At 72.9% G+C, this 57,671-nt stretch carries 40 protein-coding genes; 14 read left to right on the top strand and 26 right to left on the bottom strand.

Annotated elements, in window-relative coordinates:
- Positions 1 to 615 precede the first annotated feature (615 nt).
- A complete protein-coding gene (locus IEY93_RS26310; protein WP_229691492.1) occupies positions 616 to 1,242 on the bottom strand; it encodes a DedA family protein in 627 nt (208 codons plus the stop codon).
- A 339-nt stretch (positions 1,243 to 1,581) separates the two neighbouring features.
- Here IEY93_RS26310 and IEY93_RS26305 point away from each other — a divergent pair, with 339 nt between their 5' ends.
- Positions 1,582 to 3,288 carry an alpha/beta hydrolase gene (locus tag IEY93_RS26305; protein WP_203968859.1) on the top strand — a complete coding sequence of 569 codons (1,707 nt, stop codon included), beginning with the start codon at positions 1,582 to 1,584 and terminating at the stop codon, positions 3,286 to 3,288.
- 15 nt (positions 3,289 to 3,303) lie between these two features.
- Here the strand turns inward: IEY93_RS26305 and IEY93_RS26300 are convergent, their stop codons facing one another.
- On the bottom strand, positions 3,304 to 4,182 hold the full coding sequence (locus IEY93_RS26300) for a helix-turn-helix domain-containing protein (RefSeq protein WP_189165801.1): 879 nt from the start codon (positions 4,180 to 4,182) through the stop codon (positions 3,304 to 3,306).
- A 263-nt stretch (positions 4,183 to 4,445) separates the two neighbouring features.
- Between IEY93_RS26300 and IEY93_RS26295 the strand changes: the two genes are divergently transcribed.
- Entirely contained in the window at positions 4,446 to 8,198 is a 3,753-nt protein-coding gene (locus tag IEY93_RS26295; protein ID WP_189165800.1) for a S8 family serine peptidase, read from the top strand.
- 165 nt (positions 8,199 to 8,363) lie between these two features.
- On the opposite strand, the gene IEY93_RS26290 is transcribed toward IEY93_RS26295, so the two are convergent.
- The 7 genes from IEY93_RS26290 to IEY93_RS26260 form a co-directional block, all read right to left on the bottom strand.
- A complete protein-coding gene (locus IEY93_RS26290) occupies positions 8,364 to 8,825 on the bottom strand; it encodes an ester cyclase (RefSeq protein ID WP_189165799.1) in 462 nt (153 codons plus the stop codon).
- Positions 8,826 to 9,056: 231 nt separating this feature from the next.
- Positions 9,057 to 11,126 (bottom strand): phosphocholine-specific phospholipase C, encoded by a 2,070-nt coding sequence (locus tag IEY93_RS26285; protein ID WP_189165798.1) that lies wholly within the window; start codon positions 11,124 to 11,126, stop codon positions 9,057 to 9,059.
- Positions 11,127 to 11,329: 203 nt separating this feature from the next.
- On the bottom strand, positions 11,330 to 11,728 hold the full coding sequence (locus tag IEY93_RS26280; protein ID WP_189165797.1) for a peptidase inhibitor family I36 protein: 399 nt from the start codon (positions 11,726 to 11,728) through the stop codon (positions 11,330 to 11,332).
- 675 nt (positions 11,729 to 12,403) lie between these two features.
- Positions 12,404 to 13,219 (bottom strand): family 1 encapsulin nanocompartment shell protein, encoded by an 816-nt coding sequence (locus IEY93_RS26275; protein WP_189165796.1) that lies wholly within the window; start codon positions 13,217 to 13,219, stop codon positions 12,404 to 12,406.
- Positions 13,216 to 14,280, bottom strand: coding sequence for a Dyp-type peroxidase (locus IEY93_RS26270; RefSeq protein ID WP_189165795.1), 1,065 nt, complete (start codon positions 14,278 to 14,280; stop codon positions 13,216 to 13,218). The genes IEY93_RS26275 and IEY93_RS26270 overlap by 4 nt, the downstream gene beginning before the upstream one ends.
- A 325-nt stretch (positions 14,281 to 14,605) precedes the next feature.
- A complete protein-coding gene (locus tag IEY93_RS26265) occupies positions 14,606 to 15,709 on the bottom strand; it encodes a Gfo/Idh/MocA family protein (RefSeq protein WP_229691490.1) in 1,104 nt (367 codons plus the stop codon).
- Positions 15,710 to 15,898: 189 nt separating this feature from the next.
- Complete coding sequence (locus IEY93_RS26260) at positions 15,899 to 16,546, bottom strand: FMN-dependent NADH-azoreductase (protein ID WP_189165793.1); 648 nt, start codon at positions 16,544 to 16,546, stop codon at positions 15,899 to 15,901.
- 86 nt (positions 16,547 to 16,632) lie between these two features.
- Here IEY93_RS26260 and IEY93_RS26255 point away from each other — a divergent pair, with 86 nt between their 5' ends.
- Positions 16,633 to 17,097, top strand: a complete 465-nt coding sequence (locus tag IEY93_RS26255) for a MarR family winged helix-turn-helix transcriptional regulator (RefSeq protein ID WP_189165792.1) — start codon at positions 16,633 to 16,635, stop codon at positions 17,095 to 17,097.
- 121 nt (positions 17,098 to 17,218) lie between these two features.
- Here the strand turns inward: IEY93_RS26255 and IEY93_RS26250 are convergent, their stop codons facing one another.
- Complete coding sequence (locus IEY93_RS26250) at positions 17,219 to 17,707, bottom strand: YchJ family protein (protein ID WP_307837613.1); 489 nt, start codon at positions 17,705 to 17,707, stop codon at positions 17,219 to 17,221.
- A 427-nt stretch (positions 17,708 to 18,134) separates the two neighbouring features.
- Between IEY93_RS26250 and IEY93_RS26245 the strand changes: the two genes are divergently transcribed.
- A complete protein-coding gene (locus tag IEY93_RS26245) occupies positions 18,135 to 21,674 on the top strand; it encodes a S8 family serine peptidase (protein ID WP_189165790.1) in 3,540 nt (1,179 codons plus the stop codon).
- Between the two features lie 71 nt (positions 21,675 to 21,745).
- Here IEY93_RS26245 and IEY93_RS26240 read toward each other — a convergent pair whose 3' ends face one another.
- The 11 genes from IEY93_RS26240 to IEY93_RS26190 all read right to left on the bottom strand — a co-directional run bounded on the left by IEY93_RS26240 (position 21,746) and on the right by IEY93_RS26190 (position 34,893).
- Complete coding sequence (locus IEY93_RS26240; protein WP_229691489.1) at positions 21,746 to 22,393, bottom strand: ATP-binding protein; 648 nt, start codon at positions 22,391 to 22,393, stop codon at positions 21,746 to 21,748.
- A 225-nt stretch (positions 22,394 to 22,618) separates the two neighbouring features.
- The gene (locus IEY93_RS26235) at positions 22,619 to 23,992 is read right to left on the bottom strand and encodes a hypothetical protein (protein ID WP_189165789.1); all 1,374 of its coding nucleotides are present in this window, start codon (positions 23,990 to 23,992) and stop codon (positions 22,619 to 22,621) included.
- A 167-nt stretch (positions 23,993 to 24,159) separates the two neighbouring features.
- Positions 24,160 to 25,551: an alkaline phosphatase family protein gene (locus IEY93_RS26230; RefSeq protein ID WP_189165788.1), complete on the bottom strand. Its 1,392-nt coding sequence runs from the start codon at positions 25,549 to 25,551 to the stop codon at positions 24,160 to 24,162.
- Positions 25,548 to 26,675: a metabolite traffic protein EboE gene (gene eboE, locus IEY93_RS26225; RefSeq protein WP_189165787.1), complete on the bottom strand. Its 1,128-nt coding sequence runs from the start codon at positions 26,673 to 26,675 to the stop codon at positions 25,548 to 25,550. The genes IEY93_RS26230 and eboE overlap by 4 nt, the downstream gene beginning before the upstream one ends.
- On the bottom strand, positions 26,675 to 27,526 hold the full coding sequence (locus IEY93_RS26220; RefSeq protein WP_189165786.1) for a TatD family hydrolase: 852 nt from the start codon (positions 27,524 to 27,526) through the stop codon (positions 26,675 to 26,677). The genes eboE and IEY93_RS26220 overlap by 1 nt, the downstream gene beginning before the upstream one ends.
- On the bottom strand, positions 27,526 to 28,158 hold the full coding sequence (locus IEY93_RS26215; RefSeq protein WP_229691488.1) for an EboA domain-containing protein: 633 nt from the start codon (positions 28,156 to 28,158) through the stop codon (positions 27,526 to 27,528). Before IEY93_RS26215 ends, IEY93_RS26220 begins: the two co-directional genes overlap by 1 nt.
- Complete coding sequence (locus IEY93_RS26210; protein WP_189165785.1) at positions 28,155 to 29,012, bottom strand: sugar phosphate isomerase/epimerase family protein; 858 nt, start codon at positions 29,010 to 29,012, stop codon at positions 28,155 to 28,157. The genes IEY93_RS26215 and IEY93_RS26210 overlap by 4 nt, the downstream gene beginning before the upstream one ends.
- Entirely contained in the window at positions 29,009 to 29,890 is an 882-nt protein-coding gene (locus IEY93_RS26205; protein ID WP_203968900.1) for an SCO3242 family prenyltransferase, read from the bottom strand. The genes IEY93_RS26210 and IEY93_RS26205 overlap by 4 nt, the downstream gene beginning before the upstream one ends.
- Before the next feature lie 52 nt (positions 29,891 to 29,942).
- Positions 29,943 to 31,094, bottom strand: coding sequence for an inositol-3-phosphate synthase (locus IEY93_RS26200; protein WP_189165783.1), 1,152 nt, complete (start codon positions 31,092 to 31,094; stop codon positions 29,943 to 29,945).
- Between the two features lie 493 nt (positions 31,095 to 31,587).
- Positions 31,588 to 32,928, bottom strand: coding sequence for an ROK family transcriptional regulator (locus tag IEY93_RS26195; RefSeq protein ID WP_203968860.1), 1,341 nt, complete (start codon positions 32,926 to 32,928; stop codon positions 31,588 to 31,590).
- A gap of 318 nt (positions 32,929 to 33,246) precedes the next feature.
- Positions 33,247 to 34,893: a BTAD domain-containing putative transcriptional regulator gene (locus IEY93_RS26190; RefSeq protein WP_373291504.1), complete on the bottom strand. Its 1,647-nt coding sequence runs from the start codon at positions 34,891 to 34,893 to the stop codon at positions 33,247 to 33,249.
- Positions 34,894 to 35,517: 624 nt separating this feature from the next.
- On the opposite strand from IEY93_RS26190, the gene IEY93_RS26185 reads away from it, so the two are divergent.
- On the top strand, positions 35,518 to 36,276 hold the full coding sequence (locus IEY93_RS26185; RefSeq protein ID WP_203968864.1) for an AfsR/SARP family transcriptional regulator: 759 nt from the start codon (positions 35,518 to 35,520) through the stop codon (positions 36,274 to 36,276).
- A gap of 120 nt (positions 36,277 to 36,396) precedes the next feature.
- Positions 36,397 to 36,828, top strand: coding sequence for an organic hydroperoxide resistance protein (locus tag IEY93_RS26180; protein WP_189165781.1), 432 nt, complete (start codon positions 36,397 to 36,399; stop codon positions 36,826 to 36,828).
- 81 nt (positions 36,829 to 36,909) lie between these two features.
- Here the strand turns inward: IEY93_RS26180 and IEY93_RS26175 are convergent, their stop codons facing one another.
- A complete protein-coding gene (locus IEY93_RS26175; RefSeq protein WP_189165780.1) occupies positions 36,910 to 39,633 on the bottom strand; it encodes an AAA family ATPase in 2,724 nt (907 codons plus the stop codon).
- Positions 39,634 to 40,063: 430 nt separating this feature from the next.
- Here IEY93_RS26175 and IEY93_RS26170 point away from each other — a divergent pair, with 430 nt between their 5' ends.
- Both IEY93_RS26170 and IEY93_RS26165 read left to right on the top strand, forming a co-directional pair.
- Complete coding sequence (locus tag IEY93_RS26170; protein ID WP_189165779.1) at positions 40,064 to 41,701, top strand: tannase/feruloyl esterase family alpha/beta hydrolase; 1,638 nt, start codon at positions 40,064 to 40,066, stop codon at positions 41,699 to 41,701.
- Positions 41,702 to 42,040: 339 nt separating this feature from the next.
- Positions 42,041 to 43,045 (top strand): alpha/beta fold hydrolase, encoded by a 1,005-nt coding sequence (locus tag IEY93_RS26165; RefSeq protein WP_189165778.1) that lies wholly within the window; start codon positions 42,041 to 42,043, stop codon positions 43,043 to 43,045.
- 70 nt (positions 43,046 to 43,115) lie between these two features.
- Here the strand turns inward: IEY93_RS26165 and IEY93_RS26160 are convergent, their stop codons facing one another.
- Positions 43,116 to 43,334, bottom strand: a complete 219-nt coding sequence (locus IEY93_RS26160) for a hypothetical protein (protein WP_189165777.1) — start codon at positions 43,332 to 43,334, stop codon at positions 43,116 to 43,118.
- Positions 43,335 to 43,686: 352 nt separating this feature from the next.
- Between IEY93_RS26160 and IEY93_RS26155 the strand changes: the two genes are divergently transcribed.
- The 3 genes from IEY93_RS26155 (at position 43,687) to IEY93_RS26145 (ending at position 47,615) form a co-directional block, all read left to right on the top strand.
- A complete protein-coding gene (locus tag IEY93_RS26155) occupies positions 43,687 to 44,391 on the top strand; it encodes a ThuA domain-containing protein (protein WP_189165776.1) in 705 nt (234 codons plus the stop codon).
- Complete coding sequence (locus tag IEY93_RS26150; RefSeq protein ID WP_189165775.1) at positions 44,376 to 45,464, top strand: Gfo/Idh/MocA family protein; 1,089 nt, start codon at positions 44,376 to 44,378, stop codon at positions 45,462 to 45,464. The genes IEY93_RS26155 and IEY93_RS26150 overlap by 16 nt, the downstream gene beginning before the upstream one ends.
- Before the next feature lie 327 nt (positions 45,465 to 45,791).
- Positions 45,792 to 47,615: an ABC transporter ATP-binding protein gene (locus tag IEY93_RS26145; RefSeq protein ID WP_189165774.1), complete on the top strand. Its 1,824-nt coding sequence runs from the start codon at positions 45,792 to 45,794 to the stop codon at positions 47,613 to 47,615.
- Positions 47,616 to 47,745: 130 nt separating this feature from the next.
- On the opposite strand, the gene IEY93_RS26140 is transcribed toward IEY93_RS26145, so the two are convergent.
- Complete coding sequence (locus IEY93_RS26140; RefSeq protein ID WP_189165773.1) at positions 47,746 to 48,468, bottom strand: tetratricopeptide repeat protein; 723 nt, start codon at positions 48,466 to 48,468, stop codon at positions 47,746 to 47,748.
- A gap of 655 nt (positions 48,469 to 49,123) precedes the next feature.
- On the opposite strand from IEY93_RS26140, the gene IEY93_RS26135 reads away from it, so the two are divergent.
- From IEY93_RS26135 to pntB, 3 genes are all read left to right on the top strand, one after another.
- Complete coding sequence (locus tag IEY93_RS26135; RefSeq protein ID WP_189165772.1) at positions 49,124 to 51,766, top strand: type 1 periplasmic-binding domain-containing protein; 2,643 nt, start codon at positions 49,124 to 49,126, stop codon at positions 51,764 to 51,766.
- Between the two features lie 671 nt (positions 51,767 to 52,437).
- Positions 52,438 to 53,973: a Re/Si-specific NAD(P)(+) transhydrogenase subunit alpha gene (locus IEY93_RS26130; protein ID WP_189165771.1), complete on the top strand. Its 1,536-nt coding sequence runs from the start codon at positions 52,438 to 52,440 to the stop codon at positions 53,971 to 53,973.
- Positions 53,974 to 53,975: 2 nt separating this feature from the next.
- Positions 53,976 to 55,376: a Re/Si-specific NAD(P)(+) transhydrogenase subunit beta gene (pntB, locus tag IEY93_RS26125; protein WP_189165770.1), complete on the top strand. Its 1,401-nt coding sequence runs from the start codon at positions 53,976 to 53,978 to the stop codon at positions 55,374 to 55,376.
- Positions 55,377 to 55,448: 72 nt separating this feature from the next.
- Here the strand turns inward: pntB and IEY93_RS26120 are convergent, their stop codons facing one another.
- A complete protein-coding gene (locus tag IEY93_RS26120) occupies positions 55,449 to 56,468 on the bottom strand; it encodes a PaaX family transcriptional regulator (RefSeq protein WP_189165769.1) in 1,020 nt (339 codons plus the stop codon).
- A gap of 294 nt (positions 56,469 to 56,762) precedes the next feature.
- On the bottom strand, positions 56,763 to 57,671 hold a 909-nt coding region (locus IEY93_RS38645), incomplete at its 5' end, for an arabinofuranosidase catalytic domain-containing protein (RefSeq protein WP_229691487.1).

Raw genomic sequence — 57,671 nt, 5'->3', positions numbered from 1 at the left:
GGACCCTCCCGCGAGACGGTCCGCTCCTCCGGCATCTGGCCAGGGCGAGTGACCATGGCCACCACCGGGCATGGCTGTGAAACTTTCAGTGCCCGGCACCGAAACGTTCCGCCCGCGCGCCGCGCGGTGGGAGCGGCGCGGGGCGGGCGGCCATGGGGAGCGAGGGGGTGCGCGCGGGTCTCTCCGCAGCCGCGGCCGGGACGGAATCCGCTGTTGAGGGCGGGTGCCCGGGACGCCGCTCCCCTGGTCCGATCGTCCGGCGAACGCGGCATTCGGCACAGCCACCGTCGTTCGAATCGAGTAGCGTCCGAGCAGTCCCTTCGATTCCCAGAAAAGTACGACTCATAGCGCAGCGGCGCTCAGCGCACCCCCGCGATGAATACGAAACATTGGACGCCGGCGGCACGGGGACGGCGGGACATCAGCGGGATAGAGTGGCATTCTGCCTGGTCACTGGAACGAAATAACCAACAGTGGCCGGCGCCCTCATGTGCGTGTTCAGAAATAAGCCTTCTCAAGGTATGGATGAGCCTCGCCGCGCCGGTTGTAATCGCCGCCGGGCCCCGGGAGACCGCGACCGGAGCCCACCGGCGGAGGCGATGACGACGCGGCCGTCTACCGGGGGTCGCGGTGGCGGGCGCGTCGCCGCCGGGCGAGGTGGAAGGCCGCGTAACCGGCGACGAGGAGGACCAGACCGGCGATCGCGAACCACTGGTAGCGGCGCAGGGCGGCCTCGACGGCGACGAGATGGTTCCCGGCGAGGTAGCCGACGCTCGCCCAGACACCCACCCAGAGCGCCGCGCCGATCGCGTTGCAGAGCAGGAACCGGCGCCACGGCATGCCCGCCCCGCCCGCGACGATGCCGTTGAGCTGGCGCAGCCCTTCGATGAAACGGGCGACGATGACGACCTTGGCGCCGTGCCGGCCGACGAACTCCTCGGCGCGGGCGAGCCGCCGCGGGGTGATGAACACATAGCGGCCATACCGGGTGACCAGGCGGCGCCCGGCGGTGCGGCCGAGGAGGTATCCGAGGTTGTCGCCGGTGACCGCGGCGAGGAACGCCACGGCCACGACGGCCACGATGGACAGCCGCCCCTCTCCGGCGGAGACCGCGGCGGCGATGAGGACGGTCTCACCGGGCACCGGGACGCCGAAGTCCTCCAGCAGCACCAGCAGGGCGATCGCGAGATACCCGTACTCGCCGGCCGCCTGCCACAGCGCTGTCAGGATGGTCAGCGACACCGCGCGCACCCCGCTTCTCCGCCTTACGCTTCCCCCGGCCGTACCCCACGGTACGGGGCGCCACCTGCGGTCCTGCGGCGGCATCCCGCCCTCGCGGGGAGGGCGGAACGCGCCGCCGCCTGCGGGGGCGCCCCTGCCTCCGGGGCCCTCTCGTCACGCCGAGCGACCGATCTTCGCACCCCGTCATCACCGCAGGGCCCAAGCCGGGCCGCTGGGCGGGCGCTCAGGTGGCGTTGATAGCCTGCCGACTCCGGGCGGCGGGCATGCCACGGGCCCGGTGCCGCCGGGGGCCCGCGTCCGTGCGGTGCAGGCACATGGCGAGATCGGGGACCTTACCTGATGGGGCGGCTCGGGCGGATGCGGATCGCCCTGGGACTGGACGTCGCCGCGAGCGTACTCGTCTTCGGGCGGGTCCACGTCGTCCCGCGGCTGGACGCGACCGGGGGCGCGTTCGCCGCGATCTTCTTCTGCCTGTCGCTGACGCCGTCCCTGCTCCCGCGCTCCTGGCAGCTTCAGGGCCTCATCGCCGGCGTGCTCGCCGCGACCGGGTACCTGACCGGAGTGATCATCGGGGCGGTGGTCCGCCGCCTGATCCCCCGCCGCCCGGAGCCGGAGACCGCCCGCGCCGTCCGCCGGCTGGTCGGCCTGTCCGGCTGCGGCGCCGTCGCGGCCTCCCTGTATCTGGGTGTCCAGGCACAGCGCGAGATCTACCCGCTGATGGGGCTGCTCCCGCCCCAGCGGCTCGGCTACCTCGGGGTGCCGCTGGTAGCGGCCGGGGTGTTCCTGGTGTTCCTCGCCCTCGCCAGGACGCTCCGCCGGGCCGCCCTCGCGCTCGGCCGCTTCCTGGGCAGGTGGATCCCCCCGGCCGCCGCCCGGGCCGCGGCCATGATCGGGATCACCGTGCTGACCATCTCGCTGACCGAGGGCGTCCTCACCGAGGCACTGCTCCGCGGGGCCGACAGCAGCTTCGCCGCGCTGAACAGGGAGACCAGTCCGGGCACCTCGCCGCCGCGGGCGGCCACCCAGTCGGGCGGGCCCTCCTCTCTGGTCTCCTGGCCGTCCCTGGGCCTGGAGGGACGCGACTTCGTGGCCGGCGCGACCAGCGTGCAGGAGTTGCGGCGGTTCGGCGGGCGGGCCGTCGCCGCGCCGATCCGGGTCTACACCGGCCTGGACTCCGCCCCGACCCTGCGCGAGCGGGCCGCGCTGGCCGTACGCGAGCTGGACCGGACCGGCGCTTTCGCCCGCAAGGTGCTGTGCGTGATCACCACGACCGGGACGGGATGGGTGGACCCGCAGGCGGCCGCCGCGCTGGAGTACATGTACGACGGGGACAGCGCACTGGTCGCCATGCAGTACTCCTACCTGCCGAGCTGGCTGTCGTTCCTGGTGGACCGGGAGCGGGCGGTCGCCGCGGGGCGCGAGCTGTTCGAGCAGGTGCACGCCCGCTGGGCGCGGCTGCCCGCGGGGCACCGCCCGCGCCTGCTGGTCTTCGGCGAGAGCCTCGGGGCCTTCGGCGCGGAGGCGGCGTTCGGCGGCGAGCAGGACCTGCGCCGGCGTACGGACGGGGCGCTGTTCGCCGGCCCGCCCGACAGCAGTAGGCTGTGGCGCCGGTTCGTGGACGACCGGGACGCCGGCAGCCGGGAGGCCCTGCCCGTCTACCGGAGAGGCGAGACGATCCGGTTCGCCAACCGGCCGCCGGACCTGACCGCCCTGCCCGGGCCGTGGCCGCCGCCGCGGGTGGTCTACCTGCAGCATCCGTCGGACCCGATCGTGTGGTGGACGCCGCGGCTGATCTTCGAGAAGCCCGACTGGCTGTCCGAGGCGCGCGGGGATGATGTGCTGCCCAGTTTCCACTGGTACCCGTTCGTCACGTTCTGGCAGGTCACCGCCGATCTCGCGGTCTCACTGGAGGCCCCGCCCGGACACGGCCACGACTACGCGGGGGACGTGGCGGCGGCCTGGGCGAGCATCGCGCCGCCGCCCGGCTGGACCCCGCAGCGCACGGCGCTGCTCACCGGCCTGGTGCGGCGCATGTCGTCCTCCTGAACCTCGTTCGAGAGGTCATCCGGTGCCCGGGCGTGCGGTGGCGGGGGTGTTCCGGTGACTTTCCGGCGCGGCGGGACGGGTGGTCAGGTGGGCGAGCAGCTGCAGACGTTCGAAGGACGGCGAGTCCGGCTCGGCGTGGTAGGTGACCAGCATCTGCCCGGGCGCTCCGGGAAGCGCCAGCTTCTCGTAGCGCAGATCGAGCGGGCCCACCTGGGGGTGCACCATGCGGCTGACCCCGCTGGTCTTGTGCCGGACGTCCTGGCGGGCCCACAGGGTGCGGAACCGCTCGCTGTGCAGGCTGAGCTCGCCGAGCAGTTCCAGCAGCCGCGGGTCCTCGCCGGCGCCGCCGACGACGGACCGCAGGTAGGCGACGGCCTTGGCGGTCATCTCGTCCCAGTCGCGGTGGAACTCGCGCATCTCGGGGTCCAGGAACGCCGCGCGCAGGGTGTTGACGCCCGGCCTGAAGGCCGGGCTGAGGGCGATGGCGAGCGGGTTGGCGGCGAGCGTGGTCAGGTACCTGCCGTGGACGAGGGCCGGCGTGGTCGTCCACTGGTCGATCAGGTTCTGCACGGACGAGGCGACCCGCTCCGGCCGCGGCGCGCGGCGGGTGGCCGGGCGCGCGGGACGTGCCAGCTCGCGCAGGTACGCGTCGGCGTCGGCGTCCAGCCGCAGCGCGCGGGAGATGCCGTCGAGCACCTGGTCGGAGGGGTGACGGTCGCGTCCCTGCTCCAGTCGCAGGTAGTACTCCACGCTGATCCCGGAGAGCAGCGCGACCTCCTCGCGTCGCAGGCCGGGCACCCGGCGCCGGGACCCCGCAGGCAGGCCGACCTCCTCGGGGCGCAGACGCTCGCGCCGCACCTTGAGATATGCGCCGAGTTCACTCTTGGTCGCCATGCCCTCCAGGCTATGCGGCTTCGCGTTCCGCATCCTGTCCCCCCTGATACCAGGCTCCGCTCCCCGCGTGGACGCGGGCGAACGGAGGGCGTGCGGCGCCCCGGCAAGCGGGCCGCCATGCGCGGAGGCCCTCTCCCGGGGCGGGAACCTGCGGTTTCGGATATGCGACATGACACAAAGGCGACAAAGAGATAAGGACCGTAACCCCGGGGCGCCTGTCCAGAATCAGGCAAGCTTCCTGAACTTTTAGCTCTGGGGTCACCTTGTCATCACCTCCCTCCCGGGGACGCGCGCCGCTGGCACTGGGCGTCGCCCTCGCGGCGCTCACGGCGCTGGCCGCCGTCCCTCCCGCCGCCGCCTCCACCTCCCCAGGCGCGTCCGCCCGTGCTCTGGCCACCGCCGCACGCGCCACCGCGGCCTCCGCCGCCGGACGCACCGTCACCCTGATCACCGGGGACAAGGTGACCGTCGGCACCGCGCCGGACGGCACCGAGACCCGCAGCGTGCTCGGCCCGGACGGCCGTCCCGCCGACGCCGTCACCCACGCCGAGAAGGGCGAGACCTACGTCTACCCGCGGTCCGCGCTGCGCTACGTCGCGGCGGGCATGCTCGACCGGGACCTGTTCAACGTCACCCGGCTGATCGCCGACGGGTACGACGACGCGCACCGCTCGCGCCTGCCGCTGATCGTCACCTACACCGACGCCGCCGCGCGCGCCCGTACGGCCGCGCCGCCCCAGGGTGCCCGCGAAGTGCGCGCCCTGAGCAGCATCCAGGGCGCGGCGGTGGACGCCGACCGTTCGGCCGGCTTCTGGACCGCGCTCACCAAGGGCGCCACCCTCCCGGACGCCGCCGCGCGCGGCACGCAGGCCGGCGGCTCGCTGGCGGGCGGCATCGCCAAGGTCTGGCTGGACGGCAAGGTCAAGGCCGACCTGGCCGACAGCACCGCCCAGATCGGCGCGCCCAAGGTGTGGGAGAGCGGCGACACCGGCGCGGGCGTGGACGTGGCCGTGCTGGACACCGGCGTCGACACCGCCCACCCGGACCTCGCCGGGCAGGTGGCCGCCACCCGCAGCTTCGTCCCCGAGGCGTCCGTCGAGGACGGCGCGGGGCACGGCACGCACGTCGCCTCGACCATCGCCGGCACCGGCGCGGCCTCGGGGGGCAAGGAGAAGGGCGTCGCCCCCGGCGCCCGGCTGCACGTCGGCAAGGTGCTGGCCGACGACGGCGGCGGCCTGGACTCGTGGGTGCTGGCCGGCATGGAGTGGGCCGCCCGCGAAGAGCACGCCAAGATCATCAGCATGAGCCTCGGCGCGGGGCCCTCCGACGGCACCGATCCGATGAGCCTCGCGGTCGACCGGCTCAGCGCCGAGACCGGCGCGCTGTTCGTGATCGCCGCCGGCAACTCCGGCCCGGCGAACTTCACCGTCTCCACCCCCGCCGTGGCCGACGCCGCGCTGGCCGTCGCCGCGGTCGACTCCGCCGACGCGACGGCCGAGTTCTCCAGCCGCGGCCCGCGCCCCGGCGACTGGGCCCCCAAGCCGGACATCTCCGCCCCCGGCGTCGACATCCTGGCCGCCCGCTCGCAGTACTCGCTGGAAGGCGAGGGCTACTACACGACGATGAGCGGCACCTCGATGGCCACCCCGCACGTCGCGGGCGCCGCCGCGCTGCTCGCCGCCCAGCACCCCGACTGGACCGGCGCCCAGCTTAAGGACGCCCTGGTCAGCACGGCCAAGCCCGTGGAGGCCGCGGTCACCGACACCGGCGCCGGACGGCTGGACATCGCCGCGACCAGCGCCGCCAAGGTGTTCGGCACCGCCAGCGCGTTCGCCGGGTTCCACGGCTACCCGACCGAGCCGGGCGCCACGAGCGAGAAGGAGATCACCTACACCAACGCGGGCGACGCCCCGGTCACCCTCGACCTGGCCACCCGGCTGACCGGCGCCCCGACCGAGGCGTTCACCCTGTCGGCGCCGCGGGTCACCGTTCCCGCGCACGGCACCGCCACGGTGAAGCTCACCGCCGTGCTGGACCGCGTACCGGCCGACACCCCGGTGACCGGCACCGTGGAGGCCACCGACGGCGGCGCGGTGCACGTCCGCACCACGATCGGTGTCTCCAAGGAGGGCGAGCGCCGCAACCTCACCCTCACCGCCAAGGACCGGTCCGGCGAGCCGCTGAGCGGCACCGTCATCCTGACGGCCAAGGGCTTCTTCCTCCCCCTCTACCTGGACGCGACCGGCACCCTCGACCTGCGCATCCCGAGCGGCACCTACACCGCCTGGCTGGACGCCGATCTGACCGGCGCGCACGGGCCGCACTCGCTCGGCCTCGGGATGCTCGCCGTCACCGACCTCGTGCTCGACCGGGACCGGACGATGACGTTCGACGCGCGCAAGGCGCGGCCGATCACCGCCGTCGGACCCAAGGCGAGCACGCTGAGCGGCATGCGCTTCGACATCTACCGCGGCGTCTCCGACGGCGACTACACCGCCTCCAGCCGGTGGCCGGACCTTGGCTACGACAGCGTGTGGACGCTGCCGACCGGCCCGAAGGTGCGCGTCGGAGAGTTCGAGGCCGGCGGCCACTGGCGGCTGGAGCAGCCGGCGCTGACCGTCTCCGCCGGGGACCACGCCTACGACGACCTGATGGTCCACCGCGGCGCCGCACCGCTGCCCAAGGGCCGCCACACCCTGGAGGCGGTCTTCGCCGGTGACGGCGACGCGGCCGCGTACCGCTCCCGCCCGGTCGCCGGCAAGGCCGTGGTGGTCAGGGACGGCGCCGTCTCCCGCGAGGACCAGGTCGCCGCGGCCGCGGCCGCCGGGGCCAAGCTGCTGCTGGTCGTCGCCCAGGGCTACGGGCGGGTCCAGCCGTGGGACGACGGCGTCTACCTGCCGCCGAACCCCGCGCCGCTGACGGTGGCCTCGCTCGGCCAGGACGAGGGCGAGAAGCTGATCGCCCGCATCCAGGGCGGGCGGCGCACGCCGCTGGAGGTCACCTCCAACCCGGTCACCGAGTACGTCTACGACCTGGTGCACCACTTCACCGGCGCCGTGCCCGCCGAGCCGGTCTACCGGCCCAAGGAGAGCGAGCTGGCCCGCCTCGCGGTGTCCTTCCGCAACTACCGGCAGGGCAAGGCGATCGAGAACCGCTCCGACTTCTGGCGGTTCGGCTACACCACCGCCAGCAACATCGGCGGGTTCACCGCTCCGGCCATCGGCGAGCGCACCGACTACGTCACGGGCGGGGTCGCCTGGCACGAGCAGACCAGCCTCTACCGTGAGGTGCAGCAGTACAACCCCAAGGTCACCTACCGGGCGGGGACCACGACCGACGTGCACTGGTTCGGCCCGATCCACCGGCCGCGCACCGAGGCCGAGACCACCCCGCTGCGGCTGGACGACACCATCCACGTCGTGATGCCGGGCTGGGGCGACTCCGGCGCCGGCCACATCGGCCGCAGCCTGTACAACCAGATGGTGTCCAACTCGCTGAAGCTCTACCAGGGCGGCGCCCTGCTCGGTGAGGCATCCTACGACCAGCTGGCCGTCCCCGGCCTGCGGCCCGAGCGGCTGCCGTACCGGCTGGTGTCGGAGAACACGCGCGGCGAGTGGGCGAACCCGTACTCGACCTCCAGCCGCACCGAGTGGGGCTTCACCTCCGCCGCCACCGGCGGGCCGGAGGAGATCGCGCGGCTGCCGCTGATCCAGCTCGACTACGACGTGGACACCGACGTGTCCGGCCGGGCGCGCCGGCACGCCTCGCTCGCCGTCACCCCGCTCCACCTGGAGGACGTGCGGGGAGCGGGCGCCATCCGCGCCGCCACGCTGGAGGTCTCCTACGACGACGGCGCCACCTGGCGCACCACCCGGCTGCGCAAGGACGGCACGACGTGGCGGACCGACCTGGCCGCCCCGGCGTCGGCGTCGTACGCCACCCTGCGGACCACCGCCGCGGACTCCGAGGGCAACACGGTCTCGCAGACCATCACCCGCGCCTTCGGCCTGAAGTGACGCGCGGGGCCGGGAGCCGCCGTCCGGAGATCCACCCGATCTTCGGACAACGGCTCCCGGCCCTTCTTTCGACCCCGGCCACGCCGGACCGCCCGTGGCGGCGTACCCGCCCCGCACGGCCCGGTGTGGCCGTCGTCGTTCCCGGAGGAGGTGCCCTCCGGCGGCCTACGCCCCCGCCTCGGCGAACCGGAGGGCCGGATCGAGCTCGGTCAGCCCGAAGCCGAGCTGGCTGTACAGCTCGAGCTGGTCGAAGTACTCCCGGTGCGCGATGATCTCGCCGTGCTCCGCGAAGGTCGAGCAGGTGGCGCGGAAGACCACGCGGCGGCCGCTCCCCTGCACCTCGCGCCCGTCGGGCAGCAGGAAGGGCCCCTTGTGGGTGCCGGTGACCGTCCATTCGGTCACCGCGGGGTCGTCGGCTTCCGCCAACTCGAACACCGGCGTCAGGTGGAAGTCGGGGAAGGCCGTGAAGAGCTGCTCGTAGAGCCAGGCGATCTGCTCACGTCCCTCGGTGATCCCCGCGGGCGCGACGTAGACGGCATCCGGGCTGTAGCAATCGAGTATCTGCTTCATGTCATGTGCGTTGATCGCATCGCACAGGCGATGCTTCAGATCCCAGTTCTCAGACATAACGCTGGTCCCTCGCAGGCTGCTTGGGTCTGGACCACCGTACCCGGGTCACGGTCAACCCGATCTCCTGCTCAGGTCCCGACTCCGCCATGGAACGTCCTCGCGCTCGTATCCGGATCCACGCCGGCGCCAAAGGCACCTCCCACGGGAGCCTCCTCCCGGCGCCCGTGGCCGTGGCACGCGCCCGCCGCCGTCCCTGCGTGCGGGACGGCGGCGGGCGCGGGCACGGGCTCAGCCGGTGATGCTGGGACGGCCGTTCTCGATGTGGCCCATGAGGCGCCGGCCGAAACTCGCGTCCTGCTCACAGGTGATCCGCGCGTCGTACCAGCCCTGCGCCTCCTTGGCCGGCCAGGGAACCCGCCGGCTCTCGCCGGGCCGCAGGACGACGGCGAGGTCACGCTCGTCGTAGGCCAGCGCGCGGACGCGCAGCCTCACCCGCTCGGTGCCCTCGTTGACCAGCAGCAGGGTCAGCCGCAGCGCTTCCCCGTCGACCTGCGCCGAGACCTGCACCCCGGCCGCCGCTCCGGCCCGCGAGCCGGAGAACTCCCTGCGGAAGCCGTTCGGGCCGGTCAGCACCAGCTCGTAGCGGTCACCGGGCACCGGCACGACCCGTGTGGTCTCGCCCAGCACGTCGGCGTGCAGTGGCGCCGGCAGCTCACCGGCGTACGGGTAGACGGCCATGTGCGCGCTCTCGGTGCCCCGGTTGGCAAGGGTGAGGCGCAGTTCGGCACCGTGCAGCCGGGCCGAGGCCTCCGGCTGGTACGGCAGCGGGCGGGCCCGCCGCACGCCCTTCTCCTGCACGGGCATCCGCTGGTCCGCGGGCGGGGCGGGACGCCAGCGTCCGGTGAACGGCGGTACGGGGGCGGGGTGCGCAGGGGTGGGGCGCGACCCCGCCCTGGTGAAGTCGAAGGCCGAGGTGAGGTCGCCCGACACCGTGCGCCGCCACGCCGAGATGTCGGGGAAGCGCACCTTCAGCCAGCTCTCCAGGAAGCGGACCGTGGAGGAGTGGTCGAACACCTGGGAGCAGGCGTACCCGCCGATGGTCCACGGCGACACGACGACCATCGGCACCCGGACGCCGAGGCCGATCGGCTTGCCGTCGTAGAACTCGTCGGTCCGCTCGGCCGGCGGGCGCGGCGGCGGCACGTGGTCGAAGAAGCCGTCGTTCTCGTCGTAGGTGATGAACAGCGCAGTGGAACGCCAGACCTCCGGCGTCGAGGCGATCGCGTCCAGGATGTCCCAGGTGATCTGGGCGCTCTGGATCGGCGAGGAGGCGCTGGGGTGCTCGGAGTCGGCCGCCGGCGGCACGATGTAGCTGACCTTGGGCAGCCGGCCTGCCTCGACGTCCGCGCGGAAGCCCGCGGCCAGCGTGCCCGGCCGTCCCCGGCGCAGCGCCCGCTCGTAGAGCGAGCGCTCCTGCGGGGTGAGCGCGGCGACGCCCTCCTCCAGGCGGGCCAGCATCGCCTCGCGGTCGGCGTCGGTGGCCGCCCGGCCGAGGGCCGAGTAGAAGGAGTCCATACTCTGGAAGTCGCCGCGCAGCGCCTTGCGCGCGATGCGTCGGAAGGCGGCGAAGAACTCGAGGTTGTTGTCCTCGTAGTTGTCCCACTCCTGGTAGACCTTCCAGGAGTGGCCGGCGGCCTCCAGGACCTCCCCGGCGTTCGCCCAGGTGTAGCCGGCGTGGGTGTCCTCGTCGTAGGCCGAGTTGTCGATGGCCCGCTTCGTGGTGCCCGGCTCGTAGCCGGTGTGCCCGCTGACGTGGTAGTTGCGGTTGGGGCTGGTCGACGACAGCACCGAGCAGAAGTAGTGGTCGCAGATCGTGAAGCTGTCGGCCAGCTCGTACTGCAGCGGGAGGTCCCGGCGCTCGTAGTAGGCCATGGTCGCCGGGCTCTTGGCGGCGACCCAGCCGTTGTGCCAGCCATCGGCGGCGGCCTGCTGGCCGTCGCCCCAGCCGTGCGGCAGCGCCGAGATCCACTGCAGGTCCTTGCCGACGATCCCGGCCGCCTCGCGTACCGGGAAAGGCAGCACACGGCCGGCGCCGTCCGGCTGCTCGAAGACCGGCCGGCCATCCGGCAGCGTGACCGCGTTGCGGTCGCCGAAACCGCGCACGCCGCGCAGCCTGCCGAAGTAGTGGTCGAAGGACCGGTTCTCCTGCATGAGGAAGACGACGTGCTTGATCGCCGACAGCCCGCCCGAGGGCGCCGGCATGGCCATGGCGGCGTGCACGGACGGCGGCAGCACCGAAACCGCTGCGGCGCCGGCGCCGGCGGCGAGGAACCCTCGGCGGGACAGGCCCTGGGACATCGTGGTCCTTTCTGCTGGGGCCGCCGATCTTTCCGGCGACCTGGACATCCCAGTGCCTGCGCATAGCAATATGACGACGTACAACGGCATTTCTGATTAACCGTTGACGAACCTCGGCCGCGCGGCGAAGCGCCGGGGCGCGGCGTGCCCGCGGGGAGGGCCGCCGCTCGTGGCCCTCCCCGCGGTGCGATGCCCTCTGGGGATCAGTACACGAAGACGCTGCCCGCGTTGAAGGAGATGCTCGAGTAGCTGCCGGGGTACAGCGGAAGGGGGGTGCCGGTGCAGTCGGTGTTGGTCCACAGCGTGGCGATCGTGCTCGCGGTGTTGATCGCCGAGTGTGCCCGTCCGGAGCCCCAGCCGTGTGCGACGAGGTCGACGCAGACGCCCGCGGGAGGAGTCAGCGACTGCGCGGTGAACCTCGCGCCGGTGTACCCGGTGTCCTCGAATAAGCAGAGGGTGCGGGTGAACTCGCACGTCCCGGCGAGCTTCGAGGCCGACGAGGCGGCAGCGGGGGTGGCGAGGCCTCCGGCGAGTAGCGCGGCGGCCGCCAGCGACGCCGCGACCGCGAACCTGCCCTTGAGGTTGAATTTTGAAGCGTTCACTTTCGCTCTCCCTTTATGCTCGATGAAACCCTGACGGCGGCGACGGGAATGGATTTCCGCCGGCTAAGCGCATAACGCGGCAGCGCATGCGCGCCTCTGCTCGGCAAGCGTTTTCGGCCACGCGGGACCGGCGGAACGAGTGCCGGCGCGACCGGCGGCCGGAATGCGACGGGAAACCTCGCGTCCCGCACGGCGGGACACGCGTAAGTGCGCCGCACCGGCCAGGTGACCGGCGCGGACCCGACTACGGCTAAGGTTCGAAGGGGAATTCGGGAGGACGGGCGCGATGGGGCGTTGAGCGGCTGCGCCGTGCCCCGCGACGGTTCGATGGAAAGCGGTCCGGATGGCCCATGGCTCGCCAAGGGGCCGGTTTCGTGGCTCTCAACAGTGCCTTTCTCACACTCACGGCGTCCCCGTACGCAGTCGAATGGTGGAGAACAAGGAATCACTTACCGAGCAGTCGAACGCGCAAAAAAGTAACACATCATTGACTACATCCGCAACACCCCTGACAAGCGGCCATTCGCGGGAATTGCGGAATTGCGCGCCGGACATGAAGTCCGCCCCGGCGACCGGAAGGTCTCCTCGCGCACCCGGACGCGCCCCTCCGCCGCCGGAAGGTCGCACCGGGAGAGGCGGTGCGACCCCCGGCGGCCCGGCGGCGGGGAGCGGATCTCAGGCGATGCCCGGGGACGCCGGGGTGAGCGCCACCGCCGCCTCGGCGGTGTGGACCAGGAAGGTCAGCGTCTCCTGGAAGTACAGCTCGATGCTGTCGGCGTCGTGCGACAGGTAGCCGATGGACAGGTCCTGGCCGATGCACAGCTCGAAGTCGCCGCCCCGGCTGGAGAGCAGGAAGGCCCCGTCGATGGCCGGCGCCCAAATGATCTTTCCGTCCAGCAGGCGGGCGATGTGCTCCAGGACCGGGTACCCGTGCACGGCGGTCTCGCTCACGGCGGTGTACGCGTCGGCGCTCAGCACCAGGTCGTACGGCCCGCCGACACCTGCCAGGCGCAGCGCCGAGATGGCCCGGCTGACCACGTCGGGGTAGTCGCCCGCCTCGGCCGGCAGGGTGAGCGCGGGGTTGGAGGAGCTCTCCCGGATGCCGGCGATGCCCGCCGAGGCGTACCCCTCGAACACCGCGCGGTCCTCGGCGAACGCGATGCGCTTGGCCGCGTCCTTCACCGGCTGCCAGTCGGCGTCCTTGGCGCCGCGCTCGACGTCGTCCACCTGGCGGCGGTCCACGGTGAACGGCACCCGCAACTCCAGGATCGGCTGCGAGCGCCGGGTGCGCGCGACGACGCCCGGCGCCGGCGGCTCGACGGAGTCCAGGTGCCCCGTCGAGACCGCGGCCAGCGTGAGCCCGGCCGGCTCGGGAACGTCGACGACCCGCCGGCCGGCCACGTGGCGCTTGAACGTGCGCCGCGCCTCCTCCTCCAGGTCGGCCCACGCCGCGTCGGAGATGGGTGCCAGCTCGCGGTGCAAGTTGTTCATCGGGACGTGCTCCTCTTCAGATCGCCGATGCGCAGGGACCCGTCGTACGGGGCCTCGTTCTCGGTGGTGGTACCGGCTCCGGCCGCGGTGCCGGCGCCGGGGGGCTCGGGAAGGTCGTCGAGGAAGTCGAGGCTGGGGACGAAGAACAGCGTTCCGGTGATCGCCTTGGAGAACGCGAGGATCCGGTCGTGGTTGCCGGCCGGGTCGCCGAGGAACATGTTCTCCAGCATCCGCTCGGTGACCGCGGGGGTGCGGGCGTACCCGATGAAGTAGGTGCCGAAGACGCCTCTGCCGACGTTGCCGAACGGCATGTTGTCGCGCAGGATGCGCCGCTCGGTGCCGTCGGGGTCGGTGATCGTGGTGAGCGCGACGTGCGAGTCGGCCGGCTTGACCGCGTCGTCCAGCTCGATGTTGGACAGCTTCGTCCGCCCGATGACCTTCTCCTGCTCGTCCACCGTCAGCGCGTTCCAGGCCCGCAGGTCGTGGACGTACTTCTGCACGATGACGTAGCTGCCGCCGGCGAACTCCGGATCCTCCTCGCCGATCAGCACCGCCTCGCTCGCCACCGGGCCGACCGGGTTCTCGGTGCCGTCGACGAAGCCGAGCAGGTCACGCACGTCGAAGTACTTGAAGCCCTGCACCTCGTCGCGGACCACGACGACGTCGCGAAGACGGTCCATGATCTGGGAGGCCAGCTCGAAGCACAGGTCGAGGCGCATCGCCCTGATGTGGAACAGCAGGTCTCCGGGGGTGGAGACCGCGCGGTGCTCGGGGCCGTTCAGCTCGCGGAACTCGTGCAGCTCGGCCGGGCGCGGCCCGCCGAACAGCCGATCCCACGCCGCCGAGCCGATGCCCGCGACGCAGCTCAGCCGCCCCTCCGGCGCCCGGAAGCCCACCGAGCGCTGCAGCGCCGGCAGGTCGGTCAGCAGATCGCGGGCCGCGGGCTCGCCCCCCGGCGAGACCGTCACCACCAGGAAGATCGCCGCCGTGGTCAGCGGGCTCAGCACCGCCTGCGGCACCGCGGGCCGGCCCGGCGGCCCGGCGGGCACCTGCTGGGTCATCTCCACGCACTCCCCCCACTCGCACCTCGAAAGCACAAGGGTGTCAGCCTCTTCCCCTGGTGCCCACCCCGGGGTGGCCGGTTCCGGCCGCCCGTCCGGCGGCCTCCGCCACTTCTCCCGCCGCGTCCGCCCTCGCCCCACCGGCCGCGCCGGGACGGCCGGCGTCATGGACCGTTCATCCGCCCGCCCCGCCACGCACCCTTGCACCGGCCGGACGTTCGCTTCACGGGCAGCGTTGATCATCCAGGACGGCGGCCGGCGCACCCGGATCGCCGCGCCCGGCACGAAGGTCTCCGTCAAGCCGGATCCTGCCTTCGCGGGACGGCTAGGCGAGTTCCAGGTGGGGGTGGGCTTCGCCGCCGGGGGTGAGGCCGTCCCGCTGGAGGAGCCGGGTCACCGCCTGCTGGGCGGTGACCACGTCCTCAAGAGCGCCGCGCAGGCCGGTGAGCGGGGGGACGCCGTCGGTGACCATTTCGTGGAACGCCGCGAGCTCCCGCTCGAAGGAGCCGGTCACATCGCTGTAGGACAGCCGGCCGTCGGCGCCGACGTCGGTGAGCCGGGCGGCCGCGCCCGGCAGGTAGGGCGTGGGGAAGACCACCTCGGAGGTGCCGGTCGCGTGATGGACGGCGACGGTCTCCCGGTAGGCCGGGTAGTCGCTCAGGTAGTGCCAGTGCACGGCGTACCGGCCGCCGGCGCGCAGCGGTCCCGACAGTTCCACCGACCGGCCGCCCGCGCCGGGCCAGGTGGTCGCGTGGTCGACCTCGGAGGGGCCGCCGGCGAGCAGGCGCAGCAGCGACAGGTCGTGGCTGATGCTGTTCATCGTGGTGGTGTACAGCCACCGCGCCTCCTGGTGCGCGTCGCCGATCGCGGCGCGCACCAGCGCGTCGTCCTGGGCGCGCAGCCGGTCGGTCACCTCGGCGGGCACGTCGGCGGGCGGCGCGGGGAGGCGGGCGAAGGCGAGCTGCGACCGGTCGCTCGGCCGCAGCACCGTCACCTGGACGGCCCGCACATCGAGGCGGCGCCCGGCCATCCGCTGGACGGCGGGGTCGTACTGCTTCATGTAGCCGACCATGAGCCGGGGCCGGTCCGGATCCTCCAGCGCCGCGATCTCGGCCACCTCTGCCCGGGTGTAGGCGAGCGGCTTCTCGCACAGCACGGCGTGGCCCCGGCGCAGCGCGTCCGCGACCACCCGGCCGTGGGAGCCGGAGGTCAGCACGAGCACGGCGTCGAAGCCGCCCGCGTCCAGCATGGCGGTGACGTCGGTGTAGCGCCGGGCCACGCCGTAGCGCACGGCCGTCCGGGCGGTCAGCGTGGCCGACGGGTCGCACAGTGCCACCGTCTCGAACAGGTCGCCGCGCCGCTCCAGCATCGGCAGGTGGACGAGTTGCGCGATGGCGCCGAGCCCCGCGACGGCCACCCGGAGCCTCACCGGCCGGCGCCCCTCACGCCGCGGCGCGCGAGGGCGCCGCTCCCCCGTGTTCCGCCGACCGCCACGCGTCGTCCCCGCTCTCCGTCTCGCCCCGGGCGGACCGGCCGGGCGCGGACCTGCCCGGCGCCTTCTCCGCATCCCCGAGGATAACGGCCGCCGGCAGGGCGCCGGGCGGTCCGGCCACCGGGATCAGGCGCGGCTGGAAACCGGTGTCCAGAGGCGGTCGATCTCCTCTTCGGCCGCCGCGAGGCTCTTCTCGGCGAGCGGGATCAGCTCGGCCATCCGCGGGTCCACCGGAGCGAGCGTGAGCTCGGCCGAGATGAACCGGGGGTGCAGACCCGTCATCGACAGGCCGTGGGGAAGCCACAGCTCGGCGTGGTTCCACCCTTCCTTCGGCGTGCCCGGCCCGTACCCGCCGCCGCGGGTGGCGATGACGATGAACTCCCGCTCGCCGAGCAGCGGGGCCCCTGTCGCGTGGTCGAAGGACAGGCCGCCCGCGATCAGGTGGTCGACCCAGGCCTTGACCGTGCTCGGCACTCCGAAGTTGTACAGCGGCAGCCCCAGCAGGACCGTGTCCGCCTGCTTCACCTCCTCGACCAGCCGCTCGGTCAGGGCCCAGGACTCGGCCTGTTCCGGGGTGTGCTGGTCCGGCGGCACCATGCGCGCCAGGCCGCCCTTGGCGTCCAGGTGCGGCAGCGGGTCGTGGCCGAAGTCGCGGTAGATGACGGTCCCGCCGGGGTGGGCGGCCTGCCAGAGGGCGGCGGCGCGGGCGCTCAGCCTGCGGCTGACCGAGCGGTCGCCCTGGATGCTGGCATCGATATGAAGTAGGTGAGACATCACTCATTACCCTTCGATGGATAGCTTGTGCCGCATCAATGATTAGCGTCGAGTCGACCCTACGTCAAGTGGGCTAGAATCGGGTCATGACCATCCCGACGGCCGATGACCAGCCGACCGAGAGCTCGGGTCCCCTGCTGGAACACCTGGCGCGCCTGCTGCGGCTGCGCACCGAGAACCTCCTGACGCCGCTCGGCCTGCGCCCGCGCCACTTCGTCACCCTGACCCTGCTGCGGGACGGCGGCGGCACGACGCAGCAGGCACTCGCCGCCCGGCTGGCGATGGACGGCACGAACGTCGTGGGGTTGCTCAACGAGCTGGAGTCCGCCGGCCTGGTGGCCCGCCGGCGCTCACCCGAGGACCGCCGGCGCCACATCGTCGAGCTCACCGACACCGGGCACGCGACGCTGACCCAGGCCGAGTGCGCCGTCGTCGCGGCCGAGGAGGAGGTCCTCGGCTTCCTCAGCTCCGAGGAGCGGCACCTCCTCTACGCCCTGCTGCGCAAGGCCACGAGCGAGACCGAGGTCAGGTGCACCGAGGCCGTCCTCTGACCGGCGCCTTCCCGGCCTCGCCCTCCCGCTCAGCCATGGGACGAGAGTTCGCGCACGCCGGGCCCGTCAGGCCGTCACGACCCGCCCCGGAGCGGCGTACAGGATGCGCGCGGCCGGCGGTTCAGCCGATGCCGGTGTCGCCGTCCACGTAGACCCAGGCGCCGTCATGCCGGCTGAAGCGACTGCGTTCGCGCAGCTCACCGGGGGTGCCGCGGAAGGTGTAGCAGGCCCGGAAGGTGACCGTGCCCGCGGTGTGGACGGCGCTGCCTCCGGAGACCTCCTCGATCTCCAGCCCGCTCCACCGCATGCCCCGCTCGAACTCGACCCGAGGCGGCCGGGTGGCGGGGTGCCAGGTGCGCAGCAGGTAGGCCTCGTCCTCGACCGCGAAGGCCGCGAAGCGCGAGCGCATCAGCAGCTCGGCCGTGGGAGCGGGGCGACCGGCGTGGAACCGGCCGCAGCACTCGCCGTAGGCGGCGGGCAGGCCGCAGGGGCAGGGGCGCCGCGAGCTCGGCGAGTCCGTTCCCGCGCCACGCGATGACGCTCCCTGGCCACGCTGGGAGGCGCCGCCGGGACGCGGGGACGTGCCACGAGGACGGGAGCTACCGGTCACCCTGCCGAGGCTATCCCGTCCCGGCTCCCGGCGCGGTCCCCGCGCCATCCCGCCCCGAGGGCGGCGGACGCGGCGCGCTCGGATGGAATCGAGAAGGCGCCCGAGCCGGAGCCCCGCCTTTCGGGCCTTTCACGTGGCGCGTCGCGTCGTTGGCGGGAATGCGTCACGCCGCCGGGCCGGTCGGCGGCGTACGGGACCGTGCGCCGCGGTGGCGCGTGACGGCGCAGGTCAGCGGCCATGCACCGATGGCCGTATTCCGGCGAACCCATACAGGCGGCGAAGGTCGTGTTAATTCTTGTTTAAGACGGTTTGTCCAACTATTGCGTCCAAGCATCTCTGCCATCACGATTCTCGGCGGTAGTTCGGCAAGATCCCTACCCTCGTCGCTGACGCCCGCGGGGGCCCAGGCGCCCGCGAAGGAGATCGTGTGTCCATATCCCGCCTTTGGCGAGCGGCCCTGATCGGGACCACCTCGCTCGCCCTCTTCCTCCCCCAGAGCGTGGCGTACGGCGCCACGCCCGCCGCCGGCCCCGGATCCGACAAGATCAACCGGGTGGTCACGGCGGAGCTCTCCGCGGACGGCAAGGCCACCTTCTGGGTGCGCCTGAAGGACCGCGCCGACCTGCGCACCGCACGGACGGCGAAGACCAAGTCCGACAAGGGCCGGCAGGTCTACCGCGCGAAGACGCAGACCGCCACCGCCTCCCAGGCGAACCTCCGCAAGCTGCTCAAGGCGCGCCACGCCGACTTCACGCCGTTCTGGATCGTCAACACCATCAAGGTGACCGGCGACGCCGGCCTCGCGGCCGACATCGCCGCGCTTCCCGAGGTCGCCTCGATCGAGCCCGACCAGACCAGCCCGTCCCCCGACCCGCAGCCGGGCGTGGCCCAGGCGGCCACCGGGAACGTCGAGTGGAACGTCGACCGGATCAACGCCCCGAAGGTGTGGAACGAGCTCGGCGACCGCGGCGAGGGCGTCGTCATCGCCAGCCTCGACACCGGCGTGCAGTGGGACCACCCCGCGCTGAAGTCGAAGTACCGCGGCACCCGCCCGGACGGCACGGCCGATCACAACTACAACTGGTACGACCCCGAGGGCTGGTGCCCGGCCGCCGAGCCCTGCGACGACCGCGGCCACGGCACCCACACCATCGGCACCATGGTCGGCGACGACGGTGAGGGCAACGGCATCGGCGTCGCCCCCGGCGCCACGTTCATCTCCATCAAGGGGTGCGGCTCCTCCGCCGTCGGGTGCACCCGGGCGGCGACGATGGCCGGCGGGCAGTGGATCCTCGCGCCCACCGACCTGAACGGCCAGAACCCGCGGCCCGACCTGGCCCCCGACATCGTCAACAACTCCTGGGGCGGCAGCGGCATCGACCTGTTCTACAAGGACATCGTCGAGGCCTGGGTCGCCGCGGGCATCTTCCCTGCCTGGTCCAACGGCAACGAGGGCCCCTCCTGCGGCACCACCGGAACGCCCGGCGGGTACATCGCCAGCTACAGCGCCGGCGCGGCCGACGTCAACGGCCGCATCGCGTACTTCTCCTCACGTGGCGAGGGCGAGGACGGCGAGATCAAGCCGAACATCACCGCGCCCGGTGTCGACATCCGCTCCGCCGTACCGGGCGGCGGGTACGCGCTGAAGTCCGGCACCTCGATGGCGAGCCCGCACGTCGCCGCCACCGTGGCGCTGATGTGGGCGGCCTCCCCCTACGTGAAGAACGACGTCGCCCTCACCCGGGAGCTGCTCGACCGCACGGCGGCCGACGTGGACGACCAGGGCTGTGGCGGCACGGCCGGCGACAACTTCGTCTACGGCGAGGGCATGCTGGACGCCTACGCGGCCGTGCAGGCCACCCCGGCCGGGGAGTTCGGCACGCTGACCGGCACCGTCACCTCGGGCGGCTCGCCGCTCGAAGGCGTCACCGTGAAGATCACCGGCCCGCTGAACCGGACCGTCACCACCGGCCAGGACGGCTCGTACTCCATCCCGCGCCTGATCGCCGGCGACTACCAGATCACCGCCGGCAAGTTCACCTACGACGACGCCACCGCGACGGTCACCGTGGGCGACGGCTCGACGGCCACCAAGGACCTGTCGCTGACGCCGCAGGAGATGGGCACGGTGTCGGGCACGGTCAGCAGCGTGGGCCTGCCCGAGTCCGGCGCCACGGTGCGCGCGACCGGCACCCCGGCGAGCACGGTCACCGACGCCCAGGGCCGCTACGAGCTGCGGCTGCCCCGCAAGGCCTACGACCTGGCGGTCACCGCCGGGTCGCCGTGCGCGGAGAACACCACCGTCCCGGTCACCGTCACGGCGGCGCTGACCCAGGACATCGAGCTGACCAGCCACATCGACTCCTACGGCTACACCTGCAAGACCGGGACCGAGCCGTACATCGAGGGCACCGAGCGGCAGCCGCTGAACTACGACGACGAATACCAGAACATCTCGCTGCCGTTCGCCTTCCCGTTCTACGGCAGGACCTACACCTCGGGCATGGTGAGCACGAACGGCTTCCTGAGCTTCGGCGACTACACCTACGCCTACCCGACCAACGAGTCACTGCCCTCGGCCGACGGGCCGAACGCCGGTGTCTACCCGTTCTGGGATGACATGGGGCTGTTCGACTTCGACGAGGGCCACCTCTACACCGCCACCATCGGCACCGCGCCGAACCGCACCTTCGTCGTCGAATGGCGCAACGCGCGGTTCTACTCCCGGGACGAGCTCATCTCCTACGAGGCGCTGCTCGGTGAGGACGGCTCCGTCGGGTTCCGCTACCGCGGGATCAGCAGCGATTTCGCCACCGGCGAGGGCGCCACGATCGGCATCGAGAACGCCGACGGCACCGACGCCTTCCAGTACTCCCACCTGACCGGTGGGGTGCTGCGCGACGGCCAGAGCATCACCATCGCCGCCCGCGGGCACGGCCTGGTCGCCGGCACGGTCACCGACGCCAACGACCGGCGGCCGGTGGCGGGCGCGACGGTGCAGGTGGGCGACGTGGCGACGTTCACCACCGGAGCCGACGGCGCCTTCCTCGGGCAGGTCCCGGCCGGTGACTTCCCGGTGGAGGTCTCGGCCGGGAACTACGGCACGGTCACCAAGGACGTCACCGTCGCGGCGGGACGGCGCACCACGCTGGACACCGCGCTGACCACCGGCCGGGTGACCGCGTCGACCGGTCAGGTCACCCTGGTGATGCCGGCCGGCGCGACCAGGACGGGCGGGTTCGAGCTGTCCAACCCGGGCGCCACCGCCGCGTACACGATCGAGGTGGACCCCGCGGCGAAGGACTGGCTGGGCGTGACCCCGGCCGGCGGCGAGGTCGCGGCGGGCGGTTCGGTGCGGGTGCGGGTCACCGCCTCCAGCGCCGGCGTCCGGCCGGGCACCGTCCGCACCGGGACGCTGACCGTGCGCTCGGCGAGTGGCCGCACCCCGGCGTTCCCGGTCACCGTGTCGGTCGTGGTGCCGAAGGTCCAGGTCGCCCTGGAGGCCGGCGGCGGCAAGAAGGTGACCGACGCGGCCGGTGACATCTGGACGCCCGACCGGGAGTACAGCCGCGGCGGCTACGGCTACGTCGGCGCGGGCCACGCCTCCAGCACGGGCGTGCGGATCGCCGGCACCACCGAGCAGGCACTGTTCGCCTCGGCCCGCGAGGGCATGCGGGAGTACCGCTTCGACGGCGTGCCCGACGGCGTGTACACCGTGGAGCTGGGCTTCGCCGAGATCCACGGCAAGCGTCCCGGCAAGCGGGTCTTCGATGTCACCGCCGAGGGACGGCCGCTGGTCACGGCGCTGGACGTCGCCAAGGAGGCCGGGCAGAACACCGCGCTCACCCGGCAGTACACGGTGAAGGTCACCGACGGCCGGCTCGACGTCTGCTTCACGGCGCGCGCCGGGGAGCCGATCGTCAACGCGATCCGGGTCACCGAACGCCCCGACAAGACCGCCGGCTGACCGCCCCGGCCCTCACCTACCGGCCCGTCCCCGCTCCCGGGGGCGGGCCGGTCCCGTTCATCCCGCCCGGCTCAGGAGTCGGCGGGGCGGGGGCCGAAGCGGATGCCGGACAGGGCGTCGGCCGCGGCGCGGTCGAGCACGGTGACGCTCGCGGCGGGCGGCAGCCGGCCGGAGCGGGCCCGCTCGATGAGCACCCGCCAGCGCCGGCAGTGCCGGGCGAAGGTCGCGGCGGTCACCACCCGGCCGCGCTGGATCTGCCCGGCGCGGGCCGCCGCCGGCGGGACGTCGAGCAGGATGAGGTGCATCCCGCCGCGGCCGCGGGCGAGCCGGGCGAAGCCGTACAGCAGGTGCGGCCAGGTGCCCCGGGTGTGCGCGATCACCGGATGCCCGCGCGACACCGCCCGGGCGATGCGCAGCACGTGGGTGAGGTGGACGATCGGCGTGCGGGCACGCGGCGGAACCGGGCCGAGGAAGCGCGACCACCAGTTGCGCGCCTGCCGCGAGTCGATCACCCGTACCTCGCCGGCCGCGGCCACCGGGGCGGTCTCCCGGCCGTCCAGCCGGTACAGGCGGGCGAGCAGGGTGCTCTTGCCCGCGCCGGGCAGCCCGGCCAGCAGCACCAGCGAGCCGGCGGGGTAGCGCAGCTCGCCGCCGTCGGCCACCGCCTGCCCGGGACGCCACGCGTGCTCCGGCCGCGAGATGGTCGGCTCTGGGGTCATCGGCCTCGCGCCCTCCGTTCGGGAGCCCGACGGGAGGCGAACGCGGATCACCGCTCGGGTCGGGCCCGTTGCCCTGAGCAACGCGCGGCCCCTCGGATAAGTTTCACGCGGCGCCGATCCCGGCGGCGGACCGGCGGCAGGGGCGCGGCGCCGTCCACGGACGCGAACCGCCCGCCCGGGCATGGCGCGCCGGGCGGGCGGTCGGGGTCGGCGGAGCCGGCGGGATCAGCCGGGGAGGCGGCACCCGTCGGTGGTCTTCCCGTTGTTGCAGTGGTTGAGCTGGAGGGAGTCGAGCAGGTAGGCGAAGGTCTGCCCGGCCGGGCTGACCACCGAGAGCTGGACGGTGGCCGCGCCGGTCGGCGCCAGGGCGGAGACCGAGTACTCCTGCCAGCTCGTCGACAGGGCGTAGGTGGAGCTGTCACTGGTGGAGATCAGCGCGTTGGACGAGTTGTACCACGACAGCCGGAGCTTGACGTTGCCCGAGGTGGCCGTGGTCAGCCGGGCGAAGAACCGGTAGCGCTGCCCGGCGGTGACCGCCGGCTTGCGGGTGACCGAGACGAGCCCCTCCGCGTGGGACTGCACGTTCATGGTGAGTGAACGCCGCCCGTCGTAGTAGCGGGCCGAGGTCTGGCTGTCGGGCCCGGGCGGGGTCATCTGCATCCAGCCGCCGCCGGACGCCGTGAAGCCCGAGGGGCCGGCGTACGGCGCGTCGGCCTCGATGGTGCGTTCCTGCGCGGTCAGCAGGTCGTTGCTGTACCCGATGTCGCAGCAGGTCGGCGTGGTGAACATCGCGTAGGCGGCGATGTTCACCTTGCGGGTGTCGGGATAGCTGGAGGTGGAGAACAGCGCCGAGGTCTCGCTCGGGTCGTAGTAGGTGTTGAACTCCTGGTCGATCTGCCAGTCGTTGTACTGGCTGATCATGATGTCGTTCAGCGAGAAGCTGTTGGGCACCTCACTGACCTTGGCGTGGTCCACGTCGGCCAGGTGGATCAGCTCGTGCATCATGGTGGCGCTGTCCCACTCGTCGGTGGTCGCCACGCAGACGCCGTCGCACCAGGCGGTGGCGGTGCCGTTGAAGTCCTCGAACACCACGTACTTGCGGCCGGCGTCGTCGTACCCCGCCGCCTCCAGGTCGTCGGCGATGGTGTACGGGGTCGTCTCCCCGCTGATGTCACCGGACTCGATCTTCTCCGGCACTACCAGCGCCCGCGCGTACCCGGCGTAGGTGCTGGTGTCGTAGCCGGTGCGGCAGCTCAGCTTGATGTGCTGGTCGTAGTCGGTCGACTCGTCGAGCAGCCAGTCCATCCGATCGACGATCTTGGCGATCCGCTCGACGTAGGCGTCGTAGTTGTTGCCGTTGCCGTCGTGCCAGGCGTAGATCACCTGGACCGCCGGCGTGCTCCCGCTCGCGTTCTTCGGGTCCGAGAGCGTCGTGGTGCAGCCCCGCTTGGGCACGTTCGCGTCCACCGGCTGGGCGTAAGGCGCGACCGGCTCGGTCCCGATGGGGTCGAAGGTGGCGTGCGCCGGACTCGCCATCGTCAGAACGACGAGACCTCCCGCGACGATCGCCGTGATGAAGCGGTTCAGCTTCGACGACAAGGATGCTCCTCCCGTAAAAAATCATCCACGGGCGCACCCAATCACGATTTGTCAAGAAAAAGAAGATCGCGGAAGTAAATGTGGAATAGGTCACCGGATATCGGCGATATAACTCTCATAACCGCCGATATCCGGATACTCCGCGTAAAAATGGTTGATCGCGGCCGTCAGGACCCGTTATCGTCCGGCAGCGCCAGGCGGAGCAGCAGGTCCTTGACCTCCACCGCCTCGAACCGGTCGCGGGCGGCCGACGGGTCCGAGCACAGCAGAACGGGGGCGTCGGCCGGGTCCGCGGGAAGCAGCCCGTGGGAGCCGCGCACCGCGCGGGCTCCCGCGTCCAGCCCGACGACGCTCATCAGATAGCGCATGCCGAGCTTCTTGCGCAGCAGCGCCACCCCGGCCCGGCGCTTGGCGCCGAGCGGGTCGTCGGGGTCGAAGAAGAGCTCGGCCGGGTCGTAGCCGGGCTTGCGGTGGATCTCGACCAGGCGCGCGAAGTCGGGCGCGCGGTCGTCGTCCAGCCAGTAGTAGTACGTGAACCAGGCGTCACGTTCGGCGAGCAGCACCAGCTCCCCCGAACGGGGGTGGTCCAGGCCGTGTGCCGCCTTGCCCTCCTGGTCGAGCACCTCGCCGACGCCGGGCAGGGCCGCGCACAGCTTGGCGACGGCCGGCACATCGGCGGGGTCGGCCACGTACACGTGCGCCACCTGGTGGTCGGCGACCGCGAACGCCCGGGAGGTCCACGGGTCCAGGTACTCCATGCCGGCCTGGGTGTACACCTCCAGCAGCCCTTCGGCGCGCAGCGCCCGGTTGACGTCGACGGGACGGGACACATCGGTGATGCCGTACTCCGACAGGACCACCACGGTCCGCCCCTGGGCCGCGGCGGCGTCCAGCAGGGGCGCCAGCACGCCGTCGAGCTCGGCGGCGGACGCGGCCGAGCGCGGGTCGGACGGGCCGTACCGCTGCAGGTCGTAGTCCAGGTGCGGGATGTAGGCCAGGGTCAGGTCGGGGTTCTGCTCGGCCATGATCCGCTCGGTGGCGCGGCAGATCCAGGTGGAGGAGGCGATGCCCGCGCCCGGCCCCCAGTAGGTGAACAGGGGGAACGTGCCGAGGGCCGAGGTGAGGTCGTCGTGCAGCTCCGGGGGGTAGGTGTAGCAGTCGGGGTCCTTGCGCCCGTCGGCGTGGTAGATCGGCCGCGGGGTGACCGTCCAGTCGACGTCGGCGCCCATGGCGTACCACCAGCACACGTTGGCCACCGTGTACCCCGGCCGGGCGCGCCGGGCGGCGTGCCACAGCTTGTCCCCCTCGACGAGGGCGTTGTGCTGGCGCCACAGCAGGACCTCGCCGAGGTCGCGGAAGTACCAGCCGTTGCCGACGACGCCGTGCCCGGTGGGGAGCTCGCCGGTGAGGAAGGTCGACTGCACCGAGCAGGTGACCGCGGGCAGGACCGTGCCGAGCTCCGCCTGGAAGCCCCCGGCGGCGACGGCGCGCAGCCGCGGCATGTGGGCCAGCAGCCTCGGGGTCAGGCCCACGACGTCCAGGACCAGCAACGATGTCATGCTTTAACTCCCAGGTGGTGAAGTTCGGCGCGGGCGAAGGCCAGCTCGTCGGCGATGCCGGCGGCGAGCTGCTCCGGGGTCGCCGGGCGCAGTGCGGGGGGCAGCACGCCCCAGGTGTAGGTCTCGACGTCGAAGTGGTCGCACAAGGGCTCGGGACCGCCGGCGAGTTCGGCCAGCGCCTCGCGCAGCAGCGGAGTGGTCGCCGCGAGGGGTGGGGACGGCGCGACGTGCAGTGGTACGTGGTAGTGCACCCGCCACGGCGCGGGCAGCCGCCGGTCGAGCGCCTCGTCCAGGTCGTCGGCGGACGCGCCGCCGGCGGTGCGCGTCTGGTGCAGGAAGCGCGGCTCGGCGTACTCGCGCAGGGCCTCGGGCTCGGCGGTCTCCAGGGCGGCCGAGACCTGCACCTTGACGACCGGCAGGCCGGCGCGGCGCAGCGCGCGCAGCGCGTCCGCGGGCCGTTCCCAGGCGCAGGCGAGGTGGGCGAGGTCCAGGCAGACGCCGAGCCGGTCGTGGTCGGCGTCCGCCAGGTGGGTGATCGCCTGCTCGGTGGTCTCCACGACGCAGCCGGGTTCGGGTTCGAACGCCACCCGCACGGTCCGCCCGGTGCCGGACTCGACGGCGGCCAGCCCGGCGGCGAGCTCGTCGAGATTGCGCGCGGCCCGGCCGGCCATGCCGGCGTCCCAGGGGTCGCGCCAGGCGAGCGGCAGGGTGGACACCGAGCCGCGGGCCGCGTCATCGGGCAGCAGGTCGGCCAGGACGCGCGCCAGGTCCAGGGTGTAGGCGAGCCGCTCGGGCGTCGTCCAGTCGGGGTGGTACACCGCGTGTTTGACCACCGGGTCCTGGAACGAACGGTAGGGGAAGCCGTTGAGGGTCACCACCTCCAGGCCCCGCGCGTCCAGCTCGCGGCGGAGCCTGCGGCGCGGCGCCGGGTCGGCGGCCAGGGCGGCGGCGACCGGCGCGGCCAGCCAGAGCCCGAGCCCGAGGACATCGGTGCCGAGCCGCTCGAGGATCGGCACCGCGTAGGTGTCGAACTGGGCGATGATGCCGTCGAGGTCCTGCGCCGGGTGCACGTTGGTGCAGTAGCTCAGATGCAGCCGGTCCCCCGACGGGTGGTGGAGCCGCATCAGGAGCCGCCGCGCTTGATGGAGCTGCCGGCGAAGGTCTCCTCACCCGCGCCGGCCGGGGTCAGGTCCAGGCGCCCGGACTGGCCGTAGAACTCCACGGGGTTGCGCCACAGCACGCGGTCCACGTCGTCCTCGGTGAACCCGGCGGCCAGCATGGCCTGGGCGGTCTCCAGGGTGAGCAGCGGGTCGGAGTGGCCCCAGTCGGCGGCGGAGTTGACCAGCATCCGCTCCGGCCCGTGCTCGCGCAGGATCTCGACCATGCGCGGCGGGGACATCTTGGTCTCGGGGTAGATGGAGAAGCCCATCCAGCATCCGGATTCGCGGACGATCCCGACGGTGACCTCGTTGAGGTGGTCGACGGCGACGCGTCCGGGGTCGATGCCGGAGGCCGCGACGACCTCCAGCGTGCGCCGGGTGCCGTGGGCCTTGTCGCGGTGCGGGGTGTGCACGAGCGCGGGCAGTTCGTGCTCGACGGCCAGGGCGAGCTGCCGTTCGAAGGCGTCGTCCTCCTCGGGGGTCATCGAGTCGTAGCCGATCTCGCCGACCGCGACGACGCGGTCCTTGTCCAGGTAGCGCGGCAGCAGGTCGAGCACGGGCCGGCAGCGCGGGTCGTTGGCCTCCTTGGGGTTCAGCGCGATGGTGGCGTGGTGGACGATGCCGAACTGCGCGGCGCGGTAGGGCTCCCAGCCGATGAGCGAGTCGAAGTAGTCGGTGAACGAGCCGGGGTTGGTGCGGGGCTGTCCCAGCCAGAAGGCGGGTTCCACGAGGGCCCGGACGCCCGCGGCGGCCATTCGCGCGTAGTCGTCGGTGGTGCGCGAGGTCATGTGGATGTGCGGGTCGAAGATGCGCATCAGGCTTCCTTGCCGGTCAGCCGGCCGAGCAGGGCGGCGGCGTCGGGGGGTGTGGGGCGTGCGGCCGCCGCGCGCTCGGCGGCGAAGGCGGCGAGCATGGCCGCGAGCTCCTGGTCGGCCCGCTCGTCCAGCCGGTCCACGACGGCGAGCGGCACGCCCATGAAGACGCACTTGAGCACCGCCTGCCGCCAGGCGGCCTGGTCGAGGTGGCGGGCGTACGGGCCGAGCGCGGCCGCCACCAGGCGGGTGTCGTTCGTGCGGATCGCGTCGTGCAGCAGCGGCAGCGCCTCGTCGCCGATGTCGAGCATCGGCAGGGCCTTGAGCACGGCGCGCTTCTCGTCGGCGTCGCCGTAGCGGTACAGCGTCTCGGCCTCGGCCGCGGCCCGGCCGGGGGGCAGCGCGGCCAGCAGCAGCGCCCGCGCCGCCTCGTCGGCGGTCCAGCCGGGGACGTCCGGCAGTGGCGCCCGGCCGGCGCGGCGGCCGGCCTGGGCGAACGACCGGCCGGCCGTCTCGGGCCGCTCGGCCGCGGCGGCGAGCGCGTCCTGCACCCACTCCCCTTGCGGTGTGTCCCGCAGCGCGGCGCGCAGCAGCTCCGCCGGCGCCACGGCGGGCCGGCTTCCGTTCGGACTCACGACGGGCTCCCTTCCGTCCTGGACGCGTCCTTCTCGGCCGCGCGCAGGAAGTCGATCGAACGGGCCGCCACGGCGGGGGCGGCGTGCGAGTGGCGGGGCAGTTCGACGGCGACCAGGCCCTGGTAGCCGGCGTCGGCGAGCGCGCGCAGCACCGGCGGGAAGTCGATCTCGCCCTCGCCGAACTCCAGGTGCTCGTGCGTGCCGCGCCGCATGTCGTCGATCTGGACGTTGACCAGGTGCCCGGCGACGGCCGCCACGCAGGCGGGCACCGGCTCGGGCTCGTTGCAGCGCAGGTGGCCGATGTCCAGGGTGATGCCGAAGCCGTCCGGCGCGCCGATGGCCTGGTGCAGTTCCCGCCAGCCGGCGATGGTCTCCACGAGCATGCCCGGCTCGGGTTCGAAGCCCAGCGGCACCCCGGCCTCCCGCGCGGTGCCGGCGACCTCGGCGCACCCGTCGGTCAGCCGCCGCCAGGCGAGGTCCGGCTCCACGTGGGCCGGACGCACCCCGGACCAGAACGACACCGCCTCGGCGCCCAGGTCGGCGCCGATGGCGATGGCCCTGCGCAGGAAGTCCACCCGTACGTCGCGGTCGTCGTCGAGCAGTGTCGGGGCGTGCTTGCGGCGCGGGTCGAGCAGGTAGCGGGCCCCGGTCTCGACGACCACCGCCAGCCCGAGGGTGCGCAGCAGGTCGGCGACCGCCGCCACTCGCCGTCCCAGCCCGTCGGCGTACGGGTCGAGGTGGCTGTGGTCGAGGGTCAGCGCCACTCCGGTGTAGCCGAGGCCGGCGATGACCTCCAGGGCGTCGGTCAGGCGGTGGTTGGCGAAGCCGTTGGTGCCGTAGCCGAATCTGATCATGTCGGGGACAGCTTTCTGGCCAGGCGGCGGGCCAGCGGGACCGCCGCGGCGAGGGCGAGCCCGGTGCGGGGGGCGCCGGCCCGCGCGGCGAGCGCCGCCTGCAGGGCGGGCAGGCTCACGATGCCGCTGACGACGGTCTCGCGGACCCGCGGGGCCGACGGGTCGGCGCAGGCGCGGGCCTGGGTGGCGCCGAACTGCGCGGCGTACCACGCGGCGAGGGCCGCGGGCGCGACCGCCTGCGGTTCCAGGCCGCCCTTGCCGAGGGTCGTGCCCGCCGGGGGGCGGCCCGCGGACGCGGCGACCGCGACCGTGCCGGCCAGGGTGGCCGCGGGCAGGCCGCGGCTGGTGCCGGTCACCTCGTGGCGGGACAGCGCCGTGAGCAGGTAGGTGTGGGCGGCGACGGTGAGCGCGGCGGGCAGCGCCCCGGCGATCGAGCGGCCGGGGCTGGCGCCCAGCAGCACGTCGAGACCGCGGCACAGCGCCATCACGAGCGGCCCGGCCGGGGTCTTCTTGGCCACCAGGTCGTAGGACCAGACGGCGGCGGCCAGCGGCACGGCGACGGCCAGCGCGCGCCGGCCGCCGGCCAGGCCCGCCGCCGCCAGGCCCGCGGCGGTGAGCCCGGCGGCCACCGCGAGGGCCCCGCCCGGTGACACGCGCCCGGAGGGGATGGGACGCTCGGGGCGCTCGACGGCGTCGAGGCCGCGGTCGGCCCAGTCGTTGGCGGCCATCCCCGCCCAGTAGAGACAGACCGACGAGCAGGCCAGGCCGGCGGTGCGCGGGCCGAGCGCCCGCCCGGCCGCCGCGCCGGCGAGCACGTCGCCGGGCACCGACAGCGCGGCCGGCGCCCGGACGAGGTCGAGCAGGTCGCGGAGCGCGATCACCGCCGCCCCCTTCCGGCCCGCGCCGCGGCGGCCGTGGCACACCGGGCCGTCATCGGGACGCGTCTTCCGCGCCGAGGGCGGCGACGAACTCGCACAGCGTCCGCCACTGGTCGGCGAGCGCGTGCGGGACCTGCCCGATCGGGTCCTTGAAGAAGAAGGCCAGCTCGGTCAGCGGCCCGGCGCGCCCGGCCCGGTGGGCGGCCGCGGCCAGCCTGGCCAGGTCGAGGATGAGCGGGGCGGCCAGGGCGGAGTCGCAGCCGTGCCAGCTGAACTCCATGCGCATGCGGGTGCCCAGGAAGCCCTCGAAGGTGACCAGGTCCCAGGCGGTCTTGAAGTCGCCGAGGTCCTCCACGTAGTCGATGCGGGTGTCGCCCTGCGGGGTGTAGCCGAGCGTCTCGGCCAGCACGCGTTGCTTGCTGGCGGCCTTGGCGGCGTTGGCGCCCGGCTCGGCGAGGTTGGCGCCGTCGCCGCCGCCGAGCAGGTTGATGCCCGACCAGCTGCGCACCGTGAGGTTGCGCTGGGCGAACATCGGGGCGAGCACCGACTTGACCAGCGTCTCGCCGGTCTTGCCGTCGCTGCCGGCGTAGGGCAGCCGCCGCTCGCGGGCGAGCTCGTCCAGGGCGGGCAGCCGGGCGCCGGTCGACGGGGTGAAGTCGACGTACGGGCAGCCGGCGTCCAGGGCGGCGTAGGCGACCAGCGCGCTGGACGGCAGCACCGCGCCGGGCTCGTCCAGCGCGGCACGCAGCGCGTCCAGGCCGGCGTGCGCGGGGTGGGCGGGCGGGACGGGCTCGGTGCTCGCCACGTTGACCACCACGATCCGCTCCAGGTCGTGCCGGCGGCGGAAGGCGTCGAGGTCGGCGGCGATGGCCCGTGCCACCTCGGCCTGGGTGGCCGCCTCGGGCAGCGGCCGCACCTCCTGCTCGACGGCGGCCAGCTCGCCGCGCAGTGCCTCGACGAGCCGGGCCGGGACGACACCGGCGTCGGCCAGGGCGGCGGCCTTCTTGTCCAGCGGGAGCGGGGAGACGTCGTGGCCGCCGAAGACCAGGTCGCCGATGCCGGGCCGGACGCGGTCTCGCAGCGCGGGCGACTCAAGGACGCACCCGGCCGGGCCGGCCAGGCCCGCCCGCACCGCGAGCGCGCCGACCATGCTGGTCACGGCCACGGAGCCACGGGCTCCGATGAGCCACAGTCCCGTACTCATCTGGTTTCTCTCTTTCATTCGGGGGTGCCGGACGCGCGGCCGCGCGGGGGTTCTCCGGCCGACAGGCGACGGGGGTGCCGCCGGCCCGGCCCTCGGGGAGTGCGGCCGGCCGGGATCGGCTTGGGAGAGGGTGCCCGCCCGCCTGGTGGCGCCGGTCGGCACAGCCGCGACGGCACCGCGATCGGCGTTGACGGCACCTGCGCGGCTCCGGACGGCCGCCAGGCGGGCGGGACGTTCTCTCGTGGACGGGGAGGGCTTGGTGCTCGCCGCCCGGCGCGCGCCGCACCCGGGGCCGGGTGAAGGTGCCGGACGGTGCCGGCGGGACGGCCGGGCGGGCACGTCCGGGGCGAGCGGGCGGAACGAGGGCGCTCTCGGAGGGACGGGAGCGATTCGACGGGACGAGGGCGGTTCGGTGGGACGGGGACGTTCGGACCGAAAGGGGTGGGTGCGGTGCCGGATGCGAGGTCCGCGCGGCTCCGCCGTCTTCGCTCCTTCATGGTGGGGGGTGCAGGTACGCGATGGCCATGGGGTCGGACAGCGTCCGCTCGACGACCACGCCCGCCGCTCCGCGCGCGGCGGCGCCGTAGCCGAGGTCGGAGGCGGCGAAGCGGCAGCGGTCCGCGCCGCCCATGCTCATGCGCCTGAGCTCCTCGTGGGCGACGGGGATCAGCCGGTCGGCGAGCCTGGCGAAGTAGCCGCCGAGCACGACCACCCGCGGGTTGAACAGGTTGACCAGCATGGCGGCCCCGAGGCCGAGCCACCGGCCCACTTCGGCGACCGCCGCCTCGACCCGCGGGTCGCCGGTGGCGAGCAGCCGCTCGATGCCGGCCAGCCGCTCCTCCGGGTCGCGGGCGGCGAACGGGGCTGCGGGCACCTCGTCCGGCGCGACCATGCGCTCCAGCGCGGCGAGCCCGACCTTGGTCTCCCAGCAGCCGATGCGGCCGCACCCGCACCGCTCGCCGGACGGGTCGACCATGACATGGCCGACCTCGCCGGCGAAGCCGTCCGCGCCGCTCAGCAACCGGCCGCCGGAGATGACCCCGCCGCCGATGCCCACCTCTCCGGTGAGGTAGACCAGGTCGGCCGTGCCCGCCGCGACGCCGGAGGTGTACTCCGCGAGGGCGGCGAGATTGGCGTCGTTGTCCACTCCGATGGGAAGGTCCGCGGGGATGCCGGCGCGCGACAGCCGCTCGGCGACCGCCACCTCGCGCCAGCCGAGGTTGGGGGCGGTGACCACGGTCCCGGCGATCGTGTCGATCAGCCCGGGGACGGCCACCGTGATCCCGGCCGGGCGGACGCCCAGCCGGTCGAGATCGGCCACGGCCCGCTCGACCACGCGGGCCAGCTCGTCCAGCGAGCGTCCGGGGCCGGACCCGGTGGCGTCGAAGCCGAGGCGCCGGTCGATGAGCACCCGGCCGGCGAGGTCGGTGGCGAAGGCCGCGAGGTAGTCGACGTTGACCTCCACGCCCAGAGCGCCGACCCGGGAGCCGTCCAGGACCAGGGCGAGACCCGGGCGGCCGACCGACCCGGCGTACTGCGGGCCGGCCTCCTTGACCAGGCCGCGGGCCCTCAGCTCGTTCACCAGGCTGGTCACGGTGGTCTTGTTCAGCCCGGTCCCGAGCGCGACGGCGGAGCGGGAGCACGGGCCGTGCTCGCTGACGTGGCGCAGCACCAGGGCCAGATTGGACCGGCGCACCGCCGCCTGGTGGGCCGGGAGACCGGCGGAGCCGTTGGAGCCCGCCGAACCGTTGGAGCCGGCGGAGCCCGTGGAGCCCGCGGGTCCACCACGGCTCGTGGAGCCGTTGGAGGGGCCGCCGGCCCTGCTGTGCTTCACGCCGCTCCTCAATTAATCCGTGTGGTTGCCCGAATTAAAGGCGCTGACATCCAGCGGAAACAAGAGGGAAGGCGGGTCCAACTTATGTAACGTTCTGATAACAACGACGAATAGTGTCCTGACCTGCGTCGATTCCGTCCGAGCGCCAAGTCGCCACTGTCGCCAAGTGTGCAAAGCGGGACATCTCGCGCATCACGAAATCGACCGATTACTCCTGAAGCGAAACCGCTGGACCGGTCGCCTCTTCATGTGCGTCGCAGCGCCGGTTCGCCGCTGCGACGCCGCCGGACGCCTGACCCTCCGGCCACCGTGGCCGGGTCAGCGCGAGGCGGGCACGTCCCGGCGGAGGAACAGGCCGGGCCGCCGGTCGCCCCACAGCTCCTCCTCCAGGTGGTCATCCCGCCATATCAGCACCTCGTCCATGACGTGGCGGCGGATCCGGTGGCGCATCCGCTCGTACCCGGCCGGGTCCCGCCAGCGCAGGTGGTCGTCGAGGGCCTCGCGCAGCACACCGTTGACCTCCAGGCCGTAGGTGGTCGCCTCCACCCCCGGATGCGCCCGGAGCCAGTCGAACAGTTCCGCCGCCCGGCCCTCCGGCACCACCGCGCCGAGCAGGTCCTCGGTGGTGTGGCGCGCGTGCGCGCACACGTGCAGCGCCCAGCGGTGCGCCGGCGTCGGCGCGTCACCGGCAAGCCGCGCGAGCACGGTGTCGACCACGTACCGCACGGCGTCACGGCGCGACGGCCGCCCGGTGGCCGCCATGCTCCTGGCGACCTCGGCGGCGAGCGACAGGGCGAACGGGTTGCCGGCGGCGAAGTCCACGATGGAGGGCACCAGCGCGGGATCGACACCGCGGGCTTCCAGCAGCGCGGTGGACTCCGCGGCGGTGAGGTCCTCGATGCGCCGCACCGTGATCGTCCCCGACCAGGCAGGGTCGGTGAGCCACGCGGCGCTCGGCCCGTTCCGGCCGGCCAGCACGATGATCGTGCCGCCCGGCAACCGCCAGAGGTACTCCTCGCGCAGCCACGGTTCGAGATGCTCCAGCTCCTCGACGGCGTCGATGAGCAGCACCGGACCCGCGGCCCCCGACAGCTCCGCGGCGAACCGCTCGAGACGCTCGCGCGCGTCCGCGAGCCCCGGGGCGCGCAGGTGCCGCACCCGCCGGCCCGCGGTGGTGGCGTCGTCGGCGAGTTTGCGCAGCAGCGTCGACTTGCCGGCGCCGGCGGGGCCGCGGACGAACAGCAGGCGCGGGCCCGCGCCGCCGGCTCCCTCCAGCAGGTCCCGGAACGCGGCGCGCTCGCCGCGCCTCCCGATGAACCCTCGATCGAGATGGCGTTCCAGCCACGCGCCGGCCGGTTCGGCCGGGTCCGGGTCCGGCTCCTCCGGGGACTCCGCGGCGTCCGCCGCCTCCTCCTGCGGAGACTCCCCCGCGTCCGCCGATCGCCGCGCCGGCCGCTCGGCGGGCGGGACGAGGGCGAGCTCGTCGTCGAGGTCCCCGTCGGCCAGCAGGATCTTCTCGTGGACGGCCCGCAGCCGCGGGCCCGGACCGACCCCGAGCTCCTTGCCCAGCAGGTCGTAGACCATCCGGTACACCTCCAGGGCCTCCGCCCGCCTGCCGCCGCGGCACAGGGCGAGAAGCTGGATCTCGTACAGCGGCTCTTCCAGCCGGTTCTGCTCGATGAGCAGGGGGACCTCCGCGGCCACCTCGGTGTGCTCCCCCAGTTCCAGGCGGAGCCATAGCGACTCCTGGGCGGCGACCAGTCTCAGCCGCTCCAGCCGCGACCGCTCACGCTCGGCGGCCTCGCCCGGGACGCCGGCCAGCGCCGTGCCCCTCCACAGGCCGAGCGCCCGCTCCAGGTGCTCGGCGGCCGCGGCGAGATGCCCGTCCGCGCGCTCCTGCCGGGCGGCTTCGACCAGGTCGTCGAACTCCTCGGCGTCCAGGGTGAACGGCGACGGGTCGAGCATGTACCCCCCGGCCTGGGAGCTGATCGCCCCGCAGAGCCCGTGCTCCGCCAGCAGCCGCCGGATGCGGGAGACGTAGGTGCGGATGACGGCCTCACCGGTGGCCGGCGCCTGGTCGCCCCACAGTCCGTCGATCAGTTCACCGATCCGCACGAAACCGCCGCCGTTGGCCAGCAGCAGCATCAGGACGGCCTGCTGCTGCGGGCCGCCGAGATCGAGCCAGGTGTCCCCGCAGATCAGGCCGGGCGGCCCGAGGATGGTGAACCGGTACTGCGCCGAGCCCCCGTCCGGCTTTTCGATCACGGTCGTGACGTTTCCCTTCACGCGCTTCGACCTGCGGCGGGATCGGCCCGCCGGTCCGTAGTGGTCCAGGTCGCAACGCTAGGCACGCCCGGTCCGGCTCCGCGAGCGTCGGGTGACGCCATGCGTGTACGTCACTCCGCGGCCCGTGGAGGCGGCCGGGGCGCGGGCACACCCGGCGACCTAAAGTGGACGACCGGCCGATGATCCGGCGACGGCCGCCACCCGTCGCCGGCACGGGCCGGTGACGCACGCCCCGGCACGGCGTTCAGGGGAGCCGGCGACGGGGGTGTGCCAGGCGAGAGGGGGGGCCACATCATGGCCGGGATGAGTTTCGGGCTGCTGGGCCCGATCACGGTCCGGCGCGGCGGGGAGGAGCTGGAGCCGGGGTCCCCGCAGCAGCGGGGCGTGCTCGCCCTGCTGCTGCTGGGCGAGGGGCGCCAGGTCCCGATCGAGGAGATCGTCGGTGCGCTGTGGGGCCCGCGGGCACCGCGCAGCGCCGTGCTGACCACCCGCACCTACGTCTCCCGCCTGCGCCGGGTGCTCTCCGAGAATGCCGCGCCCGGGCCGGGCGGCGCGGCGGAGATCAGTGCGGCGGGCCGCGGCTACCGGCTGGTCACCGGCTCCGGCACGGTCGACGTGACGGCGTTCCGCAGGGCCACCGCCGCCGCGCGGCAGGCTCGCGCCCAGGGGAGGATCGCCGAGGCCTCGCGGTCGCTGCGCGGGGCACTCGCGCTGTGGCGGGGGCCGGCGCTCGACGGGCTGGGCGGGGCCTTCTTCGACGGCCGCCGCGCCTGGCTGGAGCGGCTGCGCGCCTCGGCGATGGAGGAGCGCTGGGCCCTGGACATCGAGCAGGGCGAGTACGGCGAGGCGATCGACCAGCTGACCCGCGCGACCGCGGCGGAGCCCTATCGCGAGCGGCTGTGGGAGCTGCTGATCTGCGCCCATGACCGCGCCGGGCACCGGCGGGAGGCACTGGCCGCCTACGAGCGCGTCGCCCGGCTGCTGGACGACGATCTGGGCCTGCGCCCCGGCCCCGGCCTGCGCCGGATGTACGCGCGGATCAGCACGGCCTCGCTCGTGTGAACCACTCCACCGCGCCCATGACGTACGCGCATGACGTCATCCGACGGACGCCGGGCCCCGGCGCTGGTCCCTACGGTGATCTCACCTTGCCGGCCCCGAGATGAAATGAGCGGGAAGACCATGTCCGAGATCACCTACACCGCGGTCGCCACCTCCACCGCGGAGGGCCGCAACGGAGGACGGGCGACCTCCGACGACGGCATGCTCGACGTCACCCTCGCCGTGCCCAAGGCGTTCGGCGGCGCCGGCGACGGCACCAACCCCGAGCAGCTGTTCGCCGCAGGATGGGCGTCCTGCTTCGTCGGCGCCGTGCGGCGGGTGGCGAGCGCGCGGAAGGTGACGGCGCACGACCTCGCCGTCATCGCGGAGGTCACCTTGCACCACGACTCCGAGACGAACGACTTCACGCTGAGCGCCGTCCTGCACCTGGAGGCCTCCGGCATCGACCAGGCCACCGCCGACGAGCTGGTCCAGGGCGCGCATCTGCTCTGCCCGTACTCCAAGGCGACCCGCGGCAACATCGAGGTCACCCTCGACGCTACCGTGGCCTGACCTGGAGAAGGCCCGGCAGGGCCCGCCACCCGCGGACGGTGGCGGGCCCTGCCGTGTCCCGCCGGCCGCCGCGAGGCCTCATCACGCGGGCGTCTCCTCGCGGGTCTGGAGCGTCCGGGCCAGATCGGCGCGGGAGCTGACCCCCAGCTTGGGGAAGATCCGGTGCAGGTGGGTGCCGACGGTCCGGTGCGACAGGTACAGCCGCTGGCCGATCTCCCGGTTGGTCAGCCCCTCGGCGGCGAGCTGGGCGATGCTCAGCTCGTGCGCGGTCAGCTTCTCCCGCGCGTCCGGGCCGCGGTTCGGGCTGGACTCCCCCGCGCTGCGCAACTCCCGCCGCGCCCGCTCGCTCCAGGCGGCCAGGCCGAGCGCGTCGAAGGTCTCCCTGGCCGTGCGCAGGTGCGCCCGGGACTCCACCACCCGGCGCTGCCGCCGCAGCCATTCGCCGTACGCCAGATGGAGGCGGCCGCGTTCGGCGGGCCATCCGGTCAGGTCGGCGCGCAGCGCTGCGGTGAAGAGCGGCTCCGCCTCCTCGCTCGGCGCGAGCACGGCGCGCGCGTACCGCAGCCCGATGTGCAGCGCCGGTGACGGCGAGACCACGGCCAGCGCCTCCATCTCGCGCAGAACGTCCCGCATGGCGGCGGCCCGCCCGGCGCGCACGGCGGCCTCGGTGAGCTCCGCGAGGCAGTAGGCGCGCAGGGCGAGCTGGTAGGCGGGGTCGGCGGGGTCGAGCATGCGGCTGAGCTCGGCGAACGCGTCGTCGAACCGTCCCTCGCTCAGAGCGGTGAGCCCGCGGGCGAGCCGGACGGTGGCCAGCACCGGGCGGGCGCAGGCGGCGAGCCCGATCCGTTCGGCCTCATCGGCGAGGATCCCGGCCTCCTGGTGGTCGCCTCTCAGCGCGGCGATCTCGGCCTGGACGGCCTTGGCCAGCCCGTACATGAACGGCTGGCCGGTCTCCTGCGCGAGCTTGGCGGCCTCAGCGGCGGCCGGCCGGGCCGCGGCCAGGTCGCCGAGCCGGGTCAGGCTCCACGCCTGGACCGCCAGCGCCCGGGGAAGCTGGCCGAGCCGGCCCTGGGCGCGCAGCCCGGGGGCGGCCGCCGTGGAGAATCGGGCCGCCAGATCGAACGCCCCCACCTGCAGGGACGCGCTGCCCAGGAAGCGGTCGGTCTCCGGGTCGGCGCCGGTGACCGCGGCCAGCCGGCGCAGCCCGTCGAGCACGGTGGCGGCCCGTTCGAACGGTGCGACGTAGGCGGAGACCGCGACCAGGCGCGGGTCATCGGCGGGCACGGGCAGCTGGTCGGCCACCTCCAGCAGCGAGCGGCGGGCCCGCGGGCCGGGTTCGCACCAGAAGCAGCGCATGGCGGCACCCCACAGGATGCGCACGGCGGGTTCGATGTGCCCGTCGGCGGCGACCGATCCGGCCAGCTCGGCCAGCTCCGCGACCCGCGAGACGTCCTCGCGCACCCCGTCTTCGAAGACGCTGAGCAGCCAGCTCGCGGTGGCGCGCCGGCGCGGCGGGAGCCCGAGCGCCTGCGCGTCGCGCACCAGCCGCTCGGCGGTGTCGCGGCGGCCCGACTCGATCGCGAGCTCTGCCGCGCGCAGCAGCCTGAGCGCCAGCCGGTCCTGCGTCTCGCTCAGCCGGGCGGCCTGTTCGAGCGCCGCGACGGCGGCGGCGACCGCGCCCCGGTGCCGGGCCCGGTCGGCGGCATGGTCGAGCTCGGCCGCCACGTCCTCGTCGGTGCCGGCCGTCGCGGCGGCCCGGTGCCAGGCCCGCCGGTCCGGCTGGTCGCGCAGGGTCTCGGCGAGCGCCAGGTGGGCGCGCCGGCACTCGGCGGGCGGCGAGGCCGCCGGGATGGCCGAGCGCATCAGGGGATGGCGGAACGTCACCGCGCCGGCGACGGGCTCGATCAGCCGGGCCTCGACGGCCGGGGTCAGGATCTCCGGCTCGGCCGCCGATCCGGAGACGAGGCCGGTGGCCGCGAGCACCTCGGCGGCCGAGTCGCTCTGGTTGAGCGCCGCGACCAGCAGGGCGGTACGGGCCGGTGCCGGCAGGGCGGCGACCCGGGCGGTGAACGCGCGTTCCAGGCGATCGTTCAGCGGTGGCACCGGGTCGAGGTCGCCGAGGTCTCCCGCGGCCGCCGGCAGCTCGGTCAGCGCCAAGGGGTTGCCGGCGGCCTCCCGCAGCAGCCTCGCCCGGGTCTCCGGGGCGAGACGCGGGGCGATCGAGTCCAGAAGTCCGGCGGCGTCCTCGCCGGAGAGCCGGTCGAGGGGCATCGGTGTGAGCCCGGCGTCGCACAGGGGCGAGCGCTCACCTTCCCGGAGGGTCGCGATCAGGGCGATGGGCTCGGAGTCGATGCGGCGCGCCACGAAGGCGAGGACGTCGGCGCTGGCGCCGTCGAGCCACTGCGCGTCCTCGGCGACGACCAGCAGCGGCCGGGCGGCGGCCTCCTCGGCCAGCAGGGACAGCGCGGCCAGGCCGACGAGGTAGGCACTGGGGCCGGCGGCGTCGGCGAGACCGAGCGCGCCGCGCAGGGCGTCCCGCTGCGGGTGCGGAAGCGCGTCCAGCCCGGCCCGGACGGGGTACAGCAGCTGGTGCAGCCCGGCGTAGGGGAGGTTCTGTTCGGCCTCCACGCCGGTCGCCGTCAGCACGCGCAGGCCGGCGTCCGACGCCGCGCGGACGGCCTCCGCGACGAGCGCGGACTTCCCGATGCCCGCCTCGCCGTGGATGAGGAGGCCGGCGCCGTCCTCCGGCCGGCCGATGAACCGGTCCAGAACCTCCCGCTCGGCGTCCCGCCCGAAAAGCGGCATGGCTCGGCCCCCCTCGATGTCCGCGGCCTTTCTCCCCCGGCCGCGATGTGTCGTCATTACGACCATAACGGGCGGAATGCCCAGGTGGGCCACCGCCCGGCCGCGCGGCGGAGGCCGGGCCACTACCGGCCCCGATGGCCGCACTCGGAGGCGTCATGACATATGCGAAATGTATATCTGGGTTCGTCAATGCGCTGTCGATCGGAATAGCGGCGGCTCGCGATAGATTCACCGCGGTTCGCCGAGAAGGACCTCGGGAGGGGAACGCCCTCCCCCGAACGCCGCCCCGCTCGGGCGCGTGTCCACCTCGCGGCCCGATGATCCTCACTTCGCGCAGGCGGCGCTCCCTGGCGCACTCGCCGATACCGGCTCTTCCGTGATTCATCCGCCGGAGAGCGAGCCTGACCGCGAAACACTGAAAAGGAAGCTGATGCTACGAACAGCGAAATTGATGGCGGCCGCCCTGCCGCTCGCCGCGCTGATCCCTCTGACGGCCACCGCGGCCGGCGCGGCGACGGGGGCCGGGCCCGCCGATGTGACGGCGCGGGCGGCCGGCGCCGCCGCGGCGTGTTCCTCGGTTCCCGTCTCCGCTCCGGCGGGCGCGAAGATCGAGTCGGTGCGCGCGGAGCATCACGCGGGTGGCACGATCACCTTCCCCGCCACACCGTTCTCGGCTCCCCCTCCCATCAAGGACGTGCCGCCGTACTGCGAGATGACCGTCACCCTCACTCACCCGGGCGCCGGCGACCACGTCAAGGTCGCGGTGGCGATGCCGGAGACCGGGTGGACGGGCCGCCTGCAGGGCGTGGGCGGGAGCGCCTACGCCGCCGGTGACTTCGGCGCACCGCTGGTCCAGGCCGTCAAGGACGGCTACAGCGGCGTCACCACCGACGCCGGCGTGCCCCTGACGGGCCTCGACACCACCTGGGCCCTGACCTCCGGCGGCGAGATCAACAAGCCCCTGCTGACCAACTTCGCCACCCGCTCGGTGCACGAGTCGGCCCAGATCGGCAAGGAGGTGACCAAGAGGTTCTACAACCGGACGGTCTCGTACGCGTACTGGAACGGCTGCTCGACCGGCGGGCGCCAGGGGTACGCCGAGGCGCAGAAGTACCCCAAGGACTTCGACGGCATCCTGGCCAACGCCCCGGCCGTGCAGTGGACACAGTTCGCGGTCGCCACACTCTGGCCGCAGATCGTGATGAACCAGGAGAAGACTTTCCTGAGCAACTGCGTCCTCGACGCGTTCCGTAAGGCCGCGATCAAGGCCTGCGACCCGCGCGACGGCGTCACCGACGGGATCATCGACCAGCCCGACCGGTGCGGCTACGACCCGCGCACCATGGTGGGCACCAAGGTGGCCTGCGAGGGCAAGGAGATCACCGTGACGGCCGCCGACGCGGCGGTCATGCGCAAGATCTGGGCCGGGCCGGTCGACGAACGCGGCCGGAGCCTGTGGCCGGGACTGCCGAAGGGGGCCGACCCGTCGTGGCTGGCCGGCACCAAGGCCGACGACGACGGTAACCTGTCGGCGCCCGGCTTCCCGGTGGCCGTGGGATGGGTGCAGACCTTCCTGAAGCAGCAGCCCGGGTTCGACACCTCGAAGATCACCTACAGCGAGTTCGCGGATCTGTTCCGCCGCTCGGTGAAGCGGTTCGACGACGTCATCGGCACCTCCGACCCGGACCTGTCGGCGTTCCGCCGCACCGGCGGGAAGCTGCTCACCTTCGTGGGCACCGACGACCAGCTGATCCCGCCCGGCGGCACGCTGTACTACCGCGATCGGGTCGAGCGCGAGATGGGCGGCGCGCGGCGGGTGAACGACTTCTACCGTCTGTTCCTCGCCCCCGGCGTGGAGCACTGCGGCGGCGGCTCCGGCGCGGCTCCCACGGACGCGCTGGGCGCGCTGGTGAACTGGGTGGAGAAGGGCAAGGCACCGGCCACCCTGGCCGCCAAGACGGCCGACGGCGCAAGGTCCCGCGACCTGTGCCCGCTCCCGCAGGTCTCGCGGTACACCGGTCACGGTGACCCGGCGGTCGCCTCCAGCTACCGCTGCGCGCGCCACTGACGGCGAGACCTTCACCTGCGCCGTCCGGGCCGACCCTCACCCGCCGGCCCGGACGGCGTCCCCATACCCGCCCCGCCCGGCACCGCGGCCGAGCCCGCGTCGATGTGACGTATACGGTTCGTACAGACGGAGCTGCCATTCTGGCCGTACGCATGACGGCGGGCACCCAGGCCGGCCGGTCACATCCCCGCGGCGCGATCGCGACGGAGCGGACGCCTGCCCGGCACGGTCACCGCCGGCCGGTGACGGGCCCGCGGGCCGCACCGCCCGGCGGTGCACTCGTCCCGCTTCCCGAGCCAGGGAAGCGACTCCTCTTCTCCGACCCGGAAGGTTCATCTCGTGGACAGGCGTACGTTCTCCAGACTGGTGCTCGCGGGGACGGCCGCGGCGGCGCTCCCCGCGGCCCCCGCCTCGGCGTCCGCGCCGGCATCGGGCTCCGCCCACTTCCCGGCGCACACGCTGAAGCAGGTCAAGGCCGGCGTGCTGAACGTCGGCTACGCCGAGTCGGGCCCGTCCCGCGGCCCCGTGGTCATCCTGCTGCACGGGTTCCCGTACGACATCCAGAGCTTCGGGGCCGTGGCGCCGCTGCTGGCGGCGCGCGGGTACCGCGTCATCGTGCCCTACCTGCGCGGGCACGGCACGACGCGGTTCCTGTCGGACCGGACGTTCCGCAACGGCCAGCAGGCGGCGGTCGCGCTCGACATCCTCGCGCTGATGGACGCGCTCATGATCGAGAAGGCCGTCATCGCCGGCTTCGACTGGGGGTCGCGGACGGCGGACATCATCGCCGCGCTCTGGCCGGGACGCTGCAAGGCCCTCGTCTCGGTGAGCGGCTATCTGATCACCGACCTGGCGAAGAACAAGGAGCCGCTGCCGCCGCAGGCCGAATACGCCTGGTGGTACCAGTACTACTTCGCCACCGAGAGAGGCCGGCTCGGCCTGGAACGGTATCGCGACGAGTTCGTCCGGCTGCTGTGGAAGACCGTCTCGCCGACCTGGAAGTTCGACGACGCCACGTTCGAGCGCACGGCGGCGTCGTTCACCAACCCCGACTGGGTGCCCGTCGTGATCCACAACTACCGCTGGCGGCTGAGCCTGGCCGAGGGCGAGCCCCGCTACGACGACGTCGAGCGGCGGCTCGCCGGGGCTCCGAAGATCGCGGTGCCCACGATCACCATCGATGCCGAACTGGACCCGTTCACCCCCGCCGGGAACGGATCCGGCTACCGTGACCGGTTCACCGGGGCGTACGAGCACCGGGCCCTGCGCGGGGTCGGCCACAACGTCCCGCAGGAGGCCCCGCGCGCGTTCGCCGAGGCCGTCATCGACGCGGACCGCCTCTGACCACGCCCGGGAACCCGGCGGCGGACGGGCCGGCCGTGGGGGGCCGAGCCTGTCCGCCGGACGGCCGGGGTCAGGCCCAGAGGTACCACCTGTCACTGGCGGAGTTCCAGTCGCAGTGGAAGGAGGTCCACCAGCCCCACTGGATGCCGAGGTTCCCGCCGTTGTAGCAGTCGGACTGGTAGTAGTAGACGTACCTGATGCTCTCCGCCTGGGCCGGGGACGAGGTCATCGACAGCAGCACGCCTGTGGTCAGAGCGGCGGAGACGAGTAGGGCCCGTACCTTGCGCATCCGATCCCTCCTGGGGAACGCACGAGAGACGCCTTCGCGGAGAACCCGCTGACGGCCGGCCGGCGCACGACCGGGTGACCGGCATCCGCACTATGACACGCGCTATCGCCGACGCCCAGATGCGCCGTCCTGGTCGCGTGCGGAGGCGGAGGTGAGCACGGCCGATGCCGCGGTGCGGCGCGCGGAGCGTGAAAGGTACATCCGGCCCGCGACCTGCGGGGGCGCGAGGCCACCCCTGGCCGCGTCAAGGGACTGGCGCCGGCGATGTCTCACCGGATGGATGATCCACTGGTGACACCGGGCGTGAAATGTGAATATTGGAGTCGTTTGTCGTTTAGCGATTGGTGAATGTATGACAAGCGATGACGGCCGCAGGGCTCTGGTGGTCCGGGGCGGCTGGGAAGGGCACGTCCCTGTGGCGGCCACCGACCTGTTCGTTCCGTTCCTGGAGAAGCACGGATTCGAGGTGCACCTGGCGGACTCCCCCGCGCCGTACGCGGACGACTCCTTCATGTCCGGTGTCGACCTCGTCGTGCAGTGCTACACCATGGGCACGATCGAGCCGGAGGAGCTGCGCGGGCTTGCGGCCGCGATCCGGGCGGGCACCGGCATGGCCGGCTGGCACGGCGGCATCGCCGACTCCTTCCGCGCCTCCTCCGATTACCTGCACCTCATCGGCGGGCAGTTCGCCTGCCATCCCGGCAAGGACCCGGCCGAGCGGGACGGCTCGCCCGCCGACAACTTCATCCCGCACACCATCACCATGCTGCCCGAGGCCGCCGCGCACCCCATCACGGAGGGCATCGCCGACTTCGACCTGGTGACCGAGCAGTACTGGGTGCTGACCGACGAGTACAACGACGTGCTGGCCACCACCACGCAGAAGGTCCGCTCGTTCGACCCCTGGCACCGGGAGGTCACCTCGCCGGCGATCTGGACCCGCAGGTGGGGCAGCGGGAAGATCTTCGTCACGACTCCGGGGCACAGCCTCGACGTCCTGCGCCATGACAGCGTGCGCACCATCATCGAGAGGGGAATGCTGTGGGCCAGCCGATGAACGTCGGCGTCGTCGGCTGCGGGGTCATCTTCGCGCAGTACGCCCAGACCATCGAGCGGCTGCCGGAGCTGCGGCTGGTCGCCGTGGCCGACCTGGATCCCGACCGCGCGAGGGAGGCGGTGCGGCCGTACGCTGGCGTCGAGGTGCTGACGGTGGCCGGGCTCATGGCCGATCCGCGCATCGACGTCGTGCTCAACCTGACCATCCCCGCCGCGCACGCCGAGATCGCGTTGCAGGCCATCGCGGCCGGCAAGGACGTCTACTGCGAGAAGCCGCTCGCGCCGACCACCGACGCGGCCGCGGGGGTGCTGCGCGCGGCGGCCGCCGCCGGGGTCCGGGTGGGCTGCGCGCCGGACACGGTGCTGGGCACCGGCACGCAGACCGCGCGCAAGGCGATCGACGACGGCCTGATCGGCAGGCCGGTGGCGGCGACCGCGACCATGATGACGCCGGGGCACGAACGCTGGCACCCCAACCCCGACTTCTACTACGCCCCCGGCGGGGGTCCTCTCATGGACATGGGGCCGTACTACGTCACCAGCCTGGTCACCCTGCTCGGGCCGGTGCGGACGGTCATCGGCGCCGCCAGCCGCACGCGCGCCAAGCGGACGATCGCCTCGGGCCCGCGCCTCGGCGAGGAGATCCCGGTCACCGTGGACACCTACGTCACCGGTGTGCTGGTGCACGAGTCCGGGGTGCTGTCCACGCTGGTGATGGGCTTCGAGGGGGCGGCCACCCGCGCGCCCAACATCGAGGTGCACGGCGAGCGGGGCTCGCTCGTCGTCCCCGACCCGAACTACTTCGACGGGCCCGTACGGCTGGCGAAGGTGGGCGAGGACGAGTGGGAGACCCTGCCGGCCTCGGCCGGTCACCCCGGGGCCGGACGCGGAGTGGGCCTGGCCGACTTCGCCACGACCCCGGCGGGGCGGGAGCCCCGGGCGGGCGGGGCGCTGGCGTACCACGTGCTCGAGATCATGGAGTCACTGCTGTCCTCCGCGCACTCCGGGACGGCGCTGACCATCACGAGCATGTGCGAACGGCCCGAGCCGGTGACCGCGCCCGCCGGGGCGTGAGCCGCACGCCTCGGCCGTCCTCCCGCCGGCCGGGTGGGCGTCCCCGGCGCCGCTGACACCTTCGGCACCCCCGCCGCATCACCGGCGGCCGCCCCGCCCGCCCTCCGGCGGCGGGGCGGCCGTGCGACACACCGGCCCGCCGCGCGTACCCCCACCTGCGGTGCGCCCGCGATCCGGCGGGAGTGCCGATAGCGCGCTATTTCGGCCTATGTCGGAAAAAGCTTTTTTTCGTGCCGGCGTTTCCGGGCCGCCGGAAAATCGTTCGACCTTTCCCGCTCCCCTGCGGCACCATTGCCCTGACGACCATTCGAAGGGGGGCGGATCGTCGTGTTCAAATCGCGCGATTCCTCAGGAAAGCCATCCGCCCGAAGGTCGGCCGTTCTGCTGACGCTTCGGTACTACAACGGTGAGCTGCGCAAACAGTGGCGGCTCGCGGGGCCCGCGCTGATCCTGCCGGCATCCGGGAACATCTGCCTGTTCTACCTGGCGCCGCTGGCGGTGGGCGCGATCGTCGGGCATCTGTCCAAAGGCGGGGACGCCGCCCTCACCACGCTCCTGCCGTACGTGCTCGCCTTCGGCGCGCTGCTGCTCACCGGCGAGGTCCTGTGGCGGGCGGGCCTGCACTTCCTCAACCGCACCGAGGCCCGGGGCATCGAGGCACTCGGCGCGAAGGGCATGGACGAACTCCTGGTCAGGGACGCCGCGTTCTTCCACGACAATTTCGCCGGCTCGCTGACCAAGCGGGTGCTGAGTTTCTCCAACGGGTTCGAGTCCTTCGTCGACACGCTCGTCTTCTCCATCTTCGCCAAACTGGTGCCGCTGGTGTTCGCCTGCGTGGTGCTGTGGCGTTACGACCCGCTTCTGGTCTTCGTGCTCGTGGGCCTCATCATCGTCACCGCCCTGCTCACCACCCCGCTCATCCGCCGCCGCCAGCGGCTGGTGGACCAGCGCGAGGCGGCCAAGGTCAGGGTGTCCGGTCATGTCGCCGACGTGCTGGCCAACATGGACACCGTCCGCGCGTTCGCCGCCGAGGAGCGTGAGCAGGCCGAGCATCGGGACCTCATCGCCGAGCAGCGCAGGCTGATGCTCCGTTCCTGGGACTACGGCAACCTGCGGGTGGACACCGTCGTCGCGCCGCTGTCGGTCCTCACCAGCACCATCGGCCTGCTGCTCGCCGTCGCGCTCCGTGGCGGTCTGGGCGTCGAGGCGATCGTGGTGACGTTCACCTACTACTCCAACGCGATCGGCATCATGTTCGACTTCAACCAGACCTACCGCCGGATGGAGAGCGTGCTCACCGAGTCCGCGCAGTTCACCGAGCTGCTCCTCACCCCGCCGGGTGTGGTCGACCCGCGCGACCCGCAGCCGCTGCGGCCGGACCACGCGGGCGTCCGGTTCGCGCGGGTGACGTTCGCGCACGCCGGCCATCCGCCGCTGTTCGACGGCCTGGACCTGGACATCCCGGCCGGCACCAAGATCGGGCTGGTCGGCCGGTCCGGCGGGGGCAAGACCACCCTCACCCGGCTGCTGCTGCGCCTCATGGACCTGAACGAAGGCCGCATCCTGATCGGCGGCCAGGACATCAGCCGGCTCCGCCAGGCCGACCTGCGCGGCCTGATCGCCTACGTCCCCCAGGAACCCGCCATGTTCCACCGGTCGCTGCGCGACAACATCGCCTTCGCCCGGCCGGGCGCCACCGACGCCGAGATCCTCCAGGCGGCGCGGGCGGCGCACGTCACCGAGTTCGCCGAGGCCCTGCCGAGCGGCTTCGACACGCTGGTCGGTGAGCGCGGGGTCAAACTCTCCGGCGGCCAGCGGCAACGCGTCGCCCTGGCCCGGGCCATCCTGCGCGACGCCCCGATCCTGCTGCTGGACGAGGCCACGAGCGCCCTGGACTCCGAAAGCGAGATCCTCGTCCAGGAAGCCCTGTGGCGCCTGATGCGCGACCGCACCGCCATCGTCGTCGCGCACCGGCTGAGCACGGTCGTCCGCATGGACCGCCTGGTCGTCCTCGACCAGGGCCGCATCGTGGAACAGGGCACCCACCACGAGCTTCTCGACGCCCAGGGGCCGTACGCCCGCCTGTGGCACCACCAGTCCGGCGGATTCCTGGTGGCGGACGACACCGCGGACGCCGTCCAGCGCGGGTGAGGCCGCCAGCGGTCCGCTGAACCGGCCGCGTCCGGGCTCTCCCCCCGCCGGCGCGTTCGGCGACCTCCTCGCCGCCGGTGCCGGACGCGCGGTTCGAGTGGCACGTAGCGGCGCGCGGTGCCGGTCGTCGTCAGTCGTCGCCGAACGCCGCCCGTGGGTCAAGGCTCCGGCCCCGCGCGTGCTCCGCGGCGAAACCGGCCGGGCCGAGCGCCGCGACGGCGGCGGCACGCGCGCCGGCCAGTTCGGCCGCGTCGTCGGGGTCGGGCACCTGGCCGAGCGCCGCGAACGCGGCGTCGGCGACACCGACCATCAGCGCGGCCCGGGAGTGATCGCCCTCGGCCGAGGCGAGGGCGGCGTCCGCCACGCAGACGTACGGCACGAAGTCCGCCCAGCCGTTGCGGAACACCTGCTCCCGCGTTGCGGCGAACAGTGCGCGCGCCGCGTCGAGGTCACCGAGGCCGAGTTCGCAGAACCCGAGGTTGTGGTACTCCGAGGTGACGACCTTGGGGCGGCCCAGGGCCTCGTTGAGCGCGATGCTCTCCCGGTACAGATCGCGGGCGCGGGTCAGGTCGCCCGACATCCGCGCCACGGCGGCCAGCACGTGCCTGGGCCGTTCCTCCAGGCTCCGGTCACCCGAGCGCAGCGCGACCGCGAGCGCCTCCCGTGCCCTGGCCTCTCCGCCCAGCAGGTCACCGGCGCGGATGGCGACCCTGGCGAGGCTGTACCGGGCCTCCACCTCACCGGCCGGGTCACCGGCCGCCCGCGCCCGGTCGATCTCGGCCTCGCTCATGCGCACCACGGCCTCGGTCTCGCCCCGCCGGAAGGCCGAGCGCACGTTCTCACTGAAGCTCACAGGTGCTTTCCCCTCATATGTCGTTCCGCCGCCGGGCAGGCCCGCGGCCGATCGGCTCACGCGGCTCCCGGCGGCGCCGGATCGCGCCGCCGCGACCGGGCCCCGATGCCGGCGCGACCGGCCGCGCCCCTCCCGTATCCCGGCGACCGACAGCACACTAGGCGCATCAGCGCATCATCCCCGCAGGCGGGGTCGATGAACGCCGCCGATCGCATGCCGCCAGGGGCGGTGAACGCGCGCGCTGGGACGTCGGCCGGAAGTGGAGCCGACTGCCGTCCCGGTACCTGAAGGGCACCACCATGCCGAGTCACCGGAATCGGGAAAGGTGATTTTTGGACTGCACCCAATCGGCCGTCCCGCTACTCCAATTCATGGGGAGCCGCCAGGGCGAACCGGTGACTGTCTTCCATCGAGGGGCGCCAAAGGTTCGAATTCTGTCAACCTCTATTGCACTCAGCGTCAAAGAGCTTCTGGCCGAAGCAACGTCGACCGGAATCCTGATCACCTGCGTACCCCGGCGTACAGAACCGACCATAGATCCGCAATTGAGGAGAATGACGATCGCAAACGCCGGCCTTGTCGACGATCCGTCATCGCCGTCGACGGTTTTTCGTTAGAGTCCACATGGCGGCCATTCTTCGCAAAAGGAGTCTTGATGGGATTCCCCGATGACATGTCCACGGAATTCGTCCTCGGCTTCCCGACGGCGGTGGCGCCCGATTCCCGGAACAGGTCCAGTTTGGACACCAGCCCGCCGCTCTTCGTCCTGCGCGTGCCGGAGACGGCGACCGCGGCCGACATCGAGCGCGTCGTCGGGGCTCTGAGCTCGTCGGTGCACGACAACGGCAAGCTCGTGCCATTCGCCCGCCTGCCCGCCGGGGACGACCCCAGGTTGCTCTCCGAGATCGCCGGAACCGAGCTGATGACCGGCGCGCCGGAGCATATGACGCCCGACCGATACCCGCACTTCCTCGTCATGCGGGACCTCATCACCTATATCCAGGAGAAACCGACCGCGTGGAGAAAGGGGCCGCAGGCGCTGGAGCTGCGGCGGTACGCCGGCGAACAGCGCGTCCAGCGCGGTGCCCTGATGAGCTTCACCAAGACGGAGAGTCCTAACGGCGACGGGCTCGCGGGCTTCCTGATGAAGCTCGGCTGGCACTCGTTCGTGCAGCGGATGCCCACGTGGCTGTGGGCCCGCAGAACGTCCCGCAAAGTGATGCGGAGCTGGCTGGGCGCGGAGAAGATCGCCGGAGGCGGCCGGAACCTCTTCCGGGTGATGGACAACGCCGGTGCCGTGTGGAGCTCGCAACTGAGCGTTGCGGAGAAACGCGAGGAAGCGCTGCAGCAGCTCGATCGGCTCCTGTGGCGAGCCCTCCTGGAGGACCTGCGCACCCCGGCGATCGGCCGGTTCCTGCCTGGCCGGCGGCGCAGGACCGCCCGCCCCGTCGTACTCGTGGACCTGCCACCGCCCGGCGCGAAGGGCAACCGCGAGGCCGAGCGCTTCCTGCGCTCCGTGCATCAGGCGAGCACCACCGCCAGACCTCCGGGCCCGCTCGTCGTAGCGGTCGGACGGCCATCGGAAGAGCTGCTGGCGGATCTGGACGATCCCGCTGAACTCACGTTCGCGCAGGCGAGTCAGCGCCTCGGCCAGAACGGCGGCTCCCCGGTCCTGGTGACCTTCAGCGAGCAGGCCATGGCCGGACCAGGGCTTGAGGTACGCAAGGTCGAGCCGAAGAGGTTTAGATTCAGCCGGATCGTGCCCACCGGAATCATGGCCGGTGTAACGGTCCTGGCCCTGACGGCCGCGGGATTGGTCATCCAAGATGACCACGATTGCGTCGGCGGCTCCGCCTCCGTCGCGGAGTCCGCGCCGGCCAAGCCCATTCCGGTCGATGGCAAAGCCTGGTACGACGCGGTCGTGCGGGAGATCGGCGAGCAGAACAGACGGGCCGAGCAGGCCGCCGCCCAGGGCAGGACGGTACGGACCGTGGTGGCCTTCGTGTCCAGCCCGCCGACGGACGAGAACGCGGTGCGCTTCGACGGCACGATCCCCGAGCTGCGCGGCATCGCGATGTGGCAGAAGAAGTTGCTCGACGACGCGGTGTCCGACGACTCGGCCGTCAGGCTACGGGTGGAGGTCCGGCCGACCGGTCCGGCGTTCAAGAACGCCGTAGCGGAGGCCGAGAACCTCAGGGCGCGGGTGGAGAAGGAGGGCAGCGCCAAGAACACCCCGGATCACACCAGGATCGTCGGCGTCCTCGGATACGCGCAGAGCCGGGACGAGACCCGGAAGGCATTGCAGGTGCTCGGCGCCGCGAAGATCCCCACGATCGGCACAACGGCGACCGCTGACGAGATGCTGGCCGGTGAGGCGATGCGGAGCTACTGGCCTTTCACGCCGCCCAACCTGACCGAGGCGCGGATCGCGGCGGATTTCGCGAAGGGCCAGAACATCGTGGCCGATCCCGGCTCGGAAGAGAGCTGCTCCCCCGCCGGCCGCGCCATCGTCATCGAGAGCTCCGCCGACCTCTACAGTCGCAGCCTCGCGGGAAAGTTCCGCGACCGATTCGCACCTGGTGGCTCCGAGGTCTTCAACTTCAACCAGGACGGCGACTTCGAGCCGGCGCCGCCGCCCGGCGCGGCGAACGTGTCCAGCGCGGACGAACTGGTGAGCCGGCTGTGCAAGACGATCAAGGCGGAGCCGGGGGCCGTCGTGTACTGGGCCGCGCGGGCCCGGGACTTCACCGCTTTCATCAACGCCATGGACACCCAGGGCACCTGCATCGACCACGACATCACCGTCCTCGGCGGCAATGAGCTCACCAACATCGCCCAAACAGGCGCCTTCAACAACAAGCACTGGCTGCGCCTGTACTACTCCGCCCACCGGCTGCCCACCACGGACCCGCACGCCAGTGACAAGACCCGCCAGTTCGTCGACGACTACAACGCGTTCGTGAAGCGCACCACGAAGGGCACCGACCCCTGGGTCCAGGACGGCCACTCGGCCGTCTCCTACGACGCTTTCCACGTCCTGTCCCAGGCCGTCGGCAAGGCCCGCCTGCACGACGACCTCGTCTCCCGCGAGTCCGTCCTCGTCGCCCTCGGCGCGGGCGTCACCTTCAACGGCGCCACCGGGTACATCTCCTACGGCCCGGCCGGCAACGCCGCGCCCGTCGACAAGACCCTCGTCCTGCTCCGCCAGCTCGCCGACAGCCCGAAGGCCGTCGTGGTGTGCGGGGCGTACGCACCGGACGCGTCGAGCAGAACACAGGAACCCCCGTGCACCCGCTGACGACGGCGGCGCCGGCCGGGATGCGAGCCGCCTCGGGTTCGATGGCGGCCTCGATGTGCCTCGGGTTGCGCGCACCGAGGTGATGCCGGCCGTGCCAAGCCCAGGCGAGGTGACGTTCACTCCCCCTCGCTCACCGGCGGCGTTCCGCGAGGACATCCCCCGGAGCCGGCGCGTGATTCCCCGCACCGTGGGGCGTTGTCGCTCTTGATCCGCGATGGCGGTATTCGGGAGAATTCGTGGTAGATGGCGGGTGATCGCACTCGCCCGGTCGGCATGGTGGCCAACGATGATCGACAGCAGGGACCCCGGCACGAGGGCGCGCGGCCGCTCGTGGACCGCTCCCGTGCTCCCTGATCAGGCAGCACGGGACTGAGAGCCGGGACCACCGCATGATGCCAGGACAGGGCCTCCCGCGGTGATGCTCCTGCCGTCTCCCACCAGGACACGCCCGTGGACGGGCGGGAACCGCCGGGCCCGGTACACGTGCCGCCGAGACGCGGGCGTCCGATCGTGAACCGGCCGATGAATCTTTCAGCCGGCCCGGCGGCGGCCCTCTCAGCCCTTCCGAGCCCTCCGAACACGGTCGACATCGTGCCGCCGCCCACCACAAGCGCGCGGCGGCACAGGGTCGTGCAACCGACGACCCGCGATCCAGCCAAGAAAGGAACCGGATGAGTCCCTCCAACCAGCGCCTGGGAGTGGTCGCCGAGTCGGCGCCGGGTGAGACACGGGTGGCCGCGACCCCCGCGACCGTGCGGCAACTGGCCTCGCTCGGCTACCAGGTGATCGTCGAATCCGGCGCCGGCCTGCGGGCGGGCTGCACCGACGAGGCGTACGAACAGGCCGGGGCACGGGTCGGCGGCCGCGAGGACGCGTGGAGCGCCGAGGTGGTGCTCAAGGTGAACGCGCCCGCGCGCGAGGAGATCGCGGCGCTGCGCGACGGCGCCACGCTCATCTCGCTGATCGGACCGGCGACCGCCCCCGCTCTGCTGGACGCGCTCGCCGCCCGGCCGATCACCGTGCTGGCGACCGACGCCGTGCCGCGCATCTCCCGCGCCCAGGCGCTGGACGTGCTCAGTTCGATGGCCGGCATCGCCGGGTACCGCGCCGTCATCGAGGCGGCGCACGCGTTCGGGCGCCTGTTCACCGGCCAGGTGACCGCCGCGGGGAAGGTCCCGCCGGCCAAGGTCCTGGTGGTGGGCGCCGGCGTGGCCGGACTGGCGGCGATCGCCACCGCCACCAGCCTGGGCGCCATCGTGCGGGCCACCGACCCGCGGCCGGAGGTCGCCGAGCAGGTGCGCTCGCTGGGCGCCGAGTTCCTGGACGTCGGGGTCGCGCAGCAGAGGAGCTCCGACGGGTACGCCCGGGAGACCACCGAGGACTACGACCGGCGGGCCGCCGCCATGTACAGCGAGCAGGCAGCCGAGGTGGACATCGTGATCACCACCGCGCTGGTCCCCGGGCGGCCGGCGCCCCGGCTGCTCACCGCCGAACACGTGGCCCGCATGCGCCCGGGCGGCGTCATCGTCGACATGGCCGCGGCGCAGGGCGGCAACGTCGAGGGCACCCGCGCCGGCGAGGCGGTCGAGACCGGGAACGGCGTCACCATCATCGGGTACACCGACCTCGCCGGCCGGCTGCCGGCCCAGGCCTCGCAGCTCTACGGCACGAACCTGGTCAACCTGATGCGGCTGCTCACCCCGGCCGCGGACGGCACGCTGGTGCTGGACTTCGACGATCCCGTACAGCGCGCGATGACCGTGGTGCGCGACGGGGCGAAGACCTGGCCGCCTCCGCCCGTACCGGTGAGCGCCGAACCCGCGGCTCCGCCACCGGCGCCCGCCGCCAAGGCCGCTCCCCCACCCGGCCGGCGACGCCATGTCATCACCGCGGTGGCCGCCGCCGCGCTCTTCCTGCTGACCGCCTTCTCCCCGGCCGCGCTGACCGGGCACCTCACCGTCTTCCTCCTGTCGATCGTGATCGGCTACTACGTCATCGGCAACGTGCACCACGCCCTGCACACGCCGCTGATGTCGATCACCAACGCCATCTCCGGCATCATCGTCGTCGGCGCGCTGCTGCAGCTCGGGCGGCCGAACGTGATCGTCACCGTCCTGTCGTTCGTCGCGGTCCTGCTGGCGAGCATCAACATCTTCGGCGGCTTCGCCGTGACCCGGCGCATGCTCGGCATGTTCACGAGGAGCTGACCGTGACCCTCGCCACGGCCGCGCAGGCCGCCTACATCGTCGCCGCCCTGTTGTTCATCCTGAGCCTCGCCGGCCTGTCCAAGCACGAGACCGCACGCTCGGGCGTCGTGCTCGGCATCTGCGGCATGGCTCTCGCGCTCGCCTCGACGGTCGCCCTCTCGGCGGACGGCGGGGACGTCGGCACCGTGACCCTGCTCGCGGCCGCCATGGCGATCGGCGCCGCCATCGGGCTCTGGCGGGCCCGGATCGTCGAGATGACCAGCATGCCGGAGCTGATCGCCATCCTGCACAGCTTCGTCGGCCTCGCCGCCGTCCTGGTCGGCTGGAACGGCTTCCTCGAGGTCGAGGGGGGTGGCGGGACGCCGGGAGAGGTCCCGTTGCCGGGCGTCCACCACGCCGAGGTGTCCATCGGCGTGTTCATCGGGGCACTGACCTTCACCGGATCGGTCGTCGCGTTCCTCAAGCTGTCGGCCCGCATCGGGTCGCGTCCCATGATGCTGCCCGGCAAGAACCTGCTGAACCTGGGGGCGCTCGGCGCGTTCGCGCTCCTGACCGTCTTCTTCGTGGCCTCCCCGAACCTGGGGCTCCTCGTCGCGCTGACCGCCGTGGCCCTGGTGCTGGGGTGGCACCTGGTCGCCTCGATCGGCGGCGGCGACATGCCGGTCGTCGTCTCGATGCTCAACAGCTACTCGGGATGGGCGGCCGCGGCGTCCGGCTTCCTGCTCGACAACAACCTGCTGATCGTCACCGGAGCCCTGGTGGGCTCGTCCGGCGCCTACCTGTCCTATGTCATGTGCCAGGCGATGAACCGCTCGTTCCTCTCGGTGATCGCCGGTGGTTTCGGCATCGAGGCGGGCTCGTCCGGCGACACCGAGCAGGGGGAACACCGGGAGATCTCCGCCACCGGCACCGCCGAGCTGCTCAAGGACGCCAAGTCGGTGGTCATCGTCCCGGGGTACGGCATGGCGGTCGCCCAGGCGCAGTACCCGGTGGCCGAGCTGACCCGCCGGCTCCGCGACCGCGACGTCGAGGTCCGCTTCGGCATCCATCCCGTCGCCGGGCGCCTGCCTGGCCACATGAACGTCCTGCTCGCGGAGGCCAAGGTGCCCTATGACATCGTCCTGGAGCTGGAGGAGATCAACGACGACTTCCCCGGCACCTCGGTCGTCCTGGTCATCGGCGCCAACGACATCGTCAACCCCGCGGCGATCGAGGACCCCGGCAGTCCCATCGCCGGCATGCCCGTCCTGCACGTGTGGGAGGCGGAGAACGTCATCGTCTTCAAACGGTCGATGGCCACCGGATACGCCGGAGTGCAGAACCCGCTGTTCTTCCGGCCCAACAGCCAGATGCTCTTCGGCGACGCCAAGCAGCGTGTCGAGGAGATCGTGGCCGCCCTCTGACCCACCCGGTGGCACCGGGGCCGGGCGCACGTGCGTCCGCCGGCCGGGTGGGACGTGCGCGCGGCGGGCGCGTCAGCCGGCCGGCCCGCCGCCGGCGAGAATGTCCAGCCGATCGCGGTCGGTCGTCTCGTCGAAGTGCGTGCGGCGGCGGGTGGCCGGCGGCTTGAGGGCGGACACCTGCGCGAAGGTGTGGTGCGCGGCCAGCCCGGCGAGTTCCGGGTCGAAGCCGGCGAGGATCTCGCGGAACCGCCGTTCCGCGGGCTCCCCGAGCGAGTCGTAGATCCGCACGCACAGCCGCCTGGCCTCGTCGCGCGGCCAGCCCTCAGGGAGCAGCTCGGCGGGGAGGTCGGGGTCGAGCGTGGGGAACACCCGCCAGTCGGTCATGATCGCGGTCCGCAGCCGCAGCGCCTCGGCCGGAGACGGAGCGGAGTCCGTCTCCAGCCGCTCGGCGACCGGCCGATGGGCATCGATGAAGCGCAGGTAGCGTTCGCGCAGCGTGGCGATGTCGAAGGCGCGGTCCAGCACCGGGCCGAGGCCGGCGGCGGCGACGTCGCGTGCCCGGAACACCACCGCCTCGCGCACCCCCAGCCTGCGCGCGAGTTCGACGACGTCGCCGGTCTTGTCGTGCGGGGACACCCACACCGCGTCGAAGATCATGCCGAAGTGCAGCAGGCGCAGCCCGTCGCGCAGGGAACGGCGGGTGTCTCTCTGGTCCTCGGGCACCGAGAAGGTGACGACGGTCCACTGCCCGTCCCACTGCGGCGTGGTGGCGCCGAACGTCAGCAGCCGGCGCATGTGCGCCACGATCACGTCGTACGCCCGGGGCGGCAGTCCGTACGCGGTGGTGCGGCCGTCGCGTGAGCCGTCCAGCAGCCCTCGCGAGGCCACCCGCCGCAGCGCGGCACGGGCGCTGGTCGCGGTGATGCCGAACTCCTCCAGCAGCCGGACCAGCGCCGCCGACGGGATGTGCTCCTGCCGCCAGAACCAGTAGTCGCCGAGCAGCGTGGTCAGCAGCCGCTGTGGCTCGGCCCCTTGCCGGGCCCTGGGCAGGGAGCCGCGTTCCGGCGACGCGGTCACCCGGCGTCCCTCCATCGTCAGACTCCTCAGCCGGTGCGGGCGGCCCCGCCGGCCGCGCACCAGGACGGACGGGCTTACCGTGTTCGACCTGCGTAGATCCTACGGCACCCGGCTGCGCCCGCGAGATCTTCCCGGCGGATCGCGGCCGCGGTCCGCCGGCGTCGACCGCCCCTATCCTGGCGTTCCCCCATCTGTGGGGTACGCCCTCCTCGGCACACCCGGCCGGCCGTGCATGCTCACGGCCGCGGCGCGGAACGACGGGAGCCGCCCCCGTGGACCGGGAGCGGCTCGGTATCGGTCACCTGAGGACTATGCCCAGGGCTGGGCGACGATCCAGCTGACGTCGTCGGCCCACGCGGAGGAGTTGTCGAAGGTGTTCGAGCCGCCGTTGCTCGCGATGTAGACGGTGTTGCCGTAGTGGCGGATGAAGCGGCTGGAGAAGTTGTAGGAGGCGAGCGAGATGCCCTGGCCGTTCTTGCCGGCCTGCGCGCAGAAGGTGGCGTCGGAGGCGAACAGCGCGCTGCCGTCGTTCTGCTGACGGTACAACTGGTAGTTCTGGTGCCGCAGGAAGGTGCCGGGGTAGTTCTTCGACTCCAGCGACACGCACGACCCACTGGCCAGGCCACTGCGCACGACCCAGGTGCCGTCGTTCTTGTCCGTCGACGGGGAGGACGAGTTGATCACCGAGGTCACGACGCTGCCGTTCTGGTGGCGGATGTAACGGTCGGTGCAGCAGGCCGTCGTCGCGCGCAGCGAGATCGACGAGCCCGGGGTGAGCGTCCCGCTCCCGCCGCCGTTCCAGGTGGTGTAGCCGGCGGCGACGATGTTGGCCTGCACGGCGTTCTCGGTGGCGTCCGTCGGATAGCCGGAGGTCATCACGCCCTCGTAGAACGTGCCGCGGGCACCGTTGCTGTTGTCACCGCCGATGCCGAGAAGGATGGCCCCTTCCTTCTTCATCGGGTTGTAGCCCGCGACGTTGGGGCGCACCCCGTCGTAGAAGGTGCCCAGGCCGCCCGACTGCGCGTTGCCGCCGCGGATCGCCCAATGGTTCGGCTCGCCCTTGACGATCGCGGTGAGGAACCGGTGGCTGATGCTGGGGTTGCCCGCGTTGTACTTCTGGTTCACGCCGGAGAACAGGCCGTTCTCCAGGTCGGCCATGATCCAGGGGCCGTTGCCGGCGCCGTAGCCCCAGACCTTGTTGTTGCCGAAGTAGATGGT

The sequence above is a fragment of the Sphaerisporangium melleum genome, from assembly GCF_014646695.1.
Classification (GTDB): Bacteria; Actinomycetota; Actinomycetes; order Streptosporangiales; family Streptosporangiaceae; genus Sphaerisporangium; species Sphaerisporangium melleum.
Note: the sequence above shows the minus strand (reverse complement) of the source record. Positions and strands in the feature narration are given on the sequence as shown.

Bases quoted from the DNA above. Each gene is read 5' to 3' on its own strand.
- IEY93_RS26285 (WP_189165798.1), bottom strand. From the start codon at position 11,126: ATGTCCCAGGGCCTGTCCCGCCGAGGGTTCCTCGCCGCCGGCGCCGGC.
- IEY93_RS26160 (WP_189165777.1), bottom strand. From the start codon at position 43,334: ATGCGCAAGGTACGGGCCCTACTCGTCTCCGCCGCTCTGACCACAGGC.
- IEY93_RS26290 (WP_189165799.1), bottom strand. From the start codon at position 8,825: ATGTCTGAGAACTGGGATCTGAAGCATCGCCTGTGCGATGCGATCAAC.
- IEY93_RS26240 (WP_229691489.1), bottom strand. From the start codon at position 22,393: ATGACCCCAGAGCCGACCATCTCGCGGCCGGAGCACGCGTGGCGTCCC.
- IEY93_RS26210 (WP_189165785.1), bottom strand. From the start codon at position 29,012: ATGATCAGATTCGGCTACGGCACCAACGGCTTCGCCAACCACCGCCTG.
- IEY93_RS26305 (WP_203968859.1), top strand. From the start codon at position 1,582: ATGGGGCGGCTCGGGCGGATGCGGATCGCCCTGGGACTGGACGTCGCC.
- IEY93_RS26260 (WP_189165793.1), bottom strand. From the start codon at position 16,546: ATGTCTCACCTACTTCATATCGATGCCAGCATCCAGGGCGACCGCTCG.
- IEY93_RS26185 (WP_203968864.1), top strand. From the start codon at position 35,518: ATGAGTTTCGGGCTGCTGGGCCCGATCACGGTCCGGCGCGGCGGGGAG.
- IEY93_RS26275 (WP_189165796.1), bottom strand. From the start codon at position 13,219: ATGAACAACTTGCACCGCGAGCTGGCACCCATCTCCGACGCGGCGTGG.
- IEY93_RS26120 (WP_189165769.1), bottom strand. From the start codon at position 56,468: ATGGAGGGACGCCGGGTGACCGCGTCGCCGGAACGCGGCTCCCTGCCC.
- IEY93_RS26300 (WP_189165801.1), bottom strand. From the start codon at position 4,182: ATGGCGACCAAGAGTGAACTCGGCGCATATCTCAAGGTGCGGCGCGAG.
- IEY93_RS26170 (WP_189165779.1), top strand. From the start codon at position 40,064: ATGCTACGAACAGCGAAATTGATGGCGGCCGCCCTGCCGCTCGCCGCG.
- IEY93_RS26200 (WP_189165783.1), bottom strand. From the start codon at position 31,094: ATGAGTACGGGACTGTGGCTCATCGGAGCCCGTGGCTCCGTGGCCGTG.
- IEY93_RS26130 (WP_189165771.1), top strand. From the start codon at position 52,438: ATGAGTCCCTCCAACCAGCGCCTGGGAGTGGTCGCCGAGTCGGCGCCG.
- IEY93_RS26230 (WP_189165788.1), bottom strand. From the start codon at position 25,551: ATGACATCGTTGCTGGTCCTGGACGTCGTGGGCCTGACCCCGAGGCTG.
- IEY93_RS26180 (WP_189165781.1), top strand. From the start codon at position 36,397: ATGTCCGAGATCACCTACACCGCGGTCGCCACCTCCACCGCGGAGGGC.
- IEY93_RS26255 (WP_189165792.1), top strand. From the start codon at position 16,633: ATGACCATCCCGACGGCCGATGACCAGCCGACCGAGAGCTCGGGTCCC.
- IEY93_RS26155 (WP_189165776.1), top strand. From the start codon at position 43,687: ATGACAAGCGATGACGGCCGCAGGGCTCTGGTGGTCCGGGGCGGCTGG.
- IEY93_RS26270 (WP_189165795.1), bottom strand. From the start codon at position 14,280: ATGACCCAGCAGGTGCCCGCCGGGCCGCCGGGCCGGCCCGCGGTGCCG.
- IEY93_RS26220 (WP_189165786.1), bottom strand. From the start codon at position 27,526: ATGCGCATCTTCGACCCGCACATCCACATGACCTCGCGCACCACCGAC.
- IEY93_RS26175 (WP_189165780.1), bottom strand. From the start codon at position 39,633: ATGCCGCTTTTCGGGCGGGACGCCGAGCGGGAGGTTCTGGACCGGTTC.
- eboE (WP_189165787.1), bottom strand. From the start codon at position 26,675: ATGCGGCTCCACCACCCGTCGGGGGACCGGCTGCATCTGAGCTACTGC.
- IEY93_RS26135 (WP_189165772.1), top strand. From the start codon at position 49,124: ATGGGATTCCCCGATGACATGTCCACGGAATTCGTCCTCGGCTTCCCG.
- IEY93_RS26190 (WP_373291504.1), bottom strand. From the start codon at position 34,893: ATGCTCGACCCGTCGCCGTTCACCCTGGACGCCGAGGAGTTCGACGAC.